The organism is Streptomyces sp. SAS_272 (assembly GCF_052543235.1).
Window position 1 is genome coordinate 1 of the sequence record NZ_JBMNDR010000037.1, and the last position, 57,671, is coordinate 57,671.

General features: G+C 70.7%; 43 protein-coding genes (1 of these 43 running past the window's edge). 38 read left to right on the forward strand and 5 right to left on the reverse strand.

From position 1 onward, the window contains the following. Positions 1-46 precede the first annotated feature (46 nt). Positions 47-1,060, reverse strand: coding sequence for a hypothetical protein (locus ACN6LD_RS21365; RefSeq protein WP_445044020.1), 1,014 nt, complete (start codon positions 1,058-1,060; stop codon positions 47-49). Positions 1,061-1,196: 136 nt separating this feature from the next. Here ACN6LD_RS21365 and ACN6LD_RS21370 point away from each other — a divergent pair, with 136 nt between their 5' ends. The 11 genes from ACN6LD_RS21370 to ACN6LD_RS21420 all read left to right on the forward strand — a co-directional run bounded on the left by ACN6LD_RS21370 (position 1,197) and on the right by ACN6LD_RS21420 (position 16,872). Further along, the gene (locus tag ACN6LD_RS21370; protein WP_319193528.1) at positions 1,197-3,848 is read left to right on the forward strand and encodes a valine--tRNA ligase; all 2,652 of its coding nucleotides are present in this window, start codon (positions 1,197-1,199) and stop codon (positions 3,846-3,848) included. Positions 3,849-3,975: 127 nt separating this feature from the next. Further along, complete coding sequence (gene folC / locus ACN6LD_RS21375) at positions 3,976-5,508, forward strand: bifunctional tetrahydrofolate synthase/dihydrofolate synthase (RefSeq protein WP_445044021.1); 1,533 nt, start codon at positions 3,976-3,978, stop codon at positions 5,506-5,508. Between the two features lie 7 nt (positions 5,509-5,515). Beyond that, entirely contained in the window at positions 5,516-5,881 is a 366-nt protein-coding gene (locus ACN6LD_RS21380) for a DUF4233 domain-containing protein (RefSeq protein WP_319193526.1), read from the forward strand. A 106-nt stretch (positions 5,882-5,987) separates the two neighbouring features. Then, positions 5,988-6,401 (forward strand): nucleoside-diphosphate kinase, encoded by a 414-nt coding sequence (ndk, locus tag ACN6LD_RS21385; protein ID WP_107443950.1) that lies wholly within the window; start codon positions 5,988-5,990, stop codon positions 6,399-6,401. Between the two features lie 231 nt (positions 6,402-6,632). After that, positions 6,633-7,652, forward strand: coding sequence for a rod shape-determining protein (locus ACN6LD_RS21390; RefSeq protein WP_054244925.1), 1,020 nt, complete (start codon positions 6,633-6,635; stop codon positions 7,650-7,652). 203 nt (positions 7,653-7,855) lie between these two features. Continuing rightward, positions 7,856-8,794 carry a rod shape-determining protein MreC gene (gene mreC / locus ACN6LD_RS21395; RefSeq protein ID WP_319193524.1) on the forward strand — a complete coding sequence of 313 codons (939 nt, stop codon included), beginning with the start codon at positions 7,856-7,858 and terminating at the stop codon, positions 8,792-8,794. A 15-nt stretch (positions 8,795-8,809) separates the two neighbouring features. Further along, positions 8,810-9,481 carry a rod shape-determining protein MreD gene (mreD, locus tag ACN6LD_RS21400; protein ID WP_266717688.1) on the forward strand — a complete coding sequence of 224 codons (672 nt, stop codon included), beginning with the start codon at positions 8,810-8,812 and terminating at the stop codon, positions 9,479-9,481. 142 nt (positions 9,482-9,623) lie between these two features. Further along, complete coding sequence (gene mrdA, locus ACN6LD_RS21405; RefSeq protein ID WP_319193523.1) at positions 9,624-11,873, forward strand: penicillin-binding protein 2; 2,250 nt, start codon at positions 9,624-9,626, stop codon at positions 11,871-11,873. Beyond that, positions 11,870-13,069, forward strand: a complete 1,200-nt coding sequence (gene rodA / locus ACN6LD_RS21410) for a rod shape-determining protein RodA (protein WP_319193522.1) — start codon at positions 11,870-11,872, stop codon at positions 13,067-13,069. Before mrdA ends, rodA begins: the two co-directional genes overlap by 4 nt. Before the next feature lie 92 nt (positions 13,070-13,161). Next, entirely contained in the window at positions 13,162-14,802 is a 1,641-nt protein-coding gene (locus ACN6LD_RS21415) for a CYTH and CHAD domain-containing protein (RefSeq protein WP_445044022.1), read from the forward strand. 120 nt (positions 14,803-14,922) lie between these two features. Continuing rightward, a complete protein-coding gene (locus ACN6LD_RS21420; RefSeq protein WP_319193519.1) occupies positions 14,923-16,872 on the forward strand; it encodes a TIGR03960 family B12-binding radical SAM protein in 1,950 nt (649 codons plus the stop codon). A 48-nt stretch (positions 16,873-16,920) separates the two neighbouring features. Here the strand turns inward: ACN6LD_RS21420 and ACN6LD_RS21425 are convergent, their stop codons facing one another. Continuing rightward, entirely contained in the window at positions 16,921-17,676 is a 756-nt protein-coding gene (locus ACN6LD_RS21425; protein ID WP_319193518.1) for a hypothetical protein, read from the reverse strand. Positions 17,677-17,877: 201 nt separating this feature from the next. Between ACN6LD_RS21425 and ACN6LD_RS21430 the strand changes: the two genes are divergently transcribed. The 11 genes from ACN6LD_RS21430 to ACN6LD_RS21480 all read left to right on the forward strand — a co-directional run bounded on the left by ACN6LD_RS21430 (position 17,878) and on the right by ACN6LD_RS21480 (position 36,856). Further along, positions 17,878-19,029 (forward strand): glycosyltransferase, encoded by a 1,152-nt coding sequence (locus tag ACN6LD_RS21430; RefSeq protein ID WP_445044023.1) that lies wholly within the window; start codon positions 17,878-17,880, stop codon positions 19,027-19,029. A 169-nt stretch (positions 19,030-19,198) separates the two neighbouring features. After that, positions 19,199-20,338 (forward strand): hypothetical protein, encoded by a 1,140-nt coding sequence (locus ACN6LD_RS21435; protein ID WP_319193514.1) that lies wholly within the window; start codon positions 19,199-19,201, stop codon positions 20,336-20,338. Positions 20,339-20,386: 48 nt separating this feature from the next. Beyond that, a complete protein-coding gene (locus ACN6LD_RS21440; protein WP_319193512.1) occupies positions 20,387-21,151 on the forward strand; it encodes a TIGR03936 family radical SAM-associated protein in 765 nt (254 codons plus the stop codon). A gap of 277 nt (positions 21,152-21,428) precedes the next feature. Further along, a complete protein-coding gene (locus ACN6LD_RS21445; protein WP_445044024.1) occupies positions 21,429-25,646 on the forward strand; it encodes an Rne/Rng family ribonuclease in 4,218 nt (1,405 codons plus the stop codon). Positions 25,647-26,080: 434 nt separating this feature from the next. Continuing rightward, positions 26,081-27,196 carry a DegT/DnrJ/EryC1/StrS family aminotransferase gene (locus ACN6LD_RS21450; RefSeq protein WP_319194913.1) on the forward strand — a complete coding sequence of 372 codons (1,116 nt, stop codon included), beginning with the start codon at positions 26,081-26,083 and terminating at the stop codon, positions 27,194-27,196. 44 nt (positions 27,197-27,240) lie between these two features. Next, complete coding sequence (locus ACN6LD_RS21455; protein ID WP_415924959.1) at positions 27,241-28,212, forward strand: Gfo/Idh/MocA family protein; 972 nt, start codon at positions 27,241-27,243, stop codon at positions 28,210-28,212. A 103-nt stretch (positions 28,213-28,315) separates the two neighbouring features. Next, a complete protein-coding gene (locus ACN6LD_RS21460) occupies positions 28,316-30,904 on the forward strand; it encodes a glycosyltransferase family 4 protein (protein ID WP_319194901.1) in 2,589 nt (862 codons plus the stop codon). A 22-nt stretch (positions 30,905-30,926) separates the two neighbouring features. Then, positions 30,927-32,510: a glycosyltransferase family 4 protein gene (locus ACN6LD_RS21465; protein WP_319194903.1), complete on the forward strand. Its 1,584-nt coding sequence runs from the start codon at positions 30,927-30,929 to the stop codon at positions 32,508-32,510. Then, complete coding sequence (locus ACN6LD_RS21470) at positions 32,507-34,159, forward strand: glycosyltransferase family 2 protein (RefSeq protein ID WP_445044025.1); 1,653 nt, start codon at positions 32,507-32,509, stop codon at positions 34,157-34,159. The genes ACN6LD_RS21465 and ACN6LD_RS21470 overlap by 4 nt, the downstream gene beginning before the upstream one ends. A gap of 9 nt (positions 34,160-34,168) precedes the next feature. Beyond that, a complete protein-coding gene (locus ACN6LD_RS21475; RefSeq protein ID WP_445044026.1) occupies positions 34,169-35,452 on the forward strand; it encodes a nucleotide sugar dehydrogenase in 1,284 nt (427 codons plus the stop codon). A 252-nt stretch (positions 35,453-35,704) separates the two neighbouring features. Further along, positions 35,705-36,856: an acyltransferase family protein gene (locus tag ACN6LD_RS21480; protein ID WP_319194909.1), complete on the forward strand. Its 1,152-nt coding sequence runs from the start codon at positions 35,705-35,707 to the stop codon at positions 36,854-36,856. Positions 36,857-36,958: 102 nt separating this feature from the next. On the opposite strand, the gene ACN6LD_RS21485 is transcribed toward ACN6LD_RS21480, so the two are convergent. Beyond that, a complete protein-coding gene (locus ACN6LD_RS21485) occupies positions 36,959-37,558 on the reverse strand; it encodes an acyltransferase (protein ID WP_319194911.1) in 600 nt (199 codons plus the stop codon). Between the two features lie 335 nt (positions 37,559-37,893). On the opposite strand from ACN6LD_RS21485, the gene rplU reads away from it, so the two are divergent. The 6 genes from rplU to ACN6LD_RS21515 all read left to right on the forward strand — a co-directional run bounded on the left by rplU (position 37,894) and on the right by ACN6LD_RS21515 (position 46,039). Beyond that, entirely contained in the window at positions 37,894-38,214 is a 321-nt protein-coding gene (gene rplU / locus ACN6LD_RS21490) for a 50S ribosomal protein L21 (RefSeq protein ID WP_007381993.1), read from the forward strand. A gap of 14 nt (positions 38,215-38,228) precedes the next feature. After that, entirely contained in the window at positions 38,229-38,483 is a 255-nt protein-coding gene (gene rpmA / locus ACN6LD_RS21495; protein ID WP_003990207.1) for a 50S ribosomal protein L27, read from the forward strand. 121 nt (positions 38,484-38,604) lie between these two features. After that, the gene (gene obgE / locus ACN6LD_RS21500) at positions 38,605-40,041 is read left to right on the forward strand and encodes a GTPase ObgE (protein ID WP_319193375.1); all 1,437 of its coding nucleotides are present in this window, start codon (positions 38,605-38,607) and stop codon (positions 40,039-40,041) included. Positions 40,042-40,863: 822 nt separating this feature from the next. Beyond that, positions 40,864-42,363 carry a bifunctional cytidylyltransferase/SDR family oxidoreductase gene (locus tag ACN6LD_RS21505; protein WP_319193372.1) on the forward strand — a complete coding sequence of 500 codons (1,500 nt, stop codon included), beginning with the start codon at positions 40,864-40,866 and terminating at the stop codon, positions 42,361-42,363. A gap of 158 nt (positions 42,364-42,521) precedes the next feature. After that, the gene (locus tag ACN6LD_RS21510; protein ID WP_445044027.1) at positions 42,522-44,609 is read left to right on the forward strand and encodes a hypothetical protein; all 2,088 of its coding nucleotides are present in this window, start codon (positions 42,522-42,524) and stop codon (positions 44,607-44,609) included. Between the two features lie 197 nt (positions 44,610-44,806). After that, positions 44,807-46,039 carry a glycosyltransferase family 2 protein gene (locus tag ACN6LD_RS21515; protein WP_319193368.1) on the forward strand — a complete coding sequence of 411 codons (1,233 nt, stop codon included), beginning with the start codon at positions 44,807-44,809 and terminating at the stop codon, positions 46,037-46,039. A 35-nt stretch (positions 46,040-46,074) separates the two neighbouring features. Here the strand turns inward: ACN6LD_RS21515 and ACN6LD_RS21520 are convergent, their stop codons facing one another. Further along, the gene (locus tag ACN6LD_RS21520) at positions 46,075-47,475 is read right to left on the reverse strand and encodes a polysaccharide pyruvyl transferase family protein (RefSeq protein ID WP_445044028.1); all 1,401 of its coding nucleotides are present in this window, start codon (positions 47,473-47,475) and stop codon (positions 46,075-46,077) included. Between the two features lie 256 nt (positions 47,476-47,731). Between ACN6LD_RS21520 and proB the strand changes: the two genes are divergently transcribed. From proB to ACN6LD_RS21545, 5 genes are all read left to right on the forward strand, one after another. After that, positions 47,732-48,838, forward strand: coding sequence for a glutamate 5-kinase (gene proB, locus ACN6LD_RS21525; RefSeq protein WP_319193384.1), 1,107 nt, complete (start codon positions 47,732-47,734; stop codon positions 48,836-48,838). A 153-nt stretch (positions 48,839-48,991) separates the two neighbouring features. After that, a complete protein-coding gene (locus ACN6LD_RS21530; protein WP_319193364.1) occupies positions 48,992-49,501 on the forward strand; it encodes a hypothetical protein in 510 nt (169 codons plus the stop codon). A 98-nt stretch (positions 49,502-49,599) separates the two neighbouring features. Next, entirely contained in the window at positions 49,600-50,886 is a 1,287-nt protein-coding gene (locus tag ACN6LD_RS21535) for a glutamate-5-semialdehyde dehydrogenase (protein WP_319193362.1), read from the forward strand. Between the two features lie 131 nt (positions 50,887-51,017). Further along, positions 51,018-51,593: an SCO2584 family spore wall biosynthesis protein gene (locus ACN6LD_RS21540; RefSeq protein ID WP_319193360.1), complete on the forward strand. Its 576-nt coding sequence runs from the start codon at positions 51,018-51,020 to the stop codon at positions 51,591-51,593. A 123-nt stretch (positions 51,594-51,716) separates the two neighbouring features. Then, entirely contained in the window at positions 51,717-52,787 is a 1,071-nt protein-coding gene (locus tag ACN6LD_RS21545) for an SCO2583 family membrane protein (protein WP_445044029.1), read from the forward strand. 25 nt (positions 52,788-52,812) lie between these two features. On the opposite strand, the gene ACN6LD_RS21550 is transcribed toward ACN6LD_RS21545, so the two are convergent. Continuing rightward, positions 52,813-53,997 (reverse strand): M48 family metallopeptidase, encoded by a 1,185-nt coding sequence (locus ACN6LD_RS21550; protein WP_319193382.1) that lies wholly within the window; start codon positions 53,995-53,997, stop codon positions 52,813-52,815. 137 nt (positions 53,998-54,134) lie between these two features. Here ACN6LD_RS21550 and ACN6LD_RS21555 point away from each other — a divergent pair, with 137 nt between their 5' ends. From ACN6LD_RS21555 to rsfS, 5 genes are all read left to right on the forward strand, one after another. Then, positions 54,135-54,296 (forward strand): hypothetical protein, encoded by a 162-nt coding sequence (locus tag ACN6LD_RS21555; protein ID WP_266717635.1) that lies wholly within the window; start codon positions 54,135-54,137, stop codon positions 54,294-54,296. A gap of 145 nt (positions 54,297-54,441) precedes the next feature. Then, on the forward strand, positions 54,442-54,606 hold the full coding sequence (locus ACN6LD_RS21560) for a hypothetical protein (RefSeq protein WP_199863660.1): 165 nt from the start codon (positions 54,442-54,444) through the stop codon (positions 54,604-54,606). 96 nt (positions 54,607-54,702) lie between these two features. After that, positions 54,703-55,329: a nicotinate-nucleotide adenylyltransferase gene (gene nadD / locus ACN6LD_RS21565; RefSeq protein WP_319193356.1), complete on the forward strand. Its 627-nt coding sequence runs from the start codon at positions 54,703-54,705 to the stop codon at positions 55,327-55,329. A gap of 16 nt (positions 55,330-55,345) precedes the next feature. Then, on the forward strand, positions 55,346-57,169 hold the full coding sequence (locus ACN6LD_RS21570; RefSeq protein WP_445044030.1) for an LCP family protein: 1,824 nt from the start codon (positions 55,346-55,348) through the stop codon (positions 57,167-57,169). Positions 57,170-57,317: 148 nt separating this feature from the next. Beyond that, positions 57,318-57,671, forward strand: the 5' portion of a protein-coding gene (rsfS, locus tag ACN6LD_RS21575; RefSeq protein WP_319193354.1) for a ribosome silencing factor. Its footprint extends 93 nt past the window's final position; the window shows 354 of its 447 coding nt (coding positions 1-354); the start codon lies at positions 57,318-57,320; its stop codon lies off the right edge, out of view.

Consider the following 57,671-nt stretch of genomic DNA (forward strand, 5'->3'; position numbering starts at 1 on the left):
GATCGACCGGGGCCCCTCCGTCGTACAGGTGCGGCGCTCCAGGGTGTCAGGCCTTGACGCGGACCTGGTCGCGCAGCTTCGTGGTGATGTCGATCGCCACGTCCTTGGTGATGCTCTTGGTGTTGTCGCCCGGGGACACCATGGCGATCGTGCTGTAGTCGGCCCAGACGCAGAACCAGTCGGTCGACTCCTTCTTGGTCAGCGAGTTGGTGCTCTTCAGCGACTGGCACTTCATGACCGCGCCGTCGATGTCGGCCTCCTCGGGCTGACCGATCAGCTCGGTCTTGCCCTGGGTGCTGCTGGACGAAGCGGAGGAGTTGCTGCTCTGCAGTTCCTTCTGGATGACGGCGAAGTAGGTGTCGAGCGACGACTCGGGGTTCGCGATCTTGCCGTAGCCGCCCAGCATCGAGAACCCTCTGGCCGTCAGGAGCTCGGCCTGGCTCGGCAGGTCGGCGGGGTCGGGGTTCTGCGGGTCGTAGTCGCCGAAGTCGGCCGTCGACCACTGACCGATGACGGCCTTGCCGTCCTTGACGCCGCTGGCCGTCAGGTACTTGGCGGTGTCCGCGTCGGTGCTCTCGCCGCCCTTGCCGACCCGCTTGTAGTCGGTGAGCGCCGTGGCCGGGGTGTCCAGTCTGTGCGGGCCGTCGTCCTTCAGGCCGCCGGCGCCGCCGCCCCCGCCGATCACGAAGTAGGCGCCCACGCCGATCGCCGCCACGACCGCGACCGCGCCGATGATCAGGCCCGTCTTCTTGCCGCCGCCGCCGGGCGGCGGGGGCTGCGGGACTCCGTAGGGAGGCTGGCCGTAGGGCGGCTGCTGTCCGTAGGGAGGGGTCGGCTGCTGGCCGTACGCGGGCTGCTGGCCGTAGGGCGGGGCCTGCGGCGGGACGCCCTGCGGGGGCTGGGCCGGGTAGCCGTAGCCGGGCTGCGGGGCGGGAGGCTGCTGGGGGTAGCCGTAGCCGGGCTGGGGCGCCTGCGGCGGTTGGCCGTACGGACCGGGCTGTCCGTACGGTCCGGGCTGCTGGGGCTGCCCGCCGTACGGGCCCGGCTGGTTGTGACTCATTCCTGGGTTCCCCTCCAGATACTTATGTGATTTTCACATCCTGGCTCAAAGCCGATGTCTGCAAGGCGGCGGGGGCCCCACCGTTACACGGCAAACACGTTTCGGAACGGCCCCGTGACACCCCTAAACTGGGCCCGTGACCGAGAACGCTCAGCAGCAGCCATCAGCGCCCCACACCGAACTGCCGACCCAGTACGCGCCGGCCGACGTAGAGGGGCCGCTGTACGAGCGCTGGGTAGAGCGGGGCTACTTCGAGGCGGACGCCAAGAGCGAGAAGCCTCCGTACACGATCGTCATCCCCCCGCCGAACGTCACGGGCAGCCTGCATCTCGGGCACGCCTTCGAGCACACGCTCATCGACGCCCTCACCCGCCGCAAGCGCATGCAGGGCTTCGAGACGCTCTGGCAGCCCGGCATGGACCACGCCGGCATCGCCACCCAGAACGTCGTCGAGCGTGAACTGGGCAAGGAGGGCAAGTCCCGTCACGATCTCGGCCGTGAGGCGTTCGTCGAGCGCGTCTGGCAGTGGAAGGGCGAGTCCGGCGGCCAGATCAGCGGCCAGATGCGCCGCCTCGGCGACGGCGTCGCGTGGTCCCGTGAGCGCTTCACCATGGACGAGGGGCTGTCCCAGGCCGTCCAGACCATCTTCAAGCGGCTCTACGACGACGAGCTGATCTACCGCGCCGAGCGCATCATCAACTGGTGCCCGCGCTGTCTGACGGCGATCTCGGACATCGAGGTCGAGTACCAGGACGACGACGGCGAGCTCGTCTCCATGAAGTACGGCGAGGGCGACGACACGATCGTCGTCGCCACCACGCGCGCCGAGACGATGCTCGGCGACACGGCCGTCGCCGTCCACCCCGACGACGAGCGCTACAAGCACCTGATCGGCAAGCTGATCCGGCTGCCGCTGACGGACCGTTCCATCCCGGTCGTCGCCGACACCCACGTCGATCCCGAGTTCGGCACCGGCGCGGTCAAGGTGACCCCGGCGCACGACCCGAACGACTTCGAGATCGGCCAGCGCCACGACCTGCCGTCGCTCACCGTCATGGACGAGCACGCGGTCATCACCGCCCACGGCCCCTTCCAGGGCCTGGACCGGCTCGAGGCCCGCTCCGCCATCGTCGCCGCGCTGCGCGCCGAGGGCCGGATCGTCGCCGAGAAGCGCCCGTACGTCCACTCCGTCGGCCACTGCTCGCGCTGCAAGACCACCATCGAGCCGCGCCTGTCCATGCAGTGGTGGGTCAAGGTCGGCCCGCTGGCGAAGGCCGCCGGTGACGCCGTCCGCGACGGCCGCGTCAAGATCCATCCGCAGGAGATGGAGAAGCGGTACTTCGACTGGGTCGACAACCTCCACGACTGGTGCATCTCGCGGCAGTTGTGGTGGGGTCACCGCATCCCCGTCTGGTACGGGCCGAACGGCGAGGTCGTCTGCGTCGGTCCCGACGACGAGGCGCCGACCGGCGAGGGATGGCGGCAGGACACCGACGTCCTCGACACCTGGTTCTCCTCCGGCCTGTGGCCCTTCTCGACGCTCGGCTGGCCCGAACAGACCGAGTCGCTCGCGAAGTTCTACCCGAACTCCGTCCTGGTCACCGGCTACGACATCCTCTTCTTCTGGGTCGCCCGGATGATGATGTTCGGCCTGTACGCGATGGACGGCACTCCGCCGTTCCACACCATCGCCCTGCACGGCATGGTCCGCGACCAGTTCGGCAAGAAGATGTCGAAGTCCTTCGGCAACGCGGTCAACCCGCTGGACTGGATGGACAAGTACGGCTCCGACGCGCTCCGCTTCACCCTCGCGCGCGGCGCCAACCCCGGCGTCGACGTCCCGATCGGCGAGGACTGGGTCCAGGGCTCCCGCAATTTCGCCAACAAGATCTGGAACGCGACGCGCTTCGCGCTGATGAACGGCGCCACGGTCGACGGCCCGCTGCCGGACGCCTCGCAGATGTCGGCGGCCGACCGCTGGATCCTCTCCCGTCTCAACTCCGTCGTCGCGGATGTCGACGCGCTCTACGAGGACTACCAGTTCGCGAAGCTCTCCGATGCGCTGTTCCACTTCGCCTGGGACGAGGTCTTCGACTGGTACGTCGAGCTGTCGAAGACGACGTTCATGGCCGGCGGGGAACCCGCGAAGGTCTCCGGCCGCGTCCTCGGCGAGGTCCTCGACGTCACGCTGAAGCTGCTGCACCCGATCGTCCCGTTCGTCACGGAGACCCTCTGGACGACGCTGACCGGCGGCGAGTCCCTCGTCATCGCCGAGTGGCCGACCGCCGTGTCCGTTCCCGGGGCCGACGCCCCGGGGGGCTTCCGGGACGCCGCCGCGGAGCGGGAGATCGAGAGCCTGAAGTCGGTCATCACCGAGGTCCGCCGCTTCCGCGCCGACCAGGGTCTCCAGCCGGGCCAGCGGGTCCCCGCCCGCCTGACGCTCGACGGCACGGCGCTGGCGTCCCACGAGCCCGCCATCCGGCAGCTGCTGCGCCTGCAGCCCGAGGGCGAGAGCTTCTCCGCCACGGCGACCCTGCCGGTCGCGGGCGCCACGGTCGCGCTGGACCTGTCCGGCACGATCGACGTGGCCGCGGAGCGCAAGCGGCTCGCCAAGGACCTGGCCGCCGCCGAGAAGGAGAAGGCCCAGGCCAACGCCAAGCTCGGCAACGAGGCGTTCCTGGCGAAGGCCCCGGACAACGTGGTCGACAAGATCCGCACCCGCCTCGCCAAGGCGGACGAGGACATCGCGCGTATCCAGGCTCAGCTGGAGCGTCTGCCGCAGGCGTAGGACACCGCGACGATCGAAGGCCCCCGGGACCGGCGCCGCCGGCACGATTCCGGGGGCCTTCGCCCGTCTCCGCCTGTCTCCGCCACCTCCGCCCACCTCTGTCACCGCCCGTCCGTAGACTGGGCCCGTGAGCGAGCTCCCCCCGAACGGCAACCCAGACGACCTGCCCGCCCCCTTCGAGCCCCTCGATCCCTTCGACGAGATCGTCGCCGAGGAGACCGACCGCGACCCCGACCTCGCGGTGATCGAGGCCGGCAGCCGCACCCTGCGCACCCAGGGCGGCGCGCCGCAGTCCGACACGCCCGCGCGCCCCACGGACCCGGAGGTCGACAAGGCCCTGCGCGAGGTCGAGGCGGAGCTGGCCACCCGCTGGGGCGAGACCAAGCTGGAGCCCTCCGTCGACCGCATCGCCGCGCTGATGGACGTGCTGGGGGAGCCGCAGCGCTCGTACCCCTCGATCCACATCACCGGCACCAACGGCAAGACGTCGACCGCCCGCATGATCGAGGCGCTGCTCGGCGCCTTCGAACTGCGCACCGGCCGCTACACGAGCCCCCACGTCCAGTCGATCACCGAGCGGATCAGCCTGGACGGCGCCCCGCTCTCCGCCGAGCGGTTCATCGAGACGTACGACGACGTCAAGGCGTACGTCGAGATGGTCGACGGCATGCAGGAGTACCGGCTGTCGTTCTTCGAGGTGCTGACCGGCATGGCCTACGCGGCCTTCGCCGACGCGCCCGTCGACGTCGCCGTGGTGGAGGTCGGCATGGGCGGCTCGTGGGACGCCACGAACGTGATCGACGCCGACGTGGCCGTCGTCACGCCCATCGATCTCGACCACACCGACCGGCTCGGGGAGACGCCCGGGGCGATCGCCGCCGAGAAGGGCGGGATCATCAAGCAGGACGCCACGGTCATCCTCGCCCAGCAGCCCGTCGACGCGGCGCAGGTGCTGCTGAGGAAGGCCGTCGAGGTCGACGCCACGGTCGCCCGGGAAGGGCTGGAGTTCGGGGTCGTCGCCCGCCAGGTCGCCGTCGGCGGACAGCTCGTCACCCTGCGCGGCCTGGGCGGCGAGTACCCCGAGGTGTACCTGCCGCTGCACGGCCCCTACCAGGCGCACAACGCGGCCGTGGCGCTCGCCGCCGTCGAGGCGTTCTTCGGCGTCGGCTCCCAGCGGCCCGAACCGCTCGACATCGAGACCGTGCGCAAGGCGTTCGCGGCGGTGTCCTCGCCGGGCCGCCTCGAGGTCGTCCGGCGCTCCCCGACCGTCGTCCTGGACGCCGCGCACAACCCGGCCGGCGCCCGCGCCACCGCCGAGGCCGTCGGCGAGGCCTTCGACTTCTCCCGTCTGATCGGCGTGGTCGGGGCCAGCGCGGACAAGAACGTCCGGGGGCTGCTCGAGGCCTTCGAGCCGATCTTCGCCGAGGTCGTGATCACCCAGAACACGAGCCACCGCGCGATGGACGCCGACGAGCTCGCCGCGATCGCCGTCGAGGTGTTCGGCGACGACCGCGTCCAGGTCGAGCCCCGGCTGCCGGACGCCCTCGAGGCGGCCATCACGCTCGCCGAGGAGGAGGGCGAGTTCGCCGGCGGCGGCGTCCTCGTCACCGGTTCCGTCATCACCGTCGGCGAGGCCCGACTGCTCCTCGGGAAGGGCTGAGGACACCATGCGCACTCTCTGTTCCTCGACCCTGATCGGCGAGTTCTTCGTCATCGGCTTCGCCGGTCTGGTCGCCATGAAGGACGCCGACCTGTCCACGTCCACGGTGTGGACGGTCTGCGGCGTCGCCATGCTCCTCAGCGTTCTGCTGTGCGGCGCAGTCACCCGGCCCGGGGGCGTCGCCCTCGGCTGGGCGCTGCAGATCGCTCTCGTCGCGTCCGGGTTCTTCGTCCCGATCATGTTCTTCATGGGAGTGCTCTTCGGGGCCCTGTGGTGGGCGTCCGTGCACTACGGCAGGAAGGTCGACGAGGCGAAGGCCCGCTTCGCCGCGCAGGCCGCAGGCCCCTCCCCGGACCCTGCTGACGCTGTGTGACAAACGCCGGGACACGCCCTGTAACCTCATCCCACCGCACACGCCGGCGCCGCCACCCGGCGCCGGAACATCGGCACCGCACACCGGTAGTAGAAGGAGTCCCCTCGTGAGCCAGCGCACCCTCGTCCTGCTCAAGCCCGACGCCGTCCGTCGTGGCCTGACCGGCGAGATCATCAGCCGTATCGAGCGCAAGGCCGGCTGGCGGATCACGGCGCTGGAGCTGCGCACCCTGGACCAGGACACGCTGGAGCAGCACTACGGAGAGCACAAGGGCAAGCCCTTCTACGAGCCCCTGGTGCAGTTCATGGCCTCCGGCCCGGTCGTCGCGCTGATCGTCGAGGGTGAGCGGGTCATCGAGGGCGTGCGCGCGCTGGCCGGCCCGACCGACCCGATCGCCGCCGCGCCCGGCTCCATCCGCGGCGACTACGGTGTGATCGTCCGCGAGAACCTGATCCACGCGTCCGACTCCGAGGAGTCGGCCGAGCGTGAGGTGAAGATCTTCTTCCCCGGTCGCGCCTGATCCGGGGGGCTTTCGCAGCGGTTGAACGGGCGATCGAGGGAACGTGAGCCCCCGAACGCCCGTCTCCGGAAGCGAACCCACACAGCATCTGCAAACAATGGCGGAGACCGCTCCGCAGTGTTCGTGCAGGCGCGTTTACGATGGAAGCCTTCACGTCACAGCACCCACCTCGCCGACCTGAAAAGCCCTCAAAGCTCATGGAAGGCCAGTCGAATCCTGATGGGGAACTCAATGTCGTTCATCGGCCGTGACATGGCTGTCGACCTCGGGACCGCCAACACGCTGGTGTACGTCAGGGGTCGCGGGATCGTACTCAACGAGCCGTCCGTCGTCGCGATCAACACCAACACCGGTGGCATCCTCGCGGTCGGCGCCGAAGCGAAGAAGATGATCGGGCGCACGCCGGGCAACATCGTCGCCGTGCGTCCGCTGAAGGACGGCGTGATCGCCGACTTCGAGATCACCGAGCGGATGCTCCGTTACTTCATCCTGAAGATCCACAAGCGGCGGTATCTGGCTCGGCCGCGGGTCGTCGTCTGCGTGCCCTCGGGCATCACGGGCGTCGAGCGCCGTGCCGTCATCGAGGCGTCGACCCAGGCCGGCGCCCGTCAGGTGCACATCATCGAGGAGCCCATGGCCGCTGCCATCGGTTCCGGCCTGCCGGTCCACGAGGCCACGGGCAACATGGTGGTGGACATCGGCGGCGGCACCACGGAGGTCGCGGTCATCTCGCTCGGCGGCATCGTCACCGCCCAGTCCATCCGCGTCGCGGGTGACGAGCTGGACAGCTCGATCATCCAGCACATCAAGAAGGAGTACTCGCTCCTCCTCGGTGAGCGGACGGCTGAGCAGATCAAGATCACGATCGGTTCCGCCTACGACCTCGACGACGACCAGCACACCGAAATCCGCGGCCGGGACCTCGTGTCCGGGTTGCCCAAGACCGTCGTCATCTCGGCCGCCGAGGTGCGCAAGGCGATCGAGGAACCGGTCAACGCGATCGTCGACGCCGTGAAGACCACGCTCGACAAGTGTCCGCCGGAGCTGTCCGGCGACATCATGGACCGCGGAATCGTTCTGACCGGCGGCGGAGCCCTGCTGCGCGGGCTGGACGAGCGGCTGCGCCGGGAGACCGGCATGCCCATCCACATCGCGGAGGACCCGCTGGACAGCGTGGCGCTCGGCTCCGGCAAGTGCGTCGAGGAGTTCGAGGCGCTCCAGCAGGTCCTGGACGCCGCGCCGCGCAGATGACGTAACGCTTCGATTCCGCCGTACGGGATGATCTCCTCTCGTGCGGCGGATCGTTGATCCAGAGGCATAAGCTCCGACAAAAGCGCCCTTGGCCATCCTGGCCCGGGGCTACCCGAATTACCGCTTCCGTTTTCCGGAACCCGACACCTGCATCCTGATTCCTGTTCTTGGTTTTTTCTCGAGGAAGGGCACGGCCGCCGCACGTGAGGGACACACGAGAGAGCCGGCTGCTCCTGGTGCTGCTGATCGCCGTCGCGTTCGCGCTGATCACGGTGGACATCCGCGGCGGGGAGGACTCCCCGGTCGACGGCGCCCGGCAGGCCGCGGCCGCGGCCTTCGGCCCGATCGAGAACGGCGTGGCGTCGGCGGTGGACCCCGTCGGCAACGCCGTCTCCGCCGTCCGCGACTCCGGCGAACGCCATGACCGGCTCACCGATCTGGAGCAGGAGAACGCGGCTCTCAAGGCGAAGCTCGGCAGCGACGACCGCAACCGCAGCCGACTGGCGCAGCTCGACAAGATCCTGAAGATCGCCGGCGCCGGCCAGTACGGCATCAAGGGCGCGGAGGTCATCGCGATAGGAGCGGCCCAGGGCTTCTCCTGGACCATCACCATCGACATCGGCGCGCGGGACGGCGTCAAGCGCGACATGACGGTCCTCAACGGGGACGGGCTGGTCGGGCGGGTCACCACCGTCGGCCCGAACACCGCGACCGTCCTGCTGGCCAGCGACCCCGACTTCACCGTCGGCACCCGGATGGAGGCGTCCGACGAGCTCGGCTTCGCCTCCGGGCAGGGCGACCGGCCGCTGCGCGTCGAACTCCTCAACGGCAAGGCCGACGTGAAGAAGGGCGACCGGCTGGTCACCTTCGGCTCGCAGGCCGACAAGCCCTTCGTGCCCGGCGTCCCCGTCGGCATCGTCTCCCGCGTCGACCCCTCCGGCGGCGACCTCACCCGCACCCTCTACGTCACGCCGTACGTCAGCTACACCAAGCTCGACATCGTGGGCGTCGTCGTCGAGGCCCCGAAGAAGGATCCGCGCGACACCGTGCTCCCCTCGAAGCCCAAGCCGGTCCCCACGCCGACGGTGACCGTCACGGTCACGCCGAGCGCGAACGCACCCGAAGACGGCCAGCAGCAGTAGGAGCTGACAACCCCCATGCGCGTCAACCGGATCCTGCTCTCCGTTCCGCTGGTCGTGGTCGCCCTGGTGATCCAGGTGAGCGTCCTCGCCCGCCTTCACCTCCCGGGGGCCGTCCCCGACCTGCTCCTGCTCACCGTCCTGGGCCTGGCCATGGTGTACGGCCATGTCGGCGGCGCCCTCATCGGCTTCGGCGCCGGCCTGCTCGCCGACCTGGCGCCCCCCGCCGACCACGCCGCCGGCCGCTACGCCCTCGTGCTGTGCGTGATCGGCTATCTCGCCGGGCTCGCCAAGCCCGAGACCGGGCAGATCAAGTCGGCCACCGGTCCGATGGTCGTGGTGGTCGGCGCCGCCATCGGCTCCACCCTGCTGTACGCCGGGGTCGGCGCCCTCGTCGGCGACACCGCCGCCCGCCATGTCGGCCTCACCGGGCTGCTGTTCACGGCCGCCCTGTACGACCTGCTGCTCGCGCCGTTCGTGGTCCCCGCGATCATGTTCCTGGCGCGGCGCGCCGACAACGACCCCCTCGCGGAGACCAACTCCGCGGCGAACAGCCCCGACATCTCCTCCGGCTGGCTCTCCTCCGGGACGGGCCTGCGGATCGGCGGGCAGCGCGGCGGGCTCAAGCTGAAGGCGGCCAAGTCACGGGCGACCCGGGCGGGCCGCATCAAGGGGGTCAAGCGCCTGTGAGCGCCGGTGCCCGCGCGGGGAGCGCGTCCGTGGAGGAATCACCCGAACGGGGCAAGGTCAGGCGGAACGAGGCCTCACAGGCTGATCGTTCATCATTCGTCCGCGCACATGTGTTCGCGCACCGAGAGGGGGAGCAGCCGCAGTGACCAACATCCCCGAGACCGGTCGGACCCCACGGGTCCAGATCCGGCTCGTCGTGATCCAGATCCTCGTCCTCTCCCTGCTCGGCACCCTCGGCGGCCGTCTGTGGTACCTCCAGATCCGGGAGGGCGCGGCGTACGCCAAGGAGGCCTCCGGCAACCACGTCCAGCAGGTGGTCGAGCCCGCGGTGCGCGGCTCGATCCTGGACGCGCGCGGGGTGCCTCTCGCCGACAACGAGACACGGCTCGTGGTCTCCGCCTCCCGCACCGACCTGCTGAAGCAGAAGGACGACGGCAAGGCGGTTCTGGCCAAGCTCGCGGGCGTCCTCGGCATGAAGCCGGACGAGGTCGCGCAGAAGGTCCGGCTGTGCGACGCGAAGACCCCCCAGCCCTGTTGGAACGGCTCGCCGTACCAGCCGATCCCCATCACCGACGAGGCGACCGCCAAGCAGGCGCTCCAGATCCGCGAACGCGCCGAGGACTTCCCCGGCATCACCGCCGAGCCCGAGGCCGTGCGTCGTTACGCGGCCCCCGGCAACGCCAACACGGCCCAGGTCCTCGGCTATCTCTCTCCGGTCACCGACGACGAGATCACCAAGGCCCAGGACAGCGACTCGCCCTACCTGCGTTCCGACCAGGTCGGCCGCTCCGGCCTGGAGCGCCAGTACGACAAGGAGCTGCGCGGCAAGGCCGGCGTCACCCGCTACGAGGTCGACAACCTCGGCCGCGTCATCGGCGAGGCCGAGGCGGACGAGGCGCAGCCCGGCGCCAATCTCGTCACCAGCATCGACGCCCGCGTCCAGCGGGTCGCCGAGTACGAGCTGAGCAACGCGATGAAGGTGGCACGCGAGTCGTTCGACAAGATCACCGGCGAGAACTACAAGGCCGACTCCGGGGCGGTCGTGGTGATGGAGGCCAAGACCGGCCGGGTCGTCGCCATGGCGTCCGCCCCGGCCTACGACCCCAACGTCTGGGTCGGCGGGATCTCCGCCAAGGACTACAAGAAGCTCACCGGCAAGAACTCCGACTACCCGCTGCTCAACCGGGCCATACAGGGTCAGTCGGCGCCCGGTTCGACGTTCAAGGTGGTCTCCACGGCCGCCGCGGTCGAGGCGGGTTACGAGTGGGACGGCGGCTACCCGTGCACCAGCTCGTACTCGGTGGGCGGCCAGGTCTTCAAGAACTTCGAGGGAGAGAGCTTCGGCCCGATCTCGCTCGGCCGGGCCCTCGAGGTCTCCTGCGACACCGTCTTCTACGGCCTCGCGGACCGGGAGTGGAAGAAGGACGGCGGCATCAACCCGAAGAAGGGTGAGCCCAAGGACTACTTCTACAAGGCGGCCCACCAGTTCGGCCTCGGCAAGGAGACCGGCGTCGACCTGCCCAACGAGGTCACCGGCCGTGTCCCGGACCGTCAGTGGAAGGAGTCCTACTGGAAGGCCAACAAGGACTCCTGGTGCAAGTACGGCAAAAAGGGCGGCACGTATGTCGAGATGATCGCGTACGAGAACTGCCTCGAGGGCAACAAGATGCGCGAGGGCGACTCGATCAACTACTCCATCGGCCAGGGCGACACCCTCGTCACCCCGGTTCAGGAGGCCGTGATCTACGGGGCGCTCGCCAACGGCGGCACGATGTACACCCCGACCATCGGCAAGGCCATCGTCAGCGCCGACGGCAGGACCGTCCAGGAGATCAAGCCCAGGCCCAAGGGCCGGCTGCCGGTCGACAAGGCCACGATCAAGGGCATGGACGCGGCCTTGGAGGGCGTGGTCACCCGCGGTACCGCCGCCTGGAAGTTCGGCGGCTGGCCGCAGAAGGAGATCCCGCTGCACGCCAAGACCGGTACCGCGGAGGTCTACGGCAAGCAGACGACGTCCTGGCTGGCCACGTACAGCAAGGACTACACGGTCGTCATGACGATCGCTCAGGCCGGTACCGGCTCGGGCGCCTCCGGTGAGGCCGTGCGGCACATCTACAACGCGATGTACGGCGTCTCGGACGACGGCAAGATCGACAAGAAGAACGCCCTGCTGCCCACCCCGCAGGTCGGTCTGCCGAAGGTCCAGGCGGACGGCACGATCAAGTCCCCGAAGGTCTCGAAGGACCCGGCCAAGGAGCAGCGCGCCAGCCAGCAGACCGCTCCGAAGCCGGACGAGACGCAGACCGCGGCCACCGTCCAGCAGAACACCGATCCCAACCGCGACACCCGCAGGCGACGGCGGAAGAGGGGAAGCCGGAGGATGTGCACATGAGCGGCGCGAACGGTTTCTCCGTCTCCGGATACGGGCCCGAACGGGCCGGCTGGACCCGGGTCTTCGCCCGTGACTCGCTGGCCCGGCGGCTGGACTGGCCGATCCTGACGTCGGCGATCGCCCTGTCCCTGATCGGCTCGCTCCTGGTCTTCTCGGCGACCCGCAACCGCACCGAGATCAACCAGGGCGACCCGTACTACTTCCTCATCCGACACCTCATGAACACCGGCATCGGGATCTGCCTGATGATCGGCACGGTCTGGCTCGGCCACCGCTCCCTGCGCAACGCGGTGCCCGTCCTCTACGGACTCTCGCTCATGGGGATCCTGGCGGTGCTGACCCCGCTGGGCTCGACGGTCAACGGCGCGCACTCCTGGATCGTCGTCGGCGGCGGCTTCTCGCTGCAGCCCTCCGAGTTCGTGAAGATCACGATCATCCTGGGCATGGCCATGCTGCTCGCGGCCCGGGTCGACGCGGGCGACAAGCTCTACCCCGACCATCGCACGGTGCTCCAGGCCCTCGGCCTCGCGGCCGTCCCCATGCTGATCGTGATGCTGATGCCCGACCTCGGGTCCGTCATGGTCATGGTGATGATCGTGCTGGGGGTGCTGCTGGCCTCCGGAGCCTCCAACCGCTGGGTCTTCGGACTGCTCGGCGCGGGCACGGCCGGTGCCGTCGCCGTATGGCAGCTGCACATCCTGGACGACTACCAGATCGCCCGCTTCGCCGCCTTCGCCAACCCCAGCCTCGACCCCGCGGGGGTCGGCTACAACACCAACCAGGCCCGCATCGCGATCGGCTCCGGCGGTCTCTCCGGCGCCGGTCTGTTCCACGGCTCACAGACGACGGGCCAGTTCGTCCCGGAACAGCAGACGGACTTCGTCTTCACCGTTGCGGGCGAGGAGCTGGGGTTCCTGGGCGCGGGTCTGATCATCGTCCTGCTCGGTGTGGTCCTCTGGCGCGCGTGCCGGATAGCGCGTGAGACCACGGAGCTGTACGGCACGATCGTCGCCGCGGGCATCGTGGCCTGGTTCGCCTTCCAGTCCTTCGAGAACATCGGGATGACCCTGGGCATCATGCCCGTGACCGGTCTGCCGCTGCCCTTCGTCTCTTACGGCGGCACGTCGATGTTCGCCGTCTGGGTGGCGGTGGGACTGCTGCAGTCCATCCGGGTGCAGCGGCCGATGTCCGCGTAAACGCGCGGAGACCTTGTGGTTTCCCCGAGTTCGGCCGCTGTCCGGGCCCGTACGCCCTGCCGTGCGGGCCCGACTCCGACTAGATTCGATTCATGGCGGAGACGAAACGCGAGATCGAGCGCAAGTACGAATCCGATGACAGCGGGCTGCCCGACCTCACCGGCGTGGCCGGGGTCGCGTCCGTCCTCGACCAAGGCGTCGCCGAGCTGGACGCGATCTACTACGACACGTCCGACCTGCGACTGGCCGCGGCGTCCATCACGCTGCGCCGTCGCACCGGAGGATCCGACGCCGGCTGGCACCTGAAACTCCCCGTCGCGGCCGGCGTCCGGGACGAGATCCGGGCCCCGCTCTCCGACGCCGTGCCCGACGAGCTCGCCGGGCTGGTGCGCTCCCGCGTCCGCGAGGGACAGCTGGTGCCCGTGGTGCGGCTCCGGTCGGCGCGTGACGTCCGCCTCCTTCTCGACGCCGAGGGCCGGCTGCTCGCCGAGGCCAGCGTGGACGCCGTCAGGGCGGACCGGCTGTTCGGCGGCGAGGGCAGGGCCCAGTGGACCGAGATCGAGGTGGAGCTCGCCGACGGCGGCGATCCGGCCGTGCTCGACACGCTGGACAAGAGGTTGCGCAAGTCGGGCGTGCGGCCCTCGAAGTCGGCGTCGAAGCTGGCGCGGGCGCTGGCGGAGACGGCGCCCAGGAAGAAGCGGGCCAGGGCGAAGGCTGCTGCCGAGGGCGACGAGGCGAAGGCGGCGGCGAAGGGAAAGGGCGACGCCAAGGGGAAAAGCGACGCCAAGAGGAAGAGCGACGCCAAGGGGAAGGCGGCGGTCGAGGCGGAAGGGGCGGGGCACAAGGCCCCGGACCGGGAGCCCGTGACCGCCGGTGATCATGTGCTGGCGTATGTCCGTGCGCAGCGGGACGCGATCCTCGCGCTGGATCCGGCCGTCCGCCAGGACACCGAGGACGCCGTGCACGACATGCGCGTCGCCACCCGTCGGCTGCGCAGCACGTTCCGCTCGTTCCGCAAGGTCCTCGACCGGGACGTCACCGACCCGATCGGCGTCGAGCTGAAGTGGCTGGCCGGCGAGCTGGGCGTGGGCCGTGACCAGGAGGTGCTGGCCGAACGCCTCGGGGAAGGTCTCGACGGCCTGCCGAGCACCCTCGTCTCGGGCCCGGTCGGCGAACGGCTGCAGACCTGGGCCAAGGCGCAGCACCACGGCTCCCGCCGCCGGCTGCTGGGCGTCCTCGACTCGGCGCGTTACCTGACCCTGCTGGACGCCCTCGACGCGTTCGTCGCCCAACCGCCGCTGCGGCCTGCGGCCGAGGGCAAGCCGGCCAAGGTCCTCGCCAAGGCCGTGCGAGCGGACCTGGGGAAGGTGTCCGACCTCGTCGAGCAGGCCCTGGAGGCGCCGCCGGGCCGCGACCGGGACGAGGGCCTGCACGAGGCGCGCAAGAAGGCCAAGCGGACCCGGTACGCGGCGGAGACGGCGACTCCGGCGATCGGCCGGCCGGCCAAGGCGCTGGCCAAGTCCATGAAGTCGCTGCAGAGCCTGCTCGGTGAGCACCAGGACAGCGTCATGGCCCGGCAGACCCTGCGCGAGCTGTCCGCCGTGGCGCACGCGGCGGGCGAGAGCGCGTTCACGTACGGGCTCCTGTACGGACGGGAGGAGCGGCGGGCCGAGCTGGTGGAGCTGGAGCTGCCGGCGGCCTGGGAGCGGATCCGCGGCGCGACGGAGGTTTGACGGCGGCCGCGGCGGTTCTCACGGGGGTGGGGGAGGTCTGCGGCCGGGTTAGGCTAGATGGTCACCCCCCAGCCTCCGCCCGGGGGGACCCCCCAGTCCGCTCACGAAGGTGCCCCCGCGATGTCTGTCGAGTCGGTCTTCCCGCAGCTCGAAGCACTGCTCCCGCATGTGCAGAAGCCGATCCAGTACGTGGGCGGCGAGCTCAACTCCACGGTCAAGCCCTGGGAGTCCTCAGACGTCCGCTGGGCGCTGATGTACCCGGACGCCTACGAGGTCGGCCTGCCCAACCAGGGCGTCATGATCCTCTACGAGGTGCTGAACGAGCAGGAGGGCGTCCTCGCCGAGCGCACCTACAGCGTGTGGCCGGACCTGGAGGCGCTGATGCGGGAGCACGCCGTCCCGCAGTTCACCGTGGACAGCCACCGTCCGGTGAAGGCGTTCGACGTCTTCGGTCTGTCCTTCTCCACGGAGCTGGGCTACACGAACATGCTGACCGCCCTGGACCTGGCCGGCATCCCGCTGGAGGCCGCGGACCGCACGATCGACGACCCGATCGTCCTCGCGGGCGGCCACGCGGCCTTCAACCCCGAGCCGATCGCCGACTTCATCGACGCGGCGGTCATCGGCGACGGCGAGCAGGCCGTCCTCGACATGACGAAGATCATCCGCGAGTGGAAGTCCGAGGGCCGGCCCGGCGGCCGCGAGGAGGTCCTCCTCCGCCTCGCGAAGACGGGCGCGGTGTACATCCCGCGGTTCTACGACGTCGAGTACCTGCCGGACGGCCGGATCGCGCGTGTGGTGCCGAACAGGTCGGGCGTGCCGTGGCGCGTGTCCAAGCACACGGTCATGGACCTCGACGAGTGGCCCTACCCCAAGCAGCCGCTGGTCCCGCTCGCCGAGACGGTCCATGAGCGCATGTCGGTGGAGATCTTCCGCGGCTGCACCCGGGGCTGCCGTTTCTGCCAGGCCGGCATGATCACCCGCCCGGTGCGCGAGCGGTCCATCACGGGCATCGGCGAGATGGTGGAGAAGGGCCTGAAGGCCACCGGCTTCGAGGAGGTCGGCCTGCTCTCGCTGTCGAGCGCCGACCACAGCGAGATCGGCGAGGTCGCCAAGGGACTCGCGGACCGCTACGAGGAGGACAAGATCGGCCTGTCCCTCCCCTCCACCCGCGTGGACGCCTTCAACGTCGACCTCGCGAACGAGCTGACGCGCAACGGTCGCCGCTCCGGCCTGACGTTCGCGCCCGAGGGCGGCTCGGAGCGCATGCGCAAGGTCATCAACAAGATGGTCTCCGAGGAGGACCTGATCCGCACCGTCTCCACCGCGTACGGCAACGGCTGGCGTCAGGTGAAGCTGTACTTCATGTGCGGCCTGCCCACGGAGACGGACGAGGACGTTCTGCAGATCGCCGACATGGCGATGAACGTGATCGCCGAGGGCCGCAAGGTCTCCGGTCAGAACGACATCCGCTGCACGGTCTCCATCGGCGGGTTCGTGCCCAAGCCGCACACCCCCTTCCAGTGGGCCCCCCAGCTCTCCGCCGAGGAGACGGACGCGCGCCTGCAGAAGCTCCGGGACAAGATCCGCGGCGACAAGAAGTACGGCCGCTCCATCGGCTTCCGCTACCACGACGGCAAGCCCGGCATCGTCGAGGGCCTGCTCTCGCGCGGCGACCGCCGCATCGGCGCGGTCATCCGGGCCGTCTACGAGGACGGCGGCCGCTTCGACGGCTGGCGCGAGCACTTCTCCTACGACCGCTGGATGAGCTGCGCCGACAAGACGCTGCCCGCCTTCGGCGTGGACGTCGACTGGTACACGACCCGGGAGAAGACCTACGAGGAGGTCCTGCCCTGGGACCACCTGGACTCGGGCCTCGACAAGGACTGGCTCTGGGAGGACTGGCAGGACGCCCTCGACGAGACCGAGGTCGAGGACTGCCGCTGGACCCCCTGCTTCGACTGCGGTGTGTGCCCGGCGATGGACACCCACATCCAGATCGGCCCGACCGGCCAGAAGCTGCTGCCGCTGACCGTGAAGCAGCCGGCGGGCAGCGGGCACGCGCACTGAGTCCGGCGAACGGCCCCCCTTTCCCGGCGGAAAGGGGGGCCTTCGGCGTCAGGTGGTACGGCGGAGGCTGTCGTTGGCGCCCGGCGCCGGGGAGTTCAACGGCTGCCAGGCCAGGGTCGGGAACGCGGGGTCGGGGCAGGTCAGGGTCGCCCGGCCGGCGACCTGGCTCGCCCTGCAGATGATCTCGAAGACCTGGCCCGTGGTGGTCAGGATGTCGATCTTGATTCCCGCCAGGTCCTGCATGCCCTGACTGTGCTCGTTGATCGACACCCCGCAGGCGAATCCCGCCGCGCCGCCGGTCGGATACCCGGTCCTGGTGCTGAGGTCGGTCCACCGCAGCAGGTGGTCGGCGTTGGGGCGGACGTCCCGGATGCCCGCGTAGGTGAAACCGCCGGTCACCGCACCACGGACCTCGTACACCTGCTGGTCCTGGTAGGCGTCGATGTCGGCGCACGGTCCCGTCGGGCCGGTACTGCCCGGCTGACCCGGTTCGCCCGGCGTTCCCGGGGCTCCGGTCGGGCCCGTCGGACCGGTGGCGCCCCGGGGACCCCTCGGGCCTCTCGGTCCGCGGCACCTGTCCATGCCGCCGGCCTGACTCGCGCGGTGCGGTTTCGGCTTGCACTTGTCGCCGCCGGCGACGGCCGCCGTCCGCGCTCCCTCGGTGGCGCTGCCCGCCGCCGCGGCCGCCGGGCTGATCAGGCCGGCCGCCAGGATCACGGCGAGCGAGGCCAGCATGCCTGCCTGCTTGCACCTGTGCCGGGCCACCGGCCCGAGGGGGGAGTCTGCTCCGAACTCATGCCGCATGTGCGTGCTCCTCGCGATCGACCGGTCCGGGCGCATCCCGGCCGTGTGGGCGAGCTTGGACGACGTGAACCGGCTTGATCGAACCACGACGCCCGCATCATCACTTTTATCGACGTATCGGACTAATCGATGCGCACTGATGGGGGCATTCCGTGCGTGGGACGGGCGACCGGTGAGCCGGCCTGTGTCACGTTGACGCCCGTGAAACACCAGACCCTCTGCCTGTGCATGATCGTCAAGGACGAGTCGCAGGTGATCGGCCGCTGCCTGGAGTCCGTGCGCCACCTCGTCGACTACTGGGTGATCTCCGACACCGGGTCGACGGACGCGACGCGGGAAGTGATCCGGGAGGTGCTCGAGGGCATTCCGGGGGAGCTCCACGACGAGCCCTGGGTCGACTTCGGGCACAACCGGACACGGAACATCAGGCACGCCATCGGCAAGGCCGACTACCTGCTCACGCTCGACGCCGACCACGTCGTGCGGCAGGACGCCTCCATGCCCCGGCTCACGGCGGACTCGTACATGCTGCGCTACGACACCCCCGGCTCCCAGCACCGCTTCAAGCACCTCATGCGCGGCGACCGCGCGTGGCGGTACGAGGGCGTCACTCACGAGTACCCCTGCACCGACGGCCCCGACCGGCAGGAGAACCTGGACGCGCTCGTCATCGAGGACCACGCGGACGGCGGCTGCCGCGGCGACAAGTTCGAGCGCGACGCCCGGTTGCTGCGCACCGAGTTCGAGCGCGATCCGGCCAACACGCGCACGGTCTTCTACCTCGCCAACACCGAACGCGACCTGGGGCACGCGGACGAGGCGATCGCGCTGTACGAACGGCGGGCCGAACTGGGCGGCTGGGGCGAGGAGGTGTACTGCTCGCTCCTCGAGGCAGGGATCCTGCGGGCGGAGGAGGCCGACGACTGGCCCGGGGCCATGGACGCGTTCTCCCGCGCCTGGGAGTCCAGGCCCACCCGGCTCGAGGCCGTCTACGAACTGGCCTCGCGACTGCGCCTGCGAGGCCGTTACCACACGGCGTACTCCATGCTCGGCACGGTCGTCGGCCGCGCCGAGCCGGACGATCTGCTCTTCACCCGGTCCTGGGTGTACCGGTGGGGACTCCTCTTCGAGTTCTCCATCTGCGCCTACTGGGTCGGCGACCACGCGGCCGCCGTCCGGGCCTGCGACGTGCTGCTGGCCATGCCGGACCTGCCCGACGCCATCCGCCGCCAGACGGAGACCAACCGGGAGTTCTCCGTCCCCCACGTCAAGGCCGGGGCCTCCACGCTCACCCCGGTACGCCGTCCGAAGGCGTCCCGGGCCGGGAAGGCGGCGCGGGTCCGCAAGCGGTAGTCGGCCCTGACGCTCCCTCATGACACGTCCGCGCTCATACGTTTCCATCCGATCATCGCGACGGCGCCCGGCGTCGTCCTCTGTGTCCTCACCTGTCCGTGTGGGGCCGTTCGGGTCAGCGCGCTCGCGTCGGCGCATCCGCCGAGCCCGTTGCGGCGTCTACATCCACATGGACCTGCAGAAACCGACCGCCGAACCGCCCCAGCCGCCGCCCGCGTCAGGCGGCCGGGCGCCCGAGGGGTGCCTGGTCGTCGCGCTCCGGCTGCCCGTGCGGATCGTCGTGCTCGTGCTGGTCGTGCCCGTGCGGATGGCGTGGGACCTCCTCGTCGTCGCGGGGCGGTTCCTGCGCGACACCGTGCTGCGGCCGTTCGGGCGGGCCCTGCTCTGGCTCGGGAAGGCGCTGTTCGTCCTGCCGCTGATCGGCCTGTGGCGGTACGTCCTGACCCCCGCGGGCAAGGCGCTCGCCTGGCTCGGACACGTGCTGCTGGTCGTGCCGGCGCTCTGGCTGTACCGGTACGTCCTGACACCGCTCGGGCAGGGCGTCGCCTGGCTGGCGCGGACGGCCGGGGCCGGGCTCGGGTGGGTGTACGCGCGCGTGCTGACGCCTGTGGGGCACGCGCTCGCGTGGCTGGCCAGGGGGATCGGAGCCGTCCTCGCCGCCGTCGGGATGGGCTCGTACGCGGCCGTCGCCTGGCTGCTGCGGTACCTCGTCGTCGTCCCCGCCCGGTGGCTGCACACGTGGATCCTCGCGCCCGTCGGCCGGGCCGTCGCCTGGTGTGCGCTCGGCGTGGGGCGCCTCCTGGCGCTGCTGGTCAGCGGGATCGGGGCCGTCCTCTACTGGACCGCCAGGATCCTGGTCGTGCTGCCCGCGGCCGCCCTGTGGCGCTGGGTGCTCGCCCCCGTCGGCCGCTTCCTCGCGGTCGTCGCCCGGGAGGTGGGGGACGCGCTCGGGCACGCCTGGCGGATCGCCGGACGCCTCTCGCTGACGGTCGGACGGTTCCTCGGAACCCTCCTGCGGTGGATCTTCGTCGAGCCGGTGCGCTGGGCGTACCGGACCGTCCTCACCCCGGTCGGGCACGTCGTCCGCGACGCTGTGCTGCGGCCCGCCGCCCGTGCCGCGCGCAGCGTGGGCAGGGCCACCCGGCAGGCCCTGGCCGCCGCCCGGGAGACGGCACGGCAGACCCGTGCCGACGTGCGGCAGCTGCTCTTCGGGAAGCCGCGGCAACCGGAGGCGGTCGGCCGACGGGAACCATCGACCGGCGAGGCACGTACTCTTGGTAGCAGTACGACCGCTCTCACGAAGGACTGAACGACACTGGGCAAGCGACAGCCCGAAGGCCCGCCGCCCGCACCCGCGGTGCAGCGCATCCGACTGCGCTACACCAAGCGCGGCCGCCTCCGGTTCACCAGCCACCGTGACTTCCAGCGCGCCTTCGAGCGTGCGTTGCGCCGTGCCGAGGTGCCGATGGCGTACTCGGCGGGGTTCACGCCGCATCCGAAGGTGTCGTACGCCAATGCCGCACCCACCGGCACGGGCAGTGAGGCGGAGTATCTGGAGATCGCGCTCACCGCGGCGCGTGACCCGGAGAAACTGAGACTCCTCCTCGACGAGTCGCTGCCCACCGGGCTCGACATCGTCGACGCGGTGGAGGCCCGGACCTCGGGCCTCGCCGACCGGCTGACGGCCTCCGTGTGGGAGCTGCGGCTGGACGGCGTGGACCCGGCAGACGCCGACCGGGCGGTGAACGCCTTCAACGAGGCCGACGCCGTCGAGGTCCAGCGCATGACCAAGAACGGCCTGCGGACCTTCGACGCCCGCGCCGCGGTCGCCCGGCTGGAAACGCACAGTGAACCCGCTGATAGGCCGACCGACCAGCCCTGTGCGATACTGCGGCTGGTTGTTCGGCACGTGACGCCTGCCGTACGACCCGACGACGTCCTGTCCGGTCTCCGCGCCGTGGCCGACCTGGCGCCGCCGGTCCCCGCAGCGGTGACCAGGCTGGCGCAGGGGCTGTTCGATGCAGAGACCGGCACGGTGACCGACCCGCTCGCGCCCGACCGCGAGGCAGTTCAGGCCCCTACAACGGCCGAACCCGCTGCCGCCGCGAAGGCGCCCGCGTAGGGAAGGTTCCGCGAAGGAACGTACGCCGTAGCGCCGCCCTCGTACTCGGGAGCCACCTGGGTCGGGCGGCGAACCGACCAGAAGACTTTCGCCAGGCCGTGCGCAGTGGGCGTACGGAACCGGCGAGACAGGACACAGAGAGCTCCCGTGCGGCGCCCGCGCCCCGGACGGCGGCACCGCGCATCGCGCGAGCCGCGGACGTCAACGGCGGTCGATCCTTCGTGATCGCCGCCGGACCAGGCGCGGCGCCCGGGAGCCTGACGGGAGAAACGCCCGCATGCTCGAGCCAACCGAATCCACAGAGTCCGTTCCGGACTCCGATGCCAACACCCCCAGCGACACCCTGCCGCCGCGTCGCCGGCGCCGTGCCGCTTCCCGGCCGGCGGGTCCGCCGGTCGCCGCCGCCGAAGCCTCGGCCGAGATCACCACGCCGGCCATACCGGCAGTGGAGTCCGCCGAGCAGCTGGCGGAGGAAGACCTCCAGGACGTGACCGTCCCGCAGGAGAAGGTCTCCGCGGACGCCGAGGCGCAGGAGGCCGAGGTCGCGCCCCGGACGCGCCGCCGGGCCACCCGCCGTGCGTCCGCGCCCGCCGGTGCGCCGGCTGCCGTCGAGGCCGCGGAGACCGTCGTGCCCGTGGCCGCGGCGGAGGAAGCCCCGGCCGAGCAGGCCGAGGCCGAAGAGGCCCCTGCCGAGGACGCCGCTCCTCGCCGTAGCCGTCGCCGGGCCACGCGCCGCGTGTCCGCGCCGGCCGAGGAGGCCGCGGCCGAGGTCGTCGAGCCCGTCGTCGAGCCGGCCTCCGACAAGGCCCTCGCGGAGCCCGAGCCGGAGCCCGAGGCGCCCGTCGAGGCCGCCCCCCGTACCCGCCGCCGGGCCACCCGCCGCGCGACCGCCCCCGCCGGAGCCCCGGAAGCCGAGACGCCCGCCGTCGCCGCCGAGGCCGAGACGCCCGCCCCCGCGGAGTCCGCAACGCCCGCCGTCGCCGACGAGGCGCCCGCCGAGCCCGCGCCCCGCGCCCGTCGCCGCGCGACCCGCCGCGCCGCCGCGCCCGCAGAGGCCGAGGTCGCCGAGGCGCCCGAGGCCGTGAAGGTCTCCGAGCCGGTCGCCGCGCCGGCCGAGCCGGTGCCCGCCGCCGTGACGAAGGCGACGGCACCCGAGGCCGCCGGCGCCGACGAGGCGCCCGCCGCCGACGAGGACGCAGGTTCCCGGCGTGGCCGCCGGCGTGTGGTCCGTCGTGCCGCGGGCGGCTTCACCGCGCCCGCCCAGGAGCGCGCGGAGTCCGACGCGCCGAGCCGTCCCGCACGGCCCGCGGTCGCCGTGTTCCAGGCGCCCGTGTTCGCCGAGCCGCAGTTCCAGACCCCGCAGCGGGCCGCCGCCGAGGCTGCCGCCGCGGAAGCCGATGCCGGTGAGGCGGAGGCCGCCGCGGAGGCCGAGGCGCAGGAGCGCGAAGAGATTCAGGAGCCGGTGGAGGAGCCGGCCGGTTCGCGCCGCCGTCGTCGTCGCCGGGCCGCCGGACCCGCCGACGAGACCGAGGCCGACCGCACCGCCGCGCCCGCCGCCCGGGCCGCCGCCCCCGTCGTCGACGACGAGCCGGAGACCGAGCCGGAGGACGCCGACGAGTCCGACGACGTCGCCGACGGCGACGACGAGACCGAGGAGACCGGTTCGCGCCGCCGTCGCCGCCGTGGCGGCCGTCGCCGTCGCCGTGGCGACGCCGCCGACGGCGAAGGGGACTCCGGGGACGCAGACTCCGACGAGTTCGCCGCCGAGCAGTCCGCGCAGGACGCCGAGGACACCGGCGAGCAGGAGGACGAGGACGCGGAGGACGACGAGGCGGGCGGTTCCTCCGCCGGAAGCCGTCGTCGCCGTCGGCGTCGTCGTCGCGCCGGCGACTCGTCCACCGAGGCCGAGCCCGGCGACGGGGACCCGGAGCGCACCGTCGTCAAGGTCCGCGAGCCGCGCAAGCCCTCCGAGCCGTCCGACGAGGTGCAGTCCATCAAGGGCTCGACCCGTCTGGAGGCCAAGAAGCAGCGCCGCCGGGAAGGCCGTGAGCAGGGCCGCCGTCGGGTGCCGATCATCACCGAGGCCGAGTTCCTGGCCCGCCGCGAGGCCGTCGAGCGGGTGATGGTCGTCCGCCAGAGCGGCGAGCGCACCCAGATCGGCGTCCTCGAGGACAACGTGCTCGTCGAGCACTACGTCAACAAGGAGCAGGCCACCTCGTACGTCGGCAACGTGTACCTGGGCAAGGTCCAGAACGTGCTGCCGTCGATGGAGGCCGCCTTCATCGACATCGGCAAGGGGCGCAACGCCGTCCTGTACGCCGGCGAGGTGAACTTCGAGGCGCTCGGCATGGCCAACGGGCCGCGTCGCATCGAGGCCGCCCTGAAGTCGGGCCAGTCGGTCCTCGTGCAGGTCACCAAGGACCCGATCGGGCACAAGGGCGCGCGTCTGACCAGCCAGGTCTCCCTTCCGGGCCGCTACCTGGTGTACGTGCCCGAGGGCTCGATGACCGGCATCAGCCGCAAGCTGCCCGACACCGAGCGGGCCAGGCTGAAGACGATCCTCAAGAAGATCGTCCCCGAGGACGCGGGCGTCATCGTGCGCACCGCCGCCGAGGGCGCCAGCGAGGACGAGCTGCGCCGTGACGTCGAGCGGCTGCAGGGCCAGTGGGAGGACATCCAGAAGAAGGCGAAGAACGGCGGCAACGCCCCGACGCTGCTGTACGGCGAGCCGGACATGACCGTCCGGGTCGTGCGCGACATCTTCAACGAGGACTTCACCAAGGTCATCGTCAGCGGTGACGAGGCCTGGTCGACGATCCACGGGTACGTGTCGCACGTCGCGCCCGACCTCGCCGAGCGGCTGTCCAGGTGGACCTCCGAGGTAGACGTCTTCGCCACGTACCGGATCGACGAGCAGCTCGCCAAGGCGCTGGACCGCAAGGTCTGGCTGCCCAGCGGCGGCTCGCTGGTGATCGACCGGACCGAGGCGATGGTCGTGGTCGACGTCAACACCGGCAAGTTCACCGGGCAGGGCGGCAACCTCGAGGAGACGGTCACCAGGAACAACCTGGAGGCGGCCGAGGAGATCGTGCGCCAGCTGCGGCTGCGCGACCTCGGCGGCATCATCGTCATCGACTTCATCGACATGGTGCTGGAGTCCAACCGGGACCTGGTGCTGCGCCGGCTGCTGGAGTGCCTGGGCCGCGACCGCACCAAGCACCAGGTGGCCGAGGTGACCTCGCTGGGCCTCGTCCAGATGACCCGCAAGCGGGTCGGGCAGGGTCTGCTGGAGTCGTTCTCCGAGACCTGCGTGCACTGCAACGGGCGGGGCGTCATCGTCCACATGGAGCAGCCGACCGCGGCAGGCGGCGGCGGGAAGCGCAAGAAGCGCGGCCGTGGCGGCGACGGACACATCCACGAGCACGACGCGGCGGTCGACGTCGTCGAGCCGCTGAGCGCCGAGCTGGAGGCGGAGAGCGAGGCCGAGGTCGCCGCCGAGGTGGCCGAGCCGGTCGCGCTCGCCGCTCCGGAGTTCGCGCCGGACGAGGAGCTGTACAGCAGCATCGCCGAGGCGGAGGCATCCGCCACCCGTGGCCGGGGCCGGCGCCGGGCGAGCCGCAGGGCGTCCGCCCCGGCGGGCGCGCCGAGGGGCGGCGCGTCGCGCAGGACGGGCGGCTCCGACGCCTTCGGCGAGGCGGAGACCGTCGAGGCGGCCCCCGCGTCGCCCGCGGCTCCCGAGACGCTCGTCGACGCCCCCACCGCGCAGGAGGTCACCGCCGAGGCGGAGGCCGAGCGCCCGGTGCGGCCCGCCGAGGCGGCCGCGGCGCACGCCGAGCCGGTCGCCGTCGAGGACCCGGTCGTCGAGGCGGCGGCGGACACGCCGGCCGTCGACGAGGCCGCGCCCAAGGGCCGCACGCGTCGTCGCGCCACCCGCAAGGTGTCCGCGCCGGCCGGTTCGCCGGCGGGCGCCGAGGCCGCCGTGGTCACGGTCGCCGAGCCGGCGCTCGCGCCGGCCCCGGTCGCCGAGGCCGCTGCGACGCAGCCCGAGGCCGCGCAGCCGGAGGCCGGACCGGGCGACACGCCCGTAGCCGAGCCCGTCGTCGAGAGCGCGGCTCCGGCCCGCCCGCGCCGTCGGGCCGTGCGCAAGGCCACCGCGCCGACCGCGTCCGAGGAGACGGCCGTCGTGATCGTCCCGTCGGCCGCGCCGGAGTCCGCTGTCGCGGACGACGCCGGCGAGCCGGCCGTCGCCGAGACCGGGGCGCCCGCCGCCGAGGAGGCGCAGGCCGCTCCGGTGAAGAAGACGGCCGCCCGCAAGACGGCGAAGAAGGCCACGGCCAAGAAGGCCGCCACGAAGACGGCGGTGGCCAAGAAGACGGCCGCGAAGAAGACCGTCGCCAAGAAGACGACGGCCAAGAAGGCGGCGAAGACGGTGACCAAGAAGACGGTGGCCGCGCAGCAGAGCGCACCGTCGGTCTCCGCCCCGACGGAGGACTGACGCCCCGTGAGGGAGCCTTCGTGAACGCACGGCGACGCGGCCGCCCGGCACCCCGGGTGTCCGCGTCGCCGTGCATTCACCCGCGGGTTACTCTGTGTTCTGCTTGTGACAGAGCGCACCCATGCGCTGGGTTTCACTGCGATAACCCTGGAGAAAATCGCCGTCCGCGGGCTGGTAACGTGCACTGTGGTCCCGGTGGCCGATGACATGCACACCGTGACCACAGCCGATGGAGCACATCCGGTCTTCCAGCCGGACACGGCTGACTTCCCGCCAGGAACCCTTTGAGGCGGGTCCTGTGTACAAGCCGTTCGCCCGCCCACAGGCATCGGCGGACAACCAGGGATGCGGCCGTGCTGAGCATCGACACGGCTCCTTCCCGACCAGGCAAGACGTGGTGCGCCTTCGAGGTCGCCGTAGAGGAGGGGATGTCGATGACCGACGCCCATGTGTTCATACCGGCCGCCAAGCCTGTGATCGGCGAGGAGGAGATCGAGGCCGCGGTACGCGTACTGCGCAGCGGCATGGTCGTCCAAGGGCCCGAGGTGGCCGCCTTCGAGGAGGAGTTCTCGGAGCTGGTCGACGGGCGCCACTGCGTCGCGGTCAACTCCGGCACCTCGGCTCTTCACCTGTCGCTCCTCGCCCTCGGCCTCGGCCCGGGCGACGAGGTCATCGTGCCGTCGTTCTCGTTCGCCGCCTCCGCAAACGCGGTCCGGCTGGTCGGCGCCGACGTGGTGTTCGCCGACATCGACCCGGAGACGTTCTGTCTGTCCCCGGCCGCGGTCGAGGCGGCCCTGTCGCCGCGCACCGCCGCGATCATGCCGGTGCACCTGTACGGTCACCCGGCGGCCATGGACCAGATCATGGCGATCGCGGCGCAGCACGGTCTCGCCGTGGTCGAGGACGCCTGCCAGGCTCACGCGGCCGCGCTGAACGGCACCCCGGTCGGTGCTTTCGGCGCCGCGGGCACGTTCAGCTTCTACCCGACGAAGAACATGCACAGCCTCGAGGGCGGCATGATCTCCACCGGTGACGCGCAGACCGCGCGGACCCTGCGCCTGCTGCGCAACCAGGGCATGGAGCAGCGCTACGCCAACGAGATCGTCGGCGCCAACGTGCGCATGACGGACGTGTCCGCCGCCATCGGCCGCGTCCAGCGCCGCAAGCTGGACGGCTGGACCGAGCAGCGCATCGCCAACGCCGCGTACCTCACCGAGCACATCACCGCGCCGAACGTGCTCACGCCGAAGGTGGCCGAGGGCGCGCGGCACATCTACCACCAGTACACGGTGCGCATCCAGGGTGACCGCGACGCCGCCATGGCCAAGCTGACCGAGGCCGGCATCGGCAACGCCGTGTACTACCCGACGCCCATCCACCGGCTGAAGCCGTACTGGGAGCCGGACCAGAAGGCGGGTCGTGACTGGGACCTGCCCGAGACGGACCGCGCGGCCGCCGAGGTCGTGTCGCTGCCCGTGCACCCGGCCCTGTCCACGCAGGACCTGGAGCGCATCGTCACCGCTGTCAATGCTCTGGGGGAGCAACTGTGAGTACCGGGAAGTCGCTGCGAGCGGGTCTCGTCGGCCTCGGTTCCATGGGGCGTCACCACGCCCGCGTCCTGTCCGGTCTGGACGGCGTCGAACTCGTCGGCGTCGTCGACCCGATGGGTGACAAGTTCGGCGCCGCACAGGGGGCGCCGATCCTGAACACCGTCGAGGAGCTCATCGCCCTCGGTGTGGACTACGCGGTCGTGGCCTGCCCCACCGCCCTGCACGAGCCGGTCGGTCTCGCGCTCGCCGAGGCCGGGGTCTGCGCCCTGGTCGAGAAGCCGGTGGCCGACACCGTCGAGGGCGCCCGCCGTCTCGTCGACGCGTTCGAGTCGCGCGGTCTGGTGGCCGGCGTCGGGCACATCGAGCGGTGCAACCCGGCGCTGATGTCGCTGCGGACACGGCTGGAGGCCGGTGAGCTGGGAGACGTCTACCAGGTCGTCACCCGGCGTCAGGGGCCCTTCCCGCACCGCATCGCGGACGTCGGCGTCGTCAAGGACCTCGCCACCCACGACATCGACCTCACCGGCTGGGTGACGGGGCGGCAGTACGTGTCCATCGCCGCGCACACCGTGTCCAAGAGCGGTCGTGAGCACGAGGACATGGTCTCCGCGGTGGGTCGTCTCGACGACGGCACCATGGTCAACCACCTGGTGAACTGGCTGAGCCCGCTCAAGGAGCGGTTCACCTCGGTCACCGGTGAGCGTGGCTGCTTCATAGCCGACACCCTCACCGCCGATCTGACGTTCCACTCCAACGCCGCGGTGACCACCGAGTGGGAGGCCCTGCGGGCCTTCCGCGGTGTCTCCGAGGGCGACATGATCAGGTACGCCATCGCCAAGCGCGAGCCGCTTCAGGTGGAGCACGAGCTCTTCCGGGACGCGGTGCTCGGCAAGCCCGCCGACATCTGCACCCTGCGCCAGGGCATGCGCACCGTCGAGGTGGCGGCCGCGGTGCTGGAGTCGGCGGCCGAAGGCAAGACCCTGCGGTTCGACGACAGCCGCAGCGGAGCGGCCTGACACACCCGCGTGGCGGGTCGCCGACAACGCCCGTCCCCGGTTCCCACCAGATCGTGGAACCGGGGACGCCGAACTTCTGTCTTCCACTCGGAGGAACTCACACATGGAATCCCCTGCCCGCCGGCCGCGCCTTGCCGTGATTGTCGCCAACGGCATCACAGGCGACTCTCGCGTACAGAAGACCGCTGTCGCCGCGGCCCGGGACGGCTGGGACGTCACCCTCATCGGCCGGAGCGACAGCAAGCGCGTCCAGCGGTCGAAGATGGGTCCGATCGAGGTGATCCGCGTCCCGGTGGGCGTGGACTACCTGCGTGAGGTGAACACCCGCAAGGCGCGCCCCCTGCGGGCGGCCGCCACCCAGTTCAACCTGCAGGACCAGGCGGCCCTGAACCGCTACACCGCGGCCTACAAGGCGTGGGTCCGGCAGAAGTCCGCCGAGACCGCGTACGCGGGCTCCCCGCGCCGGGCGTCGATCAAGGCCGCGCTGCGGGCCCGCCGGTCGGTGCACCGGCTGCGGGTCAAGGCGTTCAAGTGGGAGCAGCGGCGCAAGTCCAAGGACCCGGCGCCGGTCGGCGACTGGCGCCGCGACTGGCCGCAGGTGGTCGACCTCGACCTCGCCTTCGGACCGGTCATCGAAGAGGTCGAGCCGGACGTCATCCACGCCAACGACGTGACGATGATCGCCACGGCGGCGCTCAGCGCGGCCCGGCTGCGCGCCCGGGGCCGCACCTGCGTCTGGCTGTACGACGCGCACGAGTACATCAAGGGCGTGGAGTGGCCCAACGCCCGCCAGGCCTCTGCGCTGCCCGCGGTGGAGGCCGAGTTCATCGGCCGCGCCGACGCGGTCGTCACCGTCTCCTCGCAGATGGCGGAACTGCTGAAGAACGACCACAAGCTGGCGAAGCCGCCGCTGGTGGTGGGCAACTCGCCGGTCCGTGAGGTCATCGGCGGCGGCAAGTCCGCCGCGTCGGTGCGCAAGGCCTGCGGTCTCGGTCCCGAGACGCCGCTGATGGTCTACGCGGGCTGGATCGGCCCGGAGCGCGGTGTGGACGCCGTCATCGACGGCATGCCGGACCTGCCGGGGTTCCACCTCGCCCTGGTCCACGGCCGGATGACGCCCCTGCTCGAGCAGCTGTTCGCCCGGGCCGAGGCTCTCGGCGTGCGCGACCGCGTGCACCTGGTGCCGTACGTGCCGCAGCACGAGGTCGCCGACTACCTCTCCTCCGCCGACCTCGGCCTCACCCCCTTCCGGCGGGTCCCCAACTGCGAGGTGTCGCTGCCGACGAAGGTCTCCGAGTACCTGCAGGCCGGACTGCCGCTGGTCACCAGCGACGTGAAGGTCATCAAGGCGTACGTCGAGGAGCGCGGCCTGGGCGAGGTGTGGACCTGGGACGACCCGAAGACGTTCGCCGCGGCCGCGGCTCGGGCCATGGAGCACCGTGCCGAGCTCGCCGCGGCGATCACCGAGGAGGTCCGCACGGACCTGTCCTGGGAGACGCAGAGCGCCAAGCTGCTCAAGCTGTACCGCGAGCTGTCGAAGAAGACCCCGCCCGGTCCGCGGCCGGAGCTGTCCTGGACGGTGCAGGAGACCCCGGACGCCGTACGGACCGTGGAGATCACGGACGGCGACGGCCAGCCGACCTGGAAGAAGCTCGGCGAGACCCGTGTCCGGCTGGGCCTCGGCCCGGCCAACTACGCGGGCCAGGGCGCCGCGTACGCTCAGGCGATCACGCGCGTCAACCCCGACGTGTCGGTCGAGGTCGTCATGAACAAGCAGCCGGAGTCCTTCGACTACCCGGCCGACGTCTACGTCGACGCGACCGCGCTCGGTGAGCTGCCCGTCCAGTTCCAGCAGGTGGAACGGATCGTCGGACGTTATACGCATCTGCTGGTCGACGCGTTCATGCCGGTCTTCGGCAATCTCAACGGCTCCTCGATCGCCGGCGACCTCGACGCGCTGAAGCAGGCCCGTATCAAGGTGGCGCTGCTCGCCCACGGCAGCGAGATCCGGCACCCCGGCAACCACATGGCCCGCCACCCGTTCTCGCTCTTCCACGACGCCCCCAAGGGCATCGCGAAGAAGCTCCAGGCCAAGGCCGAGCGCAACAAGCGGATCGCCACCGAGGCCGGTCTGCCGCTGTACGTCACCACGCCGGACCTGCTGGAGGACCTGCCGACCGCGAAGTGGGCGCCGCTGGTCGTGGACGTCCTGGCCTGGGCCACGGACCGGCCGGTGATGGAGCGCGAGCGGCCGCTGGTGCTGCACGCCCCCTCGAAGCGGTGGACCAAGGGCACCGACCGGATCATCCCCGTGATGACCGAGCTCCATGACAAGGGACTCATCGAGTTCCGGCTCGCCGAGGGCATCCCGTGGGTCGAGATGCGCGAGCTGGTGCAGAGCTGCGACCTGGTGCTCGACCAGTTCACCACCGGCAGTTATGGCACGTTCGCCGTCGAGGCGATGGCTGCCGGTAAGCCTGTCGTCGCTTACATCAGCGATGGTGTGAAGGCCGCGACGGACGGCGCCCTGCCCATCGTCTCCGCCACCCCCGACACCCTCGGCGAAGTGGTGAAGGCCCTCGTCGACGATCGCGAGGGCACGGCCAGGATCGGCCGGGAGTCCGCCGAGTTCGCCCGTATGTACCACGACGGGACCTGGACCGTGCAGGTCCTCAGCGATTTCCTCAAGTGACCGGTTTTTAGAGAGGCTGTTAATGGAAGCGCAGAGTGCCGGCGCACCCCGCCCCGTCAAGGGTCGCGTCGTCATGCTGGTCGACAACAAGGTCGACGGCGACTCGCGGGTGCAGAAGGCAGCCGAGTCCGCCGCGGCCGCCGGCTGGGACGTGGTGCTGCTCGGTCTCGTCCGCTCCGGCAACGGCCGCAGCTGGAAGCTCGGTGACGCCGAGGTCCGGCTGCTGCCGCTGAAGACCCCGCTGGCCAAGCGGCACGCCGAACGTCACCGCTCGCCGCTGCGTCGTCCGCTCGCCTACCCGCCGGGTCCGATGGCCGCCTACCGCCGTCAGTGGATCAAGGCCTGGCGCGTGGACGTGGCCACCCGCCGCGCCGCGCTGAAGGTCGCGCCGAAGGCGGTCGGCTCCCCGTTGTTCCGCAAGGCCGAGAAGGCCCGCCTCACGGTGGCCGGACCGGTGTCGAAGTTCATGCAGAAGTGGGTCGGGTTCCGCGCCCGTCAGAGCAGCCAGGCCCAGAAGGCCGGCCGTGGCCTGCACGGTCCGGTCGACCGGGCCTTCACCGCGACCTGGAAGGCCGTCAAGGGCAAGCGCGCCTGGCGCCGCCTCGAACCGGTGCTGTGGGATTACGAGTTGACTTACGGCGCGGAGATCGACGCGCTCAAGCCCGACCTCATCCACGCCAACGACTTCCGCATGCTGGGCGTCGGCGCCCGCGCCGCCGTCCGCGCCCGCGCCAAGGGCCGCACGGTCAAGCTGGTGTGGGACGCCCACGAGTTCCTGCCCGGCGTGCGCCCGTGGGAGGACAACGCCCACTGGATTCCCGGCAACACCGCGCACGAGAGCGAGTACGCCCCGTTCGCCGACGCCGTGGTGACGGTCTCCGAGGGCCTGGCCGACCTGCTGCGCGAGCGCCACGGCCTCGACGAGCAGCCGACCGTCGTCCTCAACGCCCCCGACCGCCCCGTCGAGCGGGACCCGGCGATCGAGGACACCGAGCCGGAGCCGGACCTGCGCGAGCTGTGCGGGATCGGACCGGACGTCCCGCTGGTCGTCTACAGCGGCTCGCCCGGCGCGCAGCGCGGCCTCGGCGACATGGTCGAGGCGCTGCCGAAGCTGGACGGCGTCCACATGGCGTTCGTCGTGCCCGCGCCGGCTGCCGGCTACATCCAGGGCCTGCTCGCCCGCGCCAGGGAGCTCGGCGTCGGCGACCGGCTGCACGCCGTGCCGTACGTCAAGCACTGGCAGGTGGTCCGCTTCCTGTCCGCGGCGAACGTCGGCTGCATCCCCATCCACCACTGGCCGAACCACGAGATCGCCCTGATCACGAAGTTCTTCGAGTACTCGCACGCCCGGCTGCCGCTGGTGGTGAGCGACGTCAAGACCATGTCCGAGGTCACCCGTGCCACGGGTCAGGGCGAGGTCTGCCGGGCCGAGGACATCGACGACCTGGCGCGCGCGATCAAGGCTGTGCTGGCCGACCCCGAGAAGTACCGGGCGGCCTACGACAAGCCCGGTCTCCTGGACACCTGGACCTGGGAGGCACAGGCCGAGGTCCTCGACGCGCTGTACACCCGTCTCGTCCCCAGAAACCCGAAGGCGGGATCATGAGGGCGGCTCCGGCTCCCGACGTCACCGTCGTCATCGCCGTGTACAACACCATGCCCTACCTGACGGAGTGCCTGAACTCGCTCCTCGGGCAGAGCATAGGCCGCGAACGTCTCGAGATCGTCGCGGTCGACGACGGCTCCACCGACGACAGCGGCTCCGAGCTGGACCGGTTCGCGGCGCTGTACCCGGACACCGTGAAGGTGCTCCACCAGCCCAACTCCGGCGGCCCGGCCGCGCCGAGCAACCGCGCGCTCGAGGTGGCGACCGGCCGCTACGTGTACTTCATCGGCTCCGACGACTACCTGGGCGAGGAAGCCCTGGAGCGGATGGTGAAGTACGGCGACAAGCACGGCTCGGACGTCGTCGTCGGCAAGATGGTCGGGACCAACGGCCGGTACGTGCACCAGGCGCTGTACAAGAAGAACGACTCGAACGTCAGCCTGTACGACTCGGCGCTGCCGTTCACCCTCGCCAACACCAAGCTGTTCCGGCGGGAGCTGGTCGAGAAGTACAAGCTGCGCTTCCCCGAGCACCTGCCGGTGGGCAGCGACCAGCCGTTCACCATCGAGGCGTGCGTGCGCGCGGCGAAGATCTCGGTGGTGGCCGACTACGTCTGCTACTACGCGGTCAAGCGGGGCGACGCCAGCAACATCACCTACCGCGCCGACCATCTGGCCCGGCTGCGGGCCGCCGCGGAGATCATGGACTTCACGGCCGGCCTCATCGAGGCGGGCCCGCAGCGCGACGCGGTCCTGCGGCGGCACTTCACGTGGGAGCTGGCCAAGCTCGTCCAGGACGACTTCCCGTCCCTCGACCACGAGCTGCAGCGGCAGATCTGCGCGGGCATAGCGCGGCTGGCCGACACCTACTTCACCGACGGCATCCGCGACGCGATGGACGTCAAGCGCCGGGTGCGGATCGCCCTCGCGCACGCCGGTGCGATCGACGAGCTGGCCGAGGCGATCTCGTCGGAGAAGAAGCGCGGAGCGACCCCCTTCGTCCTCGAGGGCGAACGCGCCTTCGCCCGCTACCCCGGCTTCCGCGACCCGCGCATCGGCCTGGCCGACCGGGTGTACGAGCTGCTCGGGGAGTCCGTGCCGGCCCCGCTCGCCGAGGGCGCCGAGCTGCTGGCCTCCGCCTGGGAGCAGCAGGGCGAGGCGCTCGCCTACACGGCGTCCGTGCGGGTGCCGGTGGTCGGCGACGTCGACACCGACGGCGTCGTGCTGCGGCTCGTCAAGGGGGCCATGCCGAAGTCCGCGGACAAGGCGGGCGCCCGGCGTCTGAAGCCCGGCCACGCCCTGCCCGCGCCCACCGGAGAGATCACGGTGGAGCCCGCCGAGGACGGCGCGGCCACGGTGCTGCACGCCCGGGTCCCGCTGGACCTCGTCACCGCCGGGCGGGGTGTGCGGGTATACCTGGACGTGGCAGGGTTCACCTACGAGATACCCGTGCGCGGCGAGGGGCTGCCCATGCCGCTGGCCCGGTTGTGGGGTCCGGAGAAGGACCCGTACAGGGCGTCGGCGCTCGTCAACCCGAAGGGACGCGTCGTCGTCGACACGGCCCAGCTCCACCCCCCGAAGAGGACGGTCATCCGGCGGGCGCTGGGGGGCGCTGCCAGGAAACTGAAGTCCCGTTTGAGAAGGAAGTAGCGACCCTCCATGAACATCTGTGTAGTAGCGCTCGGCAAGATCGGGCTCCCGCTGGCGGTTCAGTTCGCCGCCAAGGGCCACCGGGTCATCGGCGCGGACGTCAACGAGAAGGTCGTCGAGCTGGTCAACGCCGGCGTCGAGCCGTTCCCCGGTGAGCACGACCTGGACGTCAAGCTGAAGCAGGCGGTCGACGCCGGTCTGCTGAGCGCCACCACGGACACCGCCTCGGCGGTGGCCGAGTCCGAGGCCGTCGTCGTGGTCGTGCCGCTGTTCGTCGACGCCGAGGGCGTCCCGGACTTCGGCTGGATGGACGCGGCCACCAAGGCGATAGCCCAAGGCCTCAAGCCCGGCACGCTCGTCTCCTACGAGACGACCCTCCCGGTCGGCACCACCCGTACCCGCTGGGCGCCCATGCTGGCGGAGGGCTCGGGCCTCACCGCGGGCGAGGACTTCCACCTGGTGTTCTCCCCGGAGCGCGTCCTGACCGGCCGGGTCTTCGCCGACCTGCGCCGCTACCCCAAGCTGGTCGGCGGCATCGACGAGGCGTCCGGCGCCCGCGGCGTGGAGTTCTACGAGCAGGTCCTCGACTTCGACGAGCGCACCGACCTGCCGCAGCCGAACGGCGTGTGGGACCTGGGCACCGCCGAGGCCTCCGAGCTGGCCAAGCTCGCCGAGACGACCTACCGGGACGTCAACATCGGCCTCGCGAACCAGTTCGCGCGCTTCGCCGACAGCAACGGCATCGACGTCAAGAAGGTCATCGAGGCCTGCAACTCGCAGCCCTACAGCCACATCCACCAGCCGGGCATCGCGGTCGGCGGCCACTGCATCCCGATCTACCCGCGGATGTACCTGTGGAACGACCCGGCCGCCACCGTCGTGCGCTCCGCCCGTGAGGCGAACGCGGCGATGCCGGACTACGCGGTGGACCTGCTGGCCGCCGCCTACGGTGACCTGAACGGCGTGAACGTGCTGGTCCTGGGCGCCGCCTACCGCGGCGGCGTGAAGGAGACGGCCTTCTCGGGCGTCTTCCCCACCGTCGCGGCCCTGAAGGCGCGCGGCGCGGTCCCGTTCGTGTCGGACCCGATGTACACGAGCGAGGAGCTCGTCGCGCACGGCCTCACCCCCCACGCGGGCGAGAAGGTCACCGCGGCGATCCTGCAGGCCGACCACGCCGAGTACCGCAGCCTGACCCCGGCGGACCTGCCGGACGTCACGGTCCTGGTGGACGGGCGTCGCACCACCGACCCGGAGGCCTGGAAGGGCGTCCGCAGGGTCGTCATCGGAGGCTGACACAGCCCGCCGTCGTCCACGGCCCCGGTCCCTGCGGCCGGGGCCGTGGACGTGCGCGGGCCTGTTCCCGACGCCGGCGTCGGGCGGCCGTCTCCCCGGGGTTGCCCCTGTGCCGGCTCCGTTGCTCCCGTATGCTCGCCGGGCGGGAGCCGGGCGCGCCGAAGGCGAGGCAGCGGGGCTCCGCAAGGGGGCAGACGCGGAGAAGCGAGCTGTCCGTCCCCCCTCCGTACGGACACACAGCGAGGACGACGAATGTCCCAGACCGACGTCAAGGTCTCGGCCCTGCCGGACGCGCCCGACGCAGCCGGAGCCGTGCAGCCACGGCAATCCCGGGGCAATCGGCTCTACGCACTGGACGCGCTGCGGGTCATAGCGGCGCTGTCGGTGCTGATATTCCACTTCACCGGTGTGGACGCGGCGACCAAGGCGAACTGGGGCGTCAACCCCAAGGCGCTGTTCCCGTCGATCTTCCCGTACACCTCGTACGGCTCCTACGGTGTGCAGCTGTTCTTCATCATCAGCGGTTTCGTCATCTGCCTGTCCGCCTGGAACCGCACTCCGGGCCAGTTCGTGCAGGCCCGCTTCCTGCGGCTCTTCCCCGCCTACTGGTTCTCGGTCGTGGTCGCCGTCGTCGTCTGGCGCGCGCTGCCCGACGGCGTCCGCAAGGCACCGAGCGTCAGCGACTCGCTCACCAACCTCACGATGTTCCAGGTGCCGCTCTCGGCCCGGCACCTCGTCGGCGCCTACTGGACGCTGTGGGCGGAGCTGACCTTCTACCTGATCTTCCTGGTCGTGCTCTGGAAGGGGCTCGACTACGTCCGGGTCTCGGTCTTCTGCTGGCTGTGGCTGCTCGCGAGCGTCCTGGTGCAGGAGGAGAAGTTCCCGCTGCTCGGGATCTTCGCGCAGCCGCTCAACACCGCGCTGTTCGTGTCCGGCATCGCGATGTACCTGATGTACCGCTTTGGTCCGGACCTCAAGCTGTGGGGGCTGCTGGGCGCGAGCTGGCTGGTGATGCAGAGCGACCTCGTCCAGCACGCGGACCATCTGCGCCACGACAAGGGCATGGACCGCTCCCCGTACGTCGCCCTCGCCCTGGTCACCGTCTTCTACCTGCTGGTTCTCGCGGTCGCCCTGCACAAGCTCGACCGGATCAACTGGAAGTGGCTGTCCACTGCGGGCGCCCTGGTCTACCCGCTGTACCTGCTCCACGAGGAGCTGGGCTGGGCGATGATCCGCACCCTGTACGGGCACGTCGGGGCGTGGGCCACGCTGGCCATCACCACGGTGTCGCTGATCGTGCTGGCGTGGCTGGTCCACCGGTTCGTCGAGAAGCCGGCCCAGCGCTGGCTGCGCGACCGTCTGGACAAGGAGTCCCGCAAGCGCGCCGCGGCGGCGGAGGCCTGACCCGGGAGTCGGAAGACCCCGCTGGGAGGCAGAAGACCCCGGGGAGCAGGAAGGGCGGCCGGTCGCACACCGGCCGCTCTCGGGCTCTGGACGCGTGGAACCTCAGACGCGCTCGGCCAGGACGCCGTCCTTCTCGTCGTACAGCTCGCCGGTCTGCGGGCACTCCCAGACGTCCGCCTCGCCCGCGCGCTCGACCAGCTTGACGCCGGCCCGGCCGACCCAGCCGACCCGCCGCGCGGGAACGCCGACGACCAGGCCGAAGTCCGGGACGTCCTTGGTGACGACCGCGCCGGCGGCGATCATCGCCCAGCGGCCGATGGTGATCGGCGCGACGCACACGGCGCGAGCCCCGATGGACGCGCCGTCGGCGATCTTCACGCCGACGGCCTCCCAGTCGCCGCCGCGCTTCTGCTTGCCGTCGGGGTCCACGGAGCGGGGGTTGTGGTCGTTGGTCAGGACCACGGCCGGGCCGATGAAGACGCCGTCGCCGAGCTCCGCGGGCTCGTAGACGAGCGCGTAGTTCTGCAGCTTGCAGTTGTCGCCCATCCGCACACCCGAGCCGACGTACGCGCCACGGCCGACCACGCAACCCTCGCCGAGGCGCGCGCCCTCGCGGATCTGCGCGAGGTCCCAGACACTGCTGCCGGCGCCGATCTCGGCACGCTCGTCGACCTGCGCGCTCGGCTGGACCCTGTAGTTCACTTCTGCTGCCTTCCGGTGTGCGGCTTGGTCCGGCGAGCATACGGGGCCTGCGGCGGGGTGACGGGGCGGGGTTGGGGCCTGCCGAGGGCAGGGGGTCGGCGGCCGTCACGGCCCGCCGCCGTCGCGACGCGGGGAGGGGGAGCCCGGCCCGGTTTGACCCCCGAACGGGCGCCCCGTAGCCTTGACCCTCGGCGTGTCGACTGACGCGCCACATCTCCGTAAACCTCTTCCTCCCGGGTACCGGTTGCCTCGGTGGTCGGGAGAGGCCGTCCGTGTTCGTTCCCGGACGGCTGGACTGCGGGGATGCCGTCCCAGAGCGAGAGAGTGAGATCCGCGTGTACGCCATCGTGCGCAGCGGTGGTCGCCAGCACAAGGTTGCTGTCGGCGACATCGTTGAGGTTGACAAGATTTCCACTGCCAAGGTTGGCGACACGGTCGAGCTCTCGACCCTGCTCGTTGTCGACGGCGACGCTGTGACCAGCGACCCGTGGGTGCTGGCCGGCATCAAGGTCCAGGCCGAGGTCGTGGACCACCACAAGGGTGTGAAGATCGACATCCTTCGCTACAAGAACAAGACCGGCTACCGCCGTCGTCAGGGCCACCGCCAGCAGTACACGGCGATCAAGGTCACTGAGATCCCCGCGGCTGCGAAGTAAGGGACTGAGGAGACATGGCACACAAGAAGGGCGCATCGTCCACCCGGAACGGTCGCGACTCCAATGCCCAGCGGCTCGGCGTGAAGCGCTTCGGCGGTCAGGTCGTCAACGCGGGTGAGATCCTGGTCCGCCAGCGCGGCACGCACTTCCACCCCGGCGCGGGCGTCGGCCGTGGCGGCGACGACACGCTGTTCGCCCTGGAGGCCGGTTCGGTGCAGTTCGGCACCCACCGTGGCCGCAAGGTCGTGAACATCGTTCCGGTCGCCTGATCGGAAGCTTTCGCGAGGCGGACCTCACTTCCCGTGCGGGAAGGCGGGTCCGCCTTTCGCGTGTTACGCAGTAGACAGATACGTACGTTTCGTTTTGTAGCCAGTGCTGGAGGCACCCACCATGACCACCTTCGTGGACCGCGTCGAACTGCATGTCGCCGCGGGTAACGGGGGCCACGGCTGTGCCTCCGTCCACCGTGAGAAGTTCAAGCCGCTCGGCGGCCCCGACGGGGGCAACGGCGGCCGCGGCGGCGATGTGATCCTGGTCGTCGACCAGTCGGTCACCACGCTCCTCGACTACCACCACAAGCCTCACCGCGCCGCCACCAACGGCAAGCCCGGCGAGGGCGGCAACCGCTCCGGCAAGGACGGCCAGGACCTGATCCTGCCGGTCCCGGACGGCACCGTGATCCAGGACAAGGCCGGCAACGTGCTGGCGGACCTGGTCGGCCACGGCACCTCGTACATCGCCGCCCAGGGCGGTCGCGGCGGCCTCGGCAACGCGGCACTGGCCTCGGCGCGCCGCAAGGCGCCCGGCTTCGCGCTGCTCGGCGAGCCCGGCGACCTCCAGGACATCGTCCTGGAGCTGAAGACGGTCGCGGACGTGGCCCTCGTCGGCTACCCGAGCGCCGGCAAGTCGTCGCTGATCTCCGTGCTGTCCGCAGCCAAGCCGAAGATCGCGGACTACCCGTTCACCACGCTCGTCCCGAACCTCGGCGTGGTGACCGCCGGGTCCACCGTCTACACCATCGCCGACGTGCCGGGCCTCATCCCGGGCGCCAGCCAGGGCAAGGGTCTCGGCCTGGAGTTCCTGCGCCACGTCGAGCGCTGCAGCGTGCTCGTGCACGTGCTGGACACGGCGACCCTGGAGTCCGAGCGCGACCCGGTATCCGACCTCGACATCATCGAGGAGGAGCTCAAGCAGTACGGCGGGCTCGGCAACCGGCCGCGCCTCGTGGTGCTGAACAAGATCGACGTGCCGGACGGCAAGGACCTCGCCGAGATGGTCCGCCCGGATCTCGAGGCGCGCGGCTACCGCGTCTTCGAGGTGTCCGCGGTCGCCCACATGGGACTGAAGGAACTGTCGTTCGCCCTCGCCGAGATGGTGGGCGCGGCGCGTGCCGCCAAGCCCAAGGAGGAGGCCACGCGCATCGTCATCCGGCCCAAGGCCGTGGACGACGCCGGCTTCACCGTCTCGCTGGAGGAGGACGGCCTGTTCCGCGTCCGCGGCGAGAAGCCCGAACGCTGGGTGCGGCAGACCGACTTCAACAACGACGAGGCCGTCGGCTATCTCGCCGACCGGCTCAACCGCCTCGGTGTGGAGGCCGCGTTGATGAAGGCGGGCGCCCGCGGCGGCGACGGCGTCGCCATCGGCCCCGAGGACAACGCGGTCGTCTTCGACTGGGAGCCGTCCGTCACGGCCGGCGCCGAGATGCTCGGCCGCCGGGGTGAGGACCACCGCTTCGAGGAGCCGCGTCCCGCGACCCAGCGCCGCCGCGACAAGCAGGCCGAACGCGACGAGGCGACCCAGGAGTTCGAGGGCTTCGAGCCGTTCTAGGGCTTCGGCCCGTTCTGGAGCGTCGAGCCCTTCACGGGGCTTCCCGAGCCGTTCCAGGGCTTCGAGTCCGACCCACGAGGGCCCCGGAGGGGGAGAACCGCCTCCGGGGCCCTCGTATGCCGTCACCGCGGCGGCCCGTCCGGGCCTCATGCAGGACCCGGGCCGCTCTCAGCGTCCCCTCAGAAAACTCTCTTACCGTTCCCGGCACGGTGAATGGTTCTCCCGCTCGCACCCTCGCCGGCGCTCCTGCTCTCGCGGGACGAAATGCCGCGCAGCCGCGCCGGTGAATTCCGGGAAATGTTCTCCCGACGATCTCTATTCCAGGCGTTTGCGCAACGGCACGCTCGGCATATGAAGAAGCCGTGCAGTCCCGCCTCACAGAACGTGAAGATGTCGGCTCGCCCGGAAGGGCGGTGGAGTCGTCTGACGGGAGGGGGAGGACCCGCCGGGTGGATCACGGGCACGGGTGTGCGGTTGACCGGTGTCCCGGTCGTCGTGCTGTCCGTCGGCCCGGGCCCGCCCCGGGTGTCCGCGCCGCCGGACCGCGATCACGGCGGCGCGGACACCCGCCGCGAACCGTTAGAGTCACACTGCCGTCAGCGCCGCTCTCGTCACTCAGGGCAATGCTCACTCGTTGTGGAGTTACTCACAGGATTTCCTGGGAGCATCCCGGGAAGGAGCGTCGCCGTATCGCCAATCGTCAGTGACGGAAGGTGAATGCCAGGTTGCGTGCACATTTGCAGCGAACGGCGCTCACCTTGCATCGAGGTAACCGCAAGTGGGACCATTTTCCCGTCCCTGTCGCCCCAAGGTAGGTCCTCTGTGTCTCAGCACATAGCCAAGCCCCGTACCACCGCAGTGATCCTGGCCGGTGGCACCGGCCAGCGCGTGGGTCTGTCGATTCCCAAGCAGCTGCTGAAGATCGCCGGCAAGGCAGTCATCGAGCACACGCTGGCCACCTTCGAGAAGGCGGACTCGATCGACGAGATCATCGTGCTGATGGCGCCGGGCTATGTGCCCGACGTCGAGAAGATCGTCTCCAAGGCCGGGTTCAAGAAGGTCCGGGCGATCATCGAGGGCGGCTCCACGCGCAACGAGACGACCGAACGCGCCATCGCCGCCCTGGGCGAGGGGCTGGCCGACGACGAGGACGTCAACGTCCTCTTCCACGACGCCGTCCGTCCCCTGCTCTCGCAGCGCGTCATCGACGACTGCGTCGCCGCGCTGGAGCGCTACCAGGCCGTCGACGTCGCGATCCCGTCCGCGGACACCATCATCGTCACGCGCACGCACGGCGAGGACGGCGAGTTCATCACCGAGATCCCGGACCGCTCCCGGCTGCGTCGCGGACAGACCCCGCAGGCGTTCAAGCTGTCGACCATCCGCCGTGCCTACGAAGTGGCGGCGGGCGACCCCAACTTCCAGGCCACGGACGACTGCACCGTCGTGCTGCGCTACCTGCCGGACGTGCCGATCCACGTCGTCGCGGGCGACGAGTACAACATGAAGGTGACCCAGCCCGTCGACGTCTTCATCGCCGACAAGCTCTTCCAGTTGGCCTCCTCGGCCACCCCGGAGCAGAACGGCGAAGAGGTCTACCGCGAGCTGCTCACCGGCAGGACCCTGGTCGTCTTCGGCGGTTCGTACGGCATCGGCAAGGACATCGCCGAACTCGCCGAGTCGTACGGCGCCAAGGTCTACGCGCTGGGCCGCTCCACCACCGGCACCCATGTGGAGAACCCGGAGGAGGTCGACGACGCCCTGTCCAAGGCCTACAGCGAGACCGGGCGCATCGACTACGTCGTCAACACGGCCGGTGTGCTGCGCATCGGAAAGCTCGCCGAGACCGACAATGCGACCATCGAGGAAGCGCTGAAGGTCAACTACCTGGCACCCGTGCAGATCGCTCGATCGGCTTACAAATACCTCGCCGAGACGAAGGGTCAGTTGCTGCTCTACACCTCCAGCAGCTACACCCGCGGGCGGGCCGAGTACAGCCTCTACTCCTCGACCAAGGCCGCCATGGTGAACCTCACCCAGGCACTGTCCGACGAGTGGGCCGGTGACGGCATTCGGGTGAACTGCGTGAACCCGGAACGAACCGCCACGCCCATGCGCACCAAGGCCTTCGGACAGGAGCCGACAGGTTCCCTGCTCTCCTCCGAGGCGGTCGCCCGCACCTCCCTCGACGTGCTGCTTTCCGAGCTCACCGGCCATGTCGTCGACGTCCGTCAGCAGGACCCGACGGCGGCCGCGGGCAAGGCTTCCGACTTCGAACAGGCGCTGGCCGAGGTGCTCGATCGGCAGAACGGCGTGGCATAATCGAGCGCAATTAGTCATTGATTTTTCAGGCCTCTGTGGATCCCTGTTTACGGAGAATTCACAGAGGCCTGTATCCGTAAAGCTTCCGAAATCTTCACAAAGGATTTTCCGGACTTTTTGGCACTTCTGACCGGCCCCCTCCCAGAGCAGGTTTCTCCGTGATATCCACTGCTATTCGCGTCGCCCGGGTGGGCAGCGTGGCCGAGCTGGCCGCGGCGGTCCTCATGATGCTGGGCTATCCCGGCCTCATGGCGTCCGCGCTCGTCCCGAGCGCCCCCGCCTTCGCCGCCGCGGCCGCCGTGACGTACCTGGCGGACCTCTATCTCCACCGCAAGGGCAGTCGCCTCATCAGCCTCCTGGTCAAGGTGCGGGCCGGTATGGCCACCCGCTTCCTGGTCCGCGAGCTGCTGCTGATCCTGCTCCTGGCGAGGCTCGGCCTCTCCGAGGACCAGGTCTTCTACGCGGCGATCGCGTGCTTCACGGTGTTCTTCGGGCTCCAGGCCCCGCACAGTGTGCTGATCGCCCTGATCGACAAGCGCCGTCAGATGCCGGTCGCGACCAGGAACGTCGACCTGGCCTCCCGGCTGCGCATCCCGGACGCCCCGCCGCGCCTGCTGCTCGGCAACGCCACCGTGAAGATGCTCCACCTCGACCTCGCCGCGGTCGTGGCCCTGCTCGTCAGCGCGGTCACCGACTCGCAGCGCGCGGGCTTCGTCGGCATCGGCGTGACCCTGGGCCTGGGCACGCTGTACGTCCTCGTGCTGGTGCCGCACCTGCGGGCCAGGCGGCTCCCGCCGAAGGCCGACAAGGTCCTGGGCACGCTCAGCGCCTGGCTGCGCGAGTACCGGCCCGAGACGGTGCTGTACTTCTCCGGCTCCGACGACTCCGCCTACCAGGTCAACATGTGGCTGGAGACCATGGAGCAGATGGAGTCCCGGCCCCTGGTCATCCTGCGTGAACGCGTCATCCTGGAGAAGATGGCGCCCACGTCGGTCCCTGTCGTCTGCGTGCCCGGGGGGGTGCACCTGATGAACATGGACCTGTCCATGGTGCGGGTCGCGTTGTACTGCGCGAACGTCGGCAAGAACATCCACCTGCTGCGCGTGCCGACCATGAAGCACGTCTTCATCGGCCACGGCGACAGCGACAAGGCCGCCAGCGTCAACCCGTTCAGCAAGGTCTACGACGAGGTGTGGACCGCCGGCCGCGCGGGCCGCGACCGTTACGCCATCGCCGACGTCGGCATCCGCGACGAGGACATCGTCGAGGTCGGCCGCCCGCAATTGGCCCCCATCCGGTCGGTCGCCCCCGAGGGCGACGTCCCCACCGTGCTGTACGCGCCCACCTGGGAGGGCTGGGACGACAACCCGGGCAACACCTCGCTGCTGCTGGCCGGCGAGAACATCGTGAAGAAGCTGATCGCGGCCGAGCCCCCGGTCCGCGTCCTGTACAAGCCGCACCCCTTCACCGGCACCCGCAGCGCCAAGGCGGCTGCCGCGCACCGGAGGATCACGGCCCTGATCAAGAAGGCCGTGGCCGAGCGCGCCGCCGACCCGCGGTTCACCGCGGACCCGGCTGCGCAGGCCGCCGCCAAGGCCGAGCTGACCCGCCTCAAGGCCCGGCTGGACGGTCTCGCGCTCGCCTTCGACGCGCGGGCCGACGAGGCCGTGACGAGCCGCGACGGCATCGTCGACGTCCGTAAGCACGAAGAGGCCGCGCGGCTGCGCGCCGACTGGGACGACGCCTACTGGCGTTCCTTCCCGTCCTACGAGCACCGGGTGATCACGGGCGCGGCGCCCCGGCTGTACGACTGCTTCAACGCCTCCGCGGCGATGGTCTCCGACATCTCCAGCGTGGTCTCCGACTTCATCGCCAGCGGCAAGCCGTACGCGGTCACGGACTCCGCGGAGCTCGGGGCCGAGGAGTTCCGGCGGCAGAACACCGCGGTGCGCGCGGCCGTCATCCTCGGCAACGGCGCGGCCGAGCTGGACCAGCTGCTGGACGCGGTGCGCGACCCGGCCGCCGATCCGCTGGCCAAGGACCGCAAGGAGCTCAAGGAGTACCTGCTGGGGCCGGACGAGCCGACCTCGCTGCAGCAGTTCGACGCGGCCGTCACCCGTCTGGCCCTGAAGGCCGAGGCGCGCAACGTCAGTCAGCAGGCCCTCGGGGCGGCGGCGGCGGAGGCCTCGGTGGGCGCCGCGCCTGACGACGGAGCGGCGCTGCCCAAGGGAGTCGCGACCGCCTGAGGGCGCCCAGCCCGCGGCGTCGCCGCGAAGCACGACGAGCCGGACCCCCGGAGAGTGATCTCTCCGGGGGTCCGGCTCGTCGTGCATCCTGTGATGTGGAACACGTGTCGAAGTCCGAGCAACCCGCCCCGGTCATTCGTCGTCTACCGAGTATCCAAAGCAGTCTTGTCGGAACGTTGTGGTGGTGAGAGGGAAAAGTGACCGTTGCGCAGCCTGACGTCACGGTGGTGATCGGGGCGTACGAGGCGATGCCGTACCTGGTCGAGTGTCTTGCCTCGGTCGAGGCGCAGACCCTGGCACCCGGTCACATCGAGGTCATAGCCATAGACGACGGCTCGCGCGACGGCACGGGGGAGTGCCTGGAGGAGTTCGCCGCCCGCGCTCCCATGGCCGTCACCGTGATCCGGCAGGAGAACTCCGGTGGCCCCAGCGGCCCGCGCAACGTCGGCCTCGCCAAGGCGACCGGGCGTTACGTCTTCTTCCTCGACGCGGACGACCGGCTCGGCGCGGAGGCCCTGGAGCGCATGGTCGCCATGGCCGACCGCAACGGCACGGACGTGGTCCTCGGGCGCGTCGAGGGCATCAACAGAAACCCCCCGAAGTCGATGTGGGCCAAGACGCTCGAGCGTACGGACGTCTTCTCCTCCAACATCAAGTTCACCCTCAGCGCGCAGAAGCTCTTCCGCCGGGAGTTCCTGCAGCGCCACGACATACGCTTCGACGAGTCCCTGTGGACGGGCGAGGACGCGCTGTTCACCATGGAGGCCTATCTGCGGGCCGACGGCGTCTCCGTGGTCGCCGACTACACCTGCTACTACCTGGTGGGCCGCAGCGACGGCAAGCATGTGACCAAGAGCGGGAGTTACACCCTGCGCTTCGACTCCGCGCGTGCCCTGATGGGCCTGCTGGCGCGGCTGCTCCCGCCGGGCCCCAAGCGGGACGTGCTCATGGTCCGCCCGTTCCTCGTCACCGTCCTGCCGCAGTTCGGGCCCGTCTTCCTCAGGAACGACGAGGAGATCCGGCGCACCAAGATGGAACTGGCCCAGCCGCTGATGGACGCCTACTGGAACGAGGGCGTCGCCCAGCGGCTCAAGGTCCACGAGCGGCTGCGCCTGGAACTGGTGGCCCGGCAGCGCTCCGACCTGCTCGTCGACGTCCTCGAGTTCATCAAGGCCAAGAGCGAGCCGACGCCCGTCCTGAAGAAGCGCCACACGCAGCTCTACCTGGCCTATCCGCACTACGGCTCGCGCGAGACCGGTCTGCCGGACCGGATCTACCTCGCAGAGCCCCGCGAGGCCGCGGGCTACCCGGGCTGGCGCAAGGATGCCGCCGAGACGTTCCTGCGCGGCTTCGCCCGCAAGGTCCGCAGGCGGCTGAGCAGGCTCCGCCGGCCCCCGATGAGGCCCGGCGGCGGCACCGCGGCGGCCTGAGCCGGAGCCTCGTCCGCCAGGAAGCGGGGACCGGGTTACTTGCCGGGCTTGAGGGCTCGACGCAGGGGACCGCCCACGACGCGCCTGGCCCGGCGGTAGATCGAGGGGGCCGGGATGACGGCGGCGGCCCTGGCCGCGCCCCGCGCACCGGACCGGCTCTTGGCCAGGTCTCGCCGCAACTGGGCGTTGGTGGAGTCCAGTTCGCTGATCCGCTGCTGGAGCCAGCCGAACCGGGTGGTCAGCGAGGCGAGGTCGGCGTCGTTCCAGGGACGCACGCCCGCCGGGAAGGACAGCGAGCGCAGCTTCTTGTCGAAGGCCAGGCCGCCGTCGCCGTGGGTGAAGGTGTTCTGCAGCCCGTTCCTGTCCAGGAACGCGGTGAACCGGTCGAACCGCTCCTTGTGGTTCCCGGTGAGCCCGGTGAAGTCGGCCTCCTCGTAGAGGTCGGCGGGGTCGAGGTCCGCGGGCGTCTCGCTGAGCAGCCGGTGCGGTATCTCGAAGTAGCGGCACAGCTCCAGCGTCCGCGAGTCGAAGGCGAGCACGGTCGCGGGCGTGCCGGCCAGCAGCGCGGCGATGTTGCCGTGGATGCGTGAGCCGAACGAGTAGTCGAACGCCCGCAGGTCGTCCAGCCAGGTGACCGGGTCGATGTAGACCCGCGCCTTGCCCTCCCGGTACATCGGGTGGTCCGGGTGGGTGGGCATCTCGGTGACCCTGCCGCCCACGGAGTCGGTGTCCCGCCAGTACAGCTGTCTGGCGTCGGTGAGGTTCTGGCCTATGTAGAGCAGGTTCGGATAGCGCTCGTTCGTCCGGGTGATGATCCGGTGCAGACCGCCCCCGCGCACCGCGGCGTGCGAGCCGTTGACGGCGATCCGCGACTCGGCGGTGAGCGCCGGCGTCCTCTTCTCCACCGGCAGCCGGTCGCCGTGCAGGAACATCGACGGGCAGCCGATGACCTCGACGTCCCGGAAGCCCATGTCGTTGAGGTACCGCTCGGTGAACTCGCCCCGCACGCCGATCGTGGCGCTGCGGTCCAGCACCGCCGCACAGAAGGCACGCACCGAGGCCTCTATGGGCTTCAGCCGCGCAGCCTCGTAGGTCACCCCGGTCTGCGCGCCGACGCCCAGCACCACGACCGGGATCTTCAGCTTCCCTATGAGCCGGGTCAGCCGCTGCAGCGGCTGCTCGAAGGTCGGCCGGAAGGCGTTCGCCAGCGGGACGACGAAGGCGTCGTACTCCTCGTTGATCCGCGCCGCGGCGTTCGCGTCGGACCGCATGCCGTTCGAGACGACCTCGGTGTCCGGCGCCATGAGGATCTTGTGCGCTGCGTCACTGAAGATCAGGTTGCCGGAGTTGGTGGCCATGACGTCGCGGTGGAGGGCTTCCTCGACGGGGACGACGTCGAAGGGGCTCTTCCCCGACCTGAGGAGTATGCGCTTCACACCGCGAACTGTAGGTGACCCAAACTTGAAAATAAATTTGTGTTCTCTTCAAATTCCTCGAGGAACCGACACAACCTTTTTGCCGTATGCAAATGGTGAGCAAACGGTGACGGTGTGTGCGCGTCGCGCGTCGCCGAGCTGTCCGCGAAATGAAACTCCGAAGCGGCCCCGGGCCCCGTTCGCGTAGATTGCCGGGCAGGGCAGCCGTGGACCTACACAAGGGGCGAAGAGCAAGGTGGCAGGGGCAAGGCAGGCCGTGGGCGAGGCCCGCAGGATCGTCGTCAAGGTCGGCTCCTCGTCGCTGACCACCGCCTCGGGCGGCCTCGACGCCGACCGGGTCGACGCGCTCGTCGACGTCCTCGCCAAGAGCCGCAGCGGGGGAGAGAGGGAAGTCGTCCTCGTCTCGTCCGGGGCCATCGCCGCCGGGCTCGCCCCACTGGGCTTGCGCCGCCGCCCCAAGGACCTCGCCCGGCAGCAGGCCGCCGCCAGCGTCGGCCAGGGGCTGCTCGTCGCCCGCTACACCGCCTCGTTCGCCCGGTACGGCGTCCGTGTCGGGCAAGTGCTGCTGACCAGCGACGACATGAGCCGTCGCGCCCACCACCGCAACGCCTCCCGCACTCTCGACAAGCTGCTCGCGATGGGCGCCTTCCCGATCGTCAACGAGAACGACACCGTCGCCACCGACGAGATCCGCTTCGGCGACAACGACCGGCTGGCCGCCCTCGTCGCCCACCTCGTCCACGCCGACCTGCTGGTCCTGCTGTCGGACGTCGACGGTGTCTACGACGGCGACCCCAGCACACCGGGCACCTCGCGGATCGCCGAGGTGCGCGGACCCGAGGACCTCGCGCACGTCGAGATCGGCAGCGCCGGCAAGGCGGGCGTCGGCACCGGCGGCATGGTCACCAAGGTCGAGGCCGCCCGCATCGCGGCCGCCGCCGGCATCCCCGTGGTGCTCACCAGCGCCGTCCACGCGGCGGACGCCCTGACCGGCGGGGACACCGGCACCTTCTTCCGTCCGACCGGCAAGCGCTCCGCCGACCGGCTGCTGTGGCTTCAGCACGCCTCCACCCCGCAGGGCTCCCTGACCCTGGACGACGGCGCGGTGCGCGCGGTCGTCGAGCGACGCACGTCGTTGCTGCCGGCCGGGATCGCGTCCGTCGAGGGCGAGTTCAGCGCGGGTGACCCCGTCGAGCTGCGGGACACCCGAGGGCGTGCGGTGGCCCGCGGTCTCGTCAACTTCGACGCCAAGGAGATCCCCCAGCTGATCGGGCGGTCGACCCGGGACCTGGCGCGCGAACTGGGAGCGGAGTACGAGCGTGAGGTCGTCCACCGTGACGACCTGGTGATTCTCCATCCGTAAACCCGCTCGAACGATCCGTACCGGTGGGGGACGTTCCGTGAAACCGCCCCGCGAAGGCGTGCGGCCTGCTCAACTTTGTCTCAGGGACACGGCCGCGGGCGACCGCGGTGAAACGCGGGACATCCGCACGAGCGCTGCGTAAAGGAGGCCGTCGTGAGACGAGTGCGCCCTGGGGTGGCAGCGGCTCGTGGGAGTACCGGCGGGGCCGGTTCGGCGGCGCAGCGCCCGCCCGGCGAGGAGCGCGCCCTGACCAGCGTGGCCGCCGGTGAGCGCTACCGGGCGCAGGAGGTCGCCGAGTCGAAGGGCGGGCAGCCCGTGGAGGTCGCCCGGCTGTGGCACGTCACCCTCAGCGTCTCCGGCGAGGAGGCCCCGGTGCAGGAGGTCCGGCGGGCTCTGGAACAGCTCGCCCACGATCATCCGTTCCTCCTGACCAGCAGATACGCGGGCGATCACGCCGAGATCCGGTACTGGGAGGAGGCCCGCGACCTGCATGACGCGGCGGCCGTCGCCCTGCGCCTGTGGGGCGAGCACCGCCAGACGGCCGGCCTGCCCCCCTGGGAGATCGTCGGCCTCGAGGTCATCGACCGCCAGACGTACCACCAACGCATCGCGGAGGGCTACGGACCGGCCCCGGCGACGCCGGTGGGGGTCCACCCCTACTGACGCCCCCCTCGCCGCCGCGCCCGAGGAGGTCTCCCCGGGGAATCTCGGGGTGTGGAACGAGCGGTGAGCGGGCCGGTGCGGCGCACTACCCTTCCCTTATGACCACGCTCTCGCCGTACGACTCCATGTCCCCGGTCACCCGGGCCGCCTACCGCGCCAAGGCGGCCGCCGCCGACCTCGCGCCGCTGCCCCGGGCCGCCAAGGACGACGCGCTGCTCGCCATCGCGGACGCACTGGAGGTCCGTACGAGCGAGATCGTCGAGGCCAACGCCGCGGACATCGCCAAGGCCCGCGAGGCCGGCACCAGCGAAGCGATCGTCGACCGGCTGACCCTCACCCCGGAGCGGGTCCGTGCCATCGCCTCCGATGTGCGGGACGTCGTCGCGCTGCCCGACCCGGTCGGCGAGGTCGTCCGCGGGTCGACCCTGCCCAACGGCATCGACCTGCGCCAGGTGCGGGTCCCGCTCGGCGTCGTCGGCATCATCTACGAAGCCCGCCCGAACGTCACCGTGGACGCCGCCGCGCTCTGCCTGAAGTCGGGCAACGCGGTCCTGCTGCGCGGCTCCTCCTCCGCCTACGAGTCGAACAGCGCCCTCGTCCGGGTGATCCGCGACGCGGTGGGCGGGGCCGGGCTGCCCGCCGACGCCGTGCAGCTCGTGCCCGGTGAGGGCCGCGACAGCGTCCGCGAGCTGATGCGCGCCCGCGGACTGGTCGACGTCCTCATCCCGCGCGGCGGCGCCTCGCTCATCCAGACCGTGGTCACGGAGTCCACCGTCCCGGTCATCGAGACCGGCACCGGCAACTGCCATGTCTACGTCGACGCCCACGCCGACCTCGACATGGCGATCGACATCCTGATCAACTCCAAGGCCCACCGGGTCAGCGTCTGCAACGCCGCCGAGACCCTCCTCGTCCACCAGGACATCGCCCCGGAATTCCTGCCCCGTGCCCTCGACGCCCTCGCGGAGGCGGGCGTGACCGTGCACGCCGACGAGCGCGTGCTGGCGTACGCCGAGGACTCCAAGGCGACCGTCGTCGAGGCGACCCCGGAGGACTGGGAGACCGAGTACCTCTCCTACGACATCGCCGCCGCCGTGGTCGACTCGCTGGACCGGGCCGTCGAGCACATCCGGCTGTGGACCTCCGGCCACACCGAGGCCATCGTCACCACCTCGCAGCAGGCGGCCCGCCGTTTCACCCAGCTGGTCGACTCCACCACGGTGGCCGTCAACGCCTCCACCCGCTTCACCGACGGGGGCCAGTTCGGCTTCGGCGCCGAGATCGGCATCTCCACCCAGAAGCTGCACGCCCGCGGTCCTATGGGCCTGCCGGAGCTGACCAGCACGAAGTACATCGTCACGGGCGACGGACACGTCCGGCGCTGACCCGGGCGCCGGGGGACGCCCGAACGGCCGAGTGCGCCGCCGCGCGCCGGCCGCCGTGAAAGGCGTCTCATCCGGCCCATGAATTTCCCTTCCGCCTGCCCAAATTGACCCCCCAGGTCTACTCTGGACATGTGCCGGAGGACGTGGGGGGTACGCCGTTCCCTGACGGCTGGGAGCCCGACGACGACCACGACCGCGGGGTGTCGGACGAAGAGTTCGCCTCCGTGGTCTTCGACGAGGCCTTCGTACGGGCGGCCGTGGTGCACGAGCCGACCGCCGTCGAACGCCTCCTTGCCGCCGCGGAGGCGAGAGCCGAGGCCTCGGAGGCCGAGGCCCGCAGAGCCCGCGCCAGAGGCGACCGCTACGAGGATGTCTACGGCGCGGACGATTTCGGCCATGATCCGGACCTCGACGACCCGGACGACGCCGACCTCGCCGAAGGCTGGGAGCGTGGCTACGGCGCCCACGGGCCGTACGGCCGACAGAGCCGCTGGCATCGCCCCGTCGCCTGGATGCTCGCCCTGGTCATGGGCGTCGGCATGGTCGCGCTGGCTTTCGCCGCGGTCTACCGGGGCACCTCCTCGGGCAGCCGCGACCAGGTGCCGTCGCCCGCCACGACCGGACTCGAACAGGGGAGCGTGCCCCCGCCCTCCGCCTCCGCCGACCAGTCCCGGCCACCCGTCTCGGCGGTTCCGCGCACTCCCTGAACGCCTGTACGGCGCAACGTCGTACGAGCCGTGTGCGCGTGGGCGCGAAACCGGTGAGCCTCTGTCAGAACTTGTCGTGCAGCGGGGCGTTTACCCGAGGTCCGCGCGACCTACTCTGAAAGTATGGCCGGCCCTGGAGACCCACCGGAGGGGACACCCGAGGGCACTCCCGGAGGTGAGGACGAGTACCGATCCGTCGTCTTCGACGAATCGTTCATCCGCGCTGCCCGCATCCAGGAGTACTCCGCCCACGAACGCCTGGCCGACCACGCCCCCGCCGTCCGCCGCCGCCCCGCGCGGCGACGAGGCGGCCTGTCCCGGCAGGCCCTGGCCCTGGTACTGCTGATGGCCATCGCCTTCGGCACCGCCGTCTACATGGGATTGCGCAGCCCCTACCAGACCCAGGCGGCCCGCCGCACCGCCGAACCGCTGCGGATGACCGTCATCCCGCTCTCCCCGCAGGGCGCCGTGCCCGGGGCGGCCGCTTCCGAAGCGCTCTTCGCGCACAGCCCCGCCGCGCAGTTCCGCATCGGCGCGGAAGGCGTCCCGCTGCCCGCCTCGCGGCGCACCGCGCACTTCTCCGACAGCCAGGTCGTGGCGGCGCTGACCACGGCCAAGGAGTACATCGTGCACTCCTCCCTCTATCCGGAGGTGCTCACCGGGCAGCAGGTGCGGCCCGTGCGGGCGCTGATCGACGCCGACCAGCTCGACCAGTTCGACGAGAGCTTCAGCCATCCCGCCGCCGACGGCCGGCACGCGCCGACCGGCTGGCTGGTCCGCTTCGATCCCGCCCTGGCCCAGCTGGCCGACCGCAAGGTCCGGGTCCAGGGCACCTTGCAGGCCGCCGAGACCGACTCCTCGACCCTCGAGGTCACCGCGGACCACACCCTCGTGTACGCGCTGCGACCCGCCGGCGCCGCCGCCGACGCCCCGGCCTCCCTGTTCACCGTCCGCCGCGAGCTGCAGTTCCGCTTCGACCGCGAGGACCTGCGCACCCACCAGCTCCAGCTGATCGTGTCCTACGTCCAGGCGGGGCCGCTCTCCTGCGCCGAGGACTCCACGAACCATCTGCGGCCGCTGCTGGCCGGCCAGGCCGCGAAGACGGGCGGCCCGGCCGGTACGGACCCCTACGCGACCGGCGGGGCGACGGCCCTGTGCGGGGCCCTGGCGACGAGCGCGCAGCCCAGGGTGTGAGGCCGGGGCGGGGGAGCGGAGCCGTTCACTTCCCGCCGTGCGGAGGCGTGTCCTGCGGGCCCTGCGCCCCGCCCTCTCCGTCCGCCCGTCCCTCTTCGTCCGCCCGTCCCTCTCCGTCGGCTCCGTCCGATCCGTTGCGCGGCCGGTCCTGCGACGGAGTCGGGCCGGTGAAGCCGTCGAAACCGCGCCGGACGCGGCCGCCCAGGCCGCCGGCACCGCCGGCTATGTCGCTGACCAGCTTCATCAGCGGGTCCTTGGAACTCTTGACGCTCGTCGCGTAGTGGGCGGCGGACTCCCGGAAGGAGTCGGTGACCGAGGCGTCCTTGTCCTCGCCGCGCCGCGGGTAGTGGCCGTCCATGATCCGCTGGTGGTCGCGGGACTCCGCCCACTTCTTCAGCTCGGCCGCACGCACCGTGGTGAAGGGATGGGTGCGGGGGAGCACATTGAGGATCTTCAGCACGGAGTCGCGCAGGTCGCCGCCCGACTCGTACTCCTCGGCCTGCTGCAGGAACGCGTCCACGTTCATCTCGTGCAGGTGGTTTCCTCCGGCGATCTTCATCAGTCCCCGCATCGAGGCCTTCACGTCCTGGCCGACGAGGAGACCCGCGCGGTCGGCGGACAGCTCCGACTTGCGGAACCACTCGCGCAGCGCCGTCACGATCGCCATGATCGCGAGGTTGCCCAGCGGGATCCAGGCGACCCGGACGGCCAGGTTCGTCAGGAACAGCAGGATCGTGCGGTACACGGCGTGCCCGGACAGCGCGTGGCCCACCTCGTGCCCGACCACCGCCCGCATCTCCTCCTCGTCGAGCAGCTCGACGAGGCCGGTGGTGACCACGATGACCGGCTCGTCCAGACCGATGCACATGGCGTTGGGCTGCGGGTCCTGGTTGACGTACATCGGCGGGACCTTCTCCAGGTCCAGGATGTAGCAGGCGTCCCGCAGCATGTCGTTGAGGTGCGAGAACTGCTGGTCGGAGACCCGCACGGAGTCGGACAGGAACAGCAGCCTGAGGCTGCGCTCCGGCAGCAGCCCGCTGAGCGCCTTGAACACCGTGTCGAAACCGCTCAGCTTGCGCAGCGCCACCAGGGCGGAACGGTCGGCGGGGTGCTCGTACGCACGCGAGGAGATTCCCGGGAAGCGCCTGCGCTGCCTGCTCGGCACGCGCTCGTGGCCGGCGCCCTTGTGCTCGTGGCCGTCGTCGGACATGTCTTCCCCCATGTGCGTCTGTGTGGCCCTTTATCTGACCCTTTACGGACCCTTGTGAGGTCCTTTGCGCCCCCCGAGCAGAGGCCGGCCCAGGCGGAGTTACCGTGGACGGGCACTACACCGAAGGAGTCCCGTCCATGGAGCACCATCCCGCAGCCGCCTGGCTCTCCGAGGCCGTCGGCGCCGCCCAGCAGCAGGGGCCGGGGAATCTGCTCCGCGTCGTACTGATCGTGATGATCCTGGGCTGTGCGCTCACCGCGTGGTTCCTGTTGCGGGGCTACAAGCGGAAAGACGACTGAGCCGACGGGAAGGTTCCCAATGGCGGAGTCGGCGTGATCGCCGCCGAGCCGCCCGTTTACGATGGGCCGACGTCTTTATCCCGCCCTCCCCCACTCTCGACCTCGCTCGAGCGGGGGGACCTCCATCGGATAGGTCCTGCCGAAGATGAGCCTTCACAGCGCCGCTGCCCAGTTGGTCACCCTCGCCGCCGAGGGCGAGGAGCACGGCGGCAACCACCAGAGCCTCGACCCGCTGGTCACGGGTGGCGGCGCCTTCATCATCCTGCTGCTCCTCCTGTGGATCACCACCCGCTTCAACCGCGACCGCTGAGCCTTCGGTGTTCGACGACGGGCAGTCCGGCATAGCGGGGCGCTCCGGGCATTCGCCGGCCGGGGCCCCGCGACCGGGCCGGTAGGGTCTGCACGCATGGGAGAGCAGGACATGGCCACCGGCCCGTCGAACAACGGCAGGCGCCGCCTCGGCGTCATGGGTGGAACGTTCGATCCGATCCACCACGGGCACCTCGTGGCGGCCAGTGAGGTCGCCGCGCAGTTCCACCTGGACGAGGTCGTGTTCGTCCCCACCGGTCAGCCCTGGCAGAAGAGCCACCGCAGCGTCTCCCCCGCGGAGGACCGCTACCTGATGACGGTCATCGCGACCGCCGAGAACCCGCAGTTCTCGGTCAGCCGCATCGACATCGACCGCGGCGGCCCCACCTACACCGTGGACACACTGCGCGACCTGCGGGCTCTCAACCCCGAGAGCGACCTCTTCTTCATCACCGGCGCCGACGCCCTGGGGCAGATCCTGACCTGGCGGGACAGCGCCGAACTGTTCTCTCTCTCGCATTTCATCGGTGTCACCCGGCCGGGGCACAACCTCATGGATCCCGGTCTGCCCGAAGGCGGCGTCTCGCTCGTCGAGGTGCCCGCGCTCGCCATCTCCTCCACCGACTGCCGTGCGAGAGTCGCCAAGGGCGACCCCGTCTGGTACCTGGTGCCGGACGGCGTCGTGCGCTACATCGACAAGCGCGAGCTGTACCGCGGCGAGTGAGCCGAGAGGGGTACCGGTGAACGACCGACACGACGCGGGGTACGGGGGCGACCAGTACGAACTCGTCGGCTATGACGAGTACGGCCAGCCCGTCTACCGGCAGGTCCCGCCCCAGCAGGCCCCCCAGCAGCCCTACGACCCGTACGGGCAGCAGTACCAGGGGCAGCAGGGCCAGAACCAGGGCCACGGGCAGCAGGGGTACGGCTACGACCCGTACGGCACGGGCGGGCAGCAGACGCCCGCCTACGACCCGTACGACACCGGCCCGCAGCCGTCCGCCCCCGCCTACGACCCGTACGGCACCGCGACGCAGGCCCCCTACGACCCCTACGGGCAGACCGCCGCCGGGCAGCAGCCCCGGGCCGAACAGGCACGGACCGCCGAGCAGACCGCCTACATCCCGCAGCAGGCCGGACCGGCCGAGCCGCGGGCCGGAGCCGGCGCGGACAGCGACACGGGGCACGGGTCCGGCCCCGGCACCGGCAACGGCACCGATGGCGAGGCGACGGACGCCCAGCGCGGCCGGGGCGCCGCCGGAGCCGCCGGGCAGGGCCAAGGGGAGTACCACACCGAGCAGTTCGCGTTCGTGGAGGAGCCCGACGGCGACTCCGAGGACGTCATCGACTGGCTGAACTTCACCGAGAACCGCACCGAGCGCCGTGAGGAGGCCAAGCGGCGCGCCCGCAGCCGGCTCGTCGCCCTGGTCGTGGTCCTGGCTCTGGTCGCCGTCGGCGGCGTGGGTTACCTCTGGTATGCCGGGAAGCTGCCCGGTCTGTCGTCGTCCTCGGACTCCGGCGCGGGCACCAGGACCGCGGCCGCCGCCCAGAAGCGTGACGTGGTCGTGGTCCACCTGCACGACACCGCGGGGGGCGGCACCTCCACGGCCCTGCTCGTCGACAACACCACCACCAAGCAGGCCACCACCGTCCTGCTGCCCAACTCCCTCGTCCTCACGCAGGACGACGGCACCACGACGACCCTGGCCAAATCCGTCGACGACGACGGCTCCGACGGCACGCGCGGCGCGCTGGACACCGTGCTCGGCACCCGGATCCAGGGCACCTGGCGCCTCGACACCCCGTACCTGCAGAACCTCGTCGACCTCGTCGGCGGCATCGAGGTCGACACCGACACGGCCGTGCCCGGCCCCAACGCCAAGAAGGGCGAGACGCCCCTCGTCGCCAAGGGCGAGAACCAGACCCTCAGCGGCAAGATGGCGGTCGCCTATGCCACCCACCGCGCCGAGGGCGAGGCCCAGAACGCCCAGCTGGAGCGGTTCGGCCAGGTCATGCAGGGCGTGCTGCGCAAGGTGTCCTCCGACGCCCAGGGCGCCACCGTCACCGTGCAGACCCTCGCGCAGATTCTCGACCCTTCACTGACCGACAAGGATCTCGGGGCCTTCCTGGCCAAGCTCGCCGACCTCGCCAAGGGCGGCGACTACAAGACCGCCCTGCTGCCGGTCCAGGCCGACGGCACGCTCAGCGCCGAGGCCAGTGCGAGCGTCGTCAAGGACGTCCTCGGCGGGACCGCGAAGAGTCCCGACAAGGACGCGGCGGTCAGTGTCTTCGTCCAGAACGCCAGTGGTGCCAAGGCCGACACCGAGGACGCGCGCGTGGTGCTCCTCAACGGCGGTTTCACCTTCGTGGAGGGCGGCGCCCCGTCCGGCACGAAGGCCGAGTCCCAGGTTCTGTACGGGGACGCCGCGAACAAGCAGAACGCCGTCGAGGTCGCCAAGACCCTGGGGCTGGACACCGACGCCGTGAAGAAGGGCGCCGTCTCGGGTAACGCCGACGTGGCGGTCGTCCTGGGCAAGGACTACAAACGCTCCTCCACCGGATGACCCGGCGGGCAGGACGCGCGGGAGGCGCGACAGCAGGCGGCCCCCGCGGGTGATCCCCTCGTCACGCGGGGTGCCGTAATCACGTGGGGTGCCGTCGGCGGTCCGTGAGACCCTTGAGGTCAAGTGTCCGCCGACGGAAAGCCACGTAGTGACCGCCACCGACCGCTCCATCGATCTCATCAACATCGCTGCCCAGGCGGCAGCCGACAAGCTCGCGCACGACATCATCGCCTACGACGTCAGCGACGTGCTGTCGATCACGGACGCCTTCCTGCTGGCCTCCGCACCCAACGACCGCCAGGTCAAGTCGATCGTCGACGAGATCGAGGAGCGCCTCCAGAAGGAGCTCGGCGTCAAGCCGGTGCGCCGTGAGGGCGACCGCGACGCCCGCTGGATCCTGCTCGACTACGTCGACATCGTCGTCCACGTCCAGCACAGCGAGGAGCGCGTCTTCTACGCCCTCGAGCGCCTGTGGAAGGACTGCCCCGAGCTGGCGCTGCCC

Coding starts and splice junctions, on each gene's coding strand:
- ACN6LD_RS21535 (WP_319193362.1), top strand. CDS start 49,600: ATGACCACGCTCTCGCCGTACGACTCCATGTCCCCGGTCACCCGGGCC.
- ACN6LD_RS21445 (WP_445044024.1), top strand. CDS start 21,429: ATGCTCGAGCCAACCGAATCCACAGAGTCCGTTCCGGACTCCGATGCC.
- ACN6LD_RS21425 (WP_319193518.1), bottom strand. CDS start 17,676: ATGCGGCATGAGTTCGGAGCAGACTCCCCCCTCGGGCCGGTGGCCCGG.
- ACN6LD_RS21545 (WP_445044029.1), top strand. CDS start 51,717: ATGGCCGGCCCTGGAGACCCACCGGAGGGGACACCCGAGGGCACTCCC.
- ACN6LD_RS21460 (WP_319194901.1), top strand. CDS start 28,316: ATGGAATCCCCTGCCCGCCGGCCGCGCCTTGCCGTGATTGTCGCCAAC.
- ACN6LD_RS21435 (WP_319193514.1), top strand. CDS start 19,199: ATGGACCTGCAGAAACCGACCGCCGAACCGCCCCAGCCGCCGCCCGCG.
- rodA (WP_319193522.1), top strand. CDS start 11,870: ATGAGCGGCGCGAACGGTTTCTCCGTCTCCGGATACGGGCCCGAACGG.
- ACN6LD_RS21420 (WP_319193519.1), top strand. CDS start 14,923: ATGTCTGTCGAGTCGGTCTTCCCGCAGCTCGAAGCACTGCTCCCGCAT.
- ACN6LD_RS21380 (WP_319193526.1), top strand. CDS start 5,516: ATGCGCACTCTCTGTTCCTCGACCCTGATCGGCGAGTTCTTCGTCATC.
- rpmA (WP_003990207.1), top strand. CDS start 38,229: ATGGCACACAAGAAGGGCGCATCGTCCACCCGGAACGGTCGCGACTCC.
- ACN6LD_RS21365 (WP_445044020.1), bottom strand. CDS start 1,060: ATGAGTCACAACCAGCCGGGCCCGTACGGCGGGCAGCCCCAGCAGCCC.
- ACN6LD_RS21390 (WP_054244925.1), top strand. CDS start 6,633: ATGTCGTTCATCGGCCGTGACATGGCTGTCGACCTCGGGACCGCCAAC.
- ACN6LD_RS21560 (WP_199863660.1), top strand. CDS start 54,442: ATGAGCCTTCACAGCGCCGCTGCCCAGTTGGTCACCCTCGCCGCCGAG.
- ACN6LD_RS21450 (WP_319194913.1), top strand. CDS start 26,081: ATGACCGACGCCCATGTGTTCATACCGGCCGCCAAGCCTGTGATCGGC.
- ACN6LD_RS21415 (WP_445044022.1), top strand. CDS start 13,162: ATGGCGGAGACGAAACGCGAGATCGAGCGCAAGTACGAATCCGATGAC.
- ACN6LD_RS21555 (WP_266717635.1), top strand. CDS start 54,135: ATGGAGCACCATCCCGCAGCCGCCTGGCTCTCCGAGGCCGTCGGCGCC.
- ACN6LD_RS21475 (WP_445044026.1), top strand. CDS start 34,169: ATGAACATCTGTGTAGTAGCGCTCGGCAAGATCGGGCTCCCGCTGGCG.
- ACN6LD_RS21480 (WP_319194909.1), top strand. CDS start 35,705: ATGTCCCAGACCGACGTCAAGGTCTCGGCCCTGCCGGACGCGCCCGAC.
- ACN6LD_RS21455 (WP_415924959.1), top strand. CDS start 27,241: ATGGGGCGTCACCACGCCCGCGTCCTGTCCGGTCTGGACGGCGTCGAA.
- ACN6LD_RS21465 (WP_319194903.1), top strand. CDS start 30,927: ATGGAAGCGCAGAGTGCCGGCGCACCCCGCCCCGTCAAGGGTCGCGTC.
- ACN6LD_RS21550 (WP_319193382.1), bottom strand. CDS start 53,997: ATGTCCGACGACGGCCACGAGCACAAGGGCGCCGGCCACGAGCGCGTG.
- mreD (WP_266717688.1), top strand. CDS start 8,810: ATGCGCGTCAACCGGATCCTGCTCTCCGTTCCGCTGGTCGTGGTCGCC.
- obgE (WP_319193375.1), top strand. CDS start 38,605: ATGACCACCTTCGTGGACCGCGTCGAACTGCATGTCGCCGCGGGTAAC.
- nadD (WP_319193356.1), top strand. CDS start 54,703: ATGGGAGAGCAGGACATGGCCACCGGCCCGTCGAACAACGGCAGGCGC.
- ACN6LD_RS21470 (WP_445044025.1), top strand. CDS start 32,507: ATGAGGGCGGCTCCGGCTCCCGACGTCACCGTCGTCATCGCCGTGTAC.